This window comes from Streptomyces sp. NPDC088794 (genome assembly GCF_044750545.1).
In the GTDB taxonomy this organism is placed as follows: Bacteria; Actinomycetota; Actinomycetes; order Streptomycetales; family Streptomycetaceae; genus Streptomyces.
In genome coordinates, this window is sequence record NZ_JBIVKB010000017.1 from 1 (window position 1) to 55,448 (window position 55,448).

The 55,448-nt window shown below is 71.1% G+C and carries 52 protein-coding genes and 3 pseudogenes (1 of these 55 running past the window's edge); 29 read left to right on the forward strand and 26 right to left on the reverse strand.

The window, feature by feature from the left end:
- The coding region (locus tag ACIP6U_RS37625) for an IS110 family transposase (RefSeq protein WP_401727202.1) at positions 1-1,199 on the forward strand (1,199 nt) is incomplete at its 5' end.
- A 20-nt stretch (positions 1,200-1,219) separates the two neighbouring features.
- Positions 1,220-1,612 (forward strand): annotated as a pseudogene (locus tag ACIP6U_RS37630) (transposase); the annotation flags it as partial.
- On the opposite strand, the gene ACIP6U_RS37635 reads toward ACIP6U_RS37630, so the two are convergent.
- Entirely contained in the window at positions 1,605-2,090 is a 486-nt protein-coding gene (locus ACIP6U_RS37635) for a hypothetical protein (RefSeq protein ID WP_401727203.1), read from the reverse strand. The pseudogene ACIP6U_RS37630 and the gene ACIP6U_RS37635 overlap by 8 nt on opposite strands.
- 691 nt (positions 2,091-2,781) lie before the next feature.
- On the opposite strand from ACIP6U_RS37635, the gene ACIP6U_RS37640 reads away from it, so the two are divergent.
- Positions 2,782-3,435 (forward strand): PIN domain-containing protein, encoded by a 654-nt coding sequence (locus ACIP6U_RS37640; RefSeq protein WP_401727204.1) that lies wholly within the window; start codon positions 2,782-2,784, stop codon positions 3,433-3,435.
- 76 nt (positions 3,436-3,511) lie between these two features.
- On the opposite strand, the gene ACIP6U_RS37645 is transcribed toward ACIP6U_RS37640, so the two are convergent.
- Positions 3,512-3,934, reverse strand: coding sequence for a hypothetical protein (locus tag ACIP6U_RS37645; RefSeq protein ID WP_401727205.1), 423 nt, complete (start codon positions 3,932-3,934; stop codon positions 3,512-3,514).
- A gap of 112 nt (positions 3,935-4,046) precedes the next feature.
- On the opposite strand from ACIP6U_RS37645, the pseudogene ACIP6U_RS37650 reads away from it, so the two are divergent.
- From ACIP6U_RS37650 to ACIP6U_RS37665, 4 genes and pseudogenes are all read left to right on the forward strand, one after another.
- Positions 4,047-4,235 (forward strand): annotated as a pseudogene (locus ACIP6U_RS37650) (MBL fold metallo-hydrolase); the annotation flags it as partial.
- A gap of 373 nt (positions 4,236-4,608) precedes the next feature.
- Positions 4,609-5,493 (forward strand): ABC transporter substrate-binding protein, encoded by an 885-nt coding sequence (locus tag ACIP6U_RS37655; protein WP_401727206.1) that lies wholly within the window; start codon positions 4,609-4,611, stop codon positions 5,491-5,493.
- A complete protein-coding gene (locus ACIP6U_RS37660) occupies positions 5,490-6,407 on the forward strand; it encodes an amino acid ABC transporter permease (RefSeq protein ID WP_280877190.1) in 918 nt (305 codons plus the stop codon). The genes ACIP6U_RS37655 and ACIP6U_RS37660 overlap by 4 nt, the downstream gene beginning before the upstream one ends.
- On the forward strand, positions 6,404-7,168 hold the full coding sequence (locus ACIP6U_RS37665) for an amino acid ABC transporter ATP-binding protein (protein WP_401727207.1): 765 nt from the start codon (positions 6,404-6,406) through the stop codon (positions 7,166-7,168). The genes ACIP6U_RS37660 and ACIP6U_RS37665 overlap by 4 nt, the downstream gene beginning before the upstream one ends.
- A 52-nt stretch (positions 7,169-7,220) precedes the next feature.
- Here the strand turns inward: ACIP6U_RS37665 and aroQ are convergent, their stop codons facing one another.
- A complete protein-coding gene (aroQ, locus tag ACIP6U_RS37670; protein WP_401727208.1) occupies positions 7,221-7,694 on the reverse strand; it encodes a type II 3-dehydroquinate dehydratase in 474 nt (157 codons plus the stop codon).
- 84 nt (positions 7,695-7,778) lie between these two features.
- Here aroQ and ACIP6U_RS37675 point away from each other — a divergent pair, with 84 nt between their 5' ends.
- The gene (locus tag ACIP6U_RS37675; RefSeq protein ID WP_401727209.1) at positions 7,779-8,825 is read left to right on the forward strand and encodes a S66 peptidase family protein; all 1,047 of its coding nucleotides are present in this window, start codon (positions 7,779-7,781) and stop codon (positions 8,823-8,825) included.
- A 62-nt stretch (positions 8,826-8,887) separates the two neighbouring features.
- Positions 8,888-10,192 carry an MFS transporter gene (locus ACIP6U_RS37680; protein ID WP_401727210.1) on the forward strand — a complete coding sequence of 435 codons (1,305 nt, stop codon included), beginning with the start codon at positions 8,888-8,890 and terminating at the stop codon, positions 10,190-10,192.
- Here the strand turns inward: ACIP6U_RS37680 and ACIP6U_RS37685 are convergent.
- From ACIP6U_RS37685 to ACIP6U_RS37715, 7 genes are all read right to left on the reverse strand, one after another.
- Positions 10,182-11,282, reverse strand: a complete 1,101-nt coding sequence (locus ACIP6U_RS37685; protein ID WP_401727211.1) for a calcium:proton antiporter — start codon at positions 11,280-11,282, stop codon at positions 10,182-10,184. The two genes, ACIP6U_RS37680 and ACIP6U_RS37685, sit on opposite strands and share 11 nt — an antisense overlap.
- Before the next feature lie 81 nt (positions 11,283-11,363).
- Entirely contained in the window at positions 11,364-11,678 is a 315-nt protein-coding gene (locus tag ACIP6U_RS37690) for a hypothetical protein (RefSeq protein ID WP_401727212.1), read from the reverse strand.
- A gap of 125 nt (positions 11,679-11,803) precedes the next feature.
- Positions 11,804-12,805, reverse strand: a complete 1,002-nt coding sequence (locus ACIP6U_RS37695) for a TerC/Alx family metal homeostasis membrane protein (protein WP_401727213.1) — start codon at positions 12,803-12,805, stop codon at positions 11,804-11,806.
- A gap of 223 nt (positions 12,806-13,028) precedes the next feature.
- The gene (locus tag ACIP6U_RS37700) at positions 13,029-15,056 is read right to left on the reverse strand and encodes a TerD family protein (RefSeq protein WP_401727214.1); all 2,028 of its coding nucleotides are present in this window, start codon (positions 15,054-15,056) and stop codon (positions 13,029-13,031) included.
- A 67-nt stretch (positions 15,057-15,123) separates the two neighbouring features.
- Positions 15,124-15,702 (reverse strand): TerD family protein, encoded by a 579-nt coding sequence (locus ACIP6U_RS37705; protein WP_124004425.1) that lies wholly within the window; start codon positions 15,700-15,702, stop codon positions 15,124-15,126.
- Positions 15,703-15,851: 149 nt separating this feature from the next.
- On the reverse strand, positions 15,852-17,987 hold the full coding sequence (gene uvrB, locus ACIP6U_RS37710) for an excinuclease ABC subunit UvrB (RefSeq protein ID WP_401727215.1): 2,136 nt from the start codon (positions 17,985-17,987) through the stop codon (positions 15,852-15,854).
- 40 nt (positions 17,988-18,027) lie between these two features.
- On the reverse strand, positions 18,028-18,897 hold the full coding sequence (locus tag ACIP6U_RS37715) for an MHYT domain-containing protein (RefSeq protein WP_401727216.1): 870 nt from the start codon (positions 18,895-18,897) through the stop codon (positions 18,028-18,030).
- A gap of 279 nt (positions 18,898-19,176) precedes the next feature.
- On the opposite strand from ACIP6U_RS37715, the gene ACIP6U_RS37720 reads away from it, so the two are divergent.
- The 3 genes from ACIP6U_RS37720 to fdhA all read left to right on the forward strand — a co-directional run bounded on the left by ACIP6U_RS37720 (position 19,177) and on the right by fdhA (position 22,102).
- Positions 19,177-20,052: a glycerophosphodiester phosphodiesterase gene (locus ACIP6U_RS37720; RefSeq protein ID WP_401727217.1), complete on the forward strand. Its 876-nt coding sequence runs from the start codon at positions 19,177-19,179 to the stop codon at positions 20,050-20,052.
- Between the two features lie 81 nt (positions 20,053-20,133).
- Positions 20,134-20,688: a methylated-DNA--[protein]-cysteine S-methyltransferase gene (locus tag ACIP6U_RS37725; protein ID WP_401727218.1), complete on the forward strand. Its 555-nt coding sequence runs from the start codon at positions 20,134-20,136 to the stop codon at positions 20,686-20,688.
- Positions 20,689-20,875: 187 nt separating this feature from the next.
- A complete protein-coding gene (gene fdhA, locus ACIP6U_RS37730; protein ID WP_401727219.1) occupies positions 20,876-22,102 on the forward strand; it encodes a formaldehyde dehydrogenase, glutathione-independent in 1,227 nt (408 codons plus the stop codon).
- A gap of 93 nt (positions 22,103-22,195) precedes the next feature.
- Here the strand turns inward: fdhA and ACIP6U_RS37735 are convergent, their stop codons facing one another.
- A complete protein-coding gene (locus tag ACIP6U_RS37735; RefSeq protein ID WP_401727220.1) occupies positions 22,196-22,636 on the reverse strand; it encodes a VOC family protein in 441 nt (146 codons plus the stop codon).
- A gap of 81 nt (positions 22,637-22,717) precedes the next feature.
- Here ACIP6U_RS37735 and ACIP6U_RS37740 point away from each other — a divergent pair, with 81 nt between their 5' ends.
- Both ACIP6U_RS37740 and ACIP6U_RS37745 read left to right on the forward strand, forming a co-directional pair.
- Positions 22,718-23,644 (forward strand): pseudouridine-5'-phosphate glycosidase, encoded by a 927-nt coding sequence (locus tag ACIP6U_RS37740; RefSeq protein ID WP_401727221.1) that lies wholly within the window; start codon positions 22,718-22,720, stop codon positions 23,642-23,644.
- Positions 23,641-24,570, forward strand: coding sequence for a carbohydrate kinase family protein (locus tag ACIP6U_RS37745; RefSeq protein WP_401727222.1), 930 nt, complete (start codon positions 23,641-23,643; stop codon positions 24,568-24,570). The genes ACIP6U_RS37740 and ACIP6U_RS37745 overlap by 4 nt, the downstream gene beginning before the upstream one ends.
- A gap of 130 nt (positions 24,571-24,700) precedes the next feature.
- On the opposite strand, the gene ACIP6U_RS37750 is transcribed toward ACIP6U_RS37745, so the two are convergent.
- Positions 24,701-25,495, reverse strand: coding sequence for a methyltransferase domain-containing protein (locus tag ACIP6U_RS37750; protein WP_401727223.1), 795 nt, complete (start codon positions 25,493-25,495; stop codon positions 24,701-24,703).
- Positions 25,496-25,707: 212 nt separating this feature from the next.
- Between ACIP6U_RS37750 and ACIP6U_RS37755 the strand changes: the two genes are divergently transcribed.
- The gene (locus ACIP6U_RS37755) at positions 25,708-26,835 is read left to right on the forward strand and encodes a magnesium and cobalt transport protein CorA (RefSeq protein ID WP_401727224.1); all 1,128 of its coding nucleotides are present in this window, start codon (positions 25,708-25,710) and stop codon (positions 26,833-26,835) included.
- A 113-nt stretch (positions 26,836-26,948) separates the two neighbouring features.
- On the opposite strand, the gene ACIP6U_RS37760 is transcribed toward ACIP6U_RS37755, so the two are convergent.
- The 3 genes from ACIP6U_RS37760 to ACIP6U_RS37770 form a co-directional block, all read right to left on the reverse strand.
- Positions 26,949-27,377 carry a CBS domain-containing protein gene (locus ACIP6U_RS37760; protein WP_124004415.1) on the reverse strand — a complete coding sequence of 143 codons (429 nt, stop codon included), beginning with the start codon at positions 27,375-27,377 and terminating at the stop codon, positions 26,949-26,951.
- Positions 27,378-27,535: 158 nt separating this feature from the next.
- Entirely contained in the window at positions 27,536-27,931 is a 396-nt protein-coding gene (locus tag ACIP6U_RS37765) for a PPOX class F420-dependent oxidoreductase (protein WP_401727225.1), read from the reverse strand.
- Between the two features lie 101 nt (positions 27,932-28,032).
- Positions 28,033-28,674 (reverse strand): uridine kinase, encoded by a 642-nt coding sequence (locus ACIP6U_RS37770; protein ID WP_401727435.1) that lies wholly within the window; start codon positions 28,672-28,674, stop codon positions 28,033-28,035.
- 102 nt (positions 28,675-28,776) lie between these two features.
- On the opposite strand from ACIP6U_RS37770, the gene ACIP6U_RS37775 reads away from it, so the two are divergent.
- The 4 genes from ACIP6U_RS37775 to ACIP6U_RS37790 all read left to right on the forward strand — a co-directional run bounded on the left by ACIP6U_RS37775 (position 28,777) and on the right by ACIP6U_RS37790 (position 32,384).
- A complete protein-coding gene (locus ACIP6U_RS37775) occupies positions 28,777-29,469 on the forward strand; it encodes a DUF2293 domain-containing protein (RefSeq protein ID WP_401727226.1) in 693 nt (230 codons plus the stop codon).
- Positions 29,470-29,599: 130 nt separating this feature from the next.
- Positions 29,600-30,088: a hypothetical protein gene (locus tag ACIP6U_RS37780; RefSeq protein ID WP_401727227.1), complete on the forward strand. Its 489-nt coding sequence runs from the start codon at positions 29,600-29,602 to the stop codon at positions 30,086-30,088.
- Between the two features lie 161 nt (positions 30,089-30,249).
- Positions 30,250-30,729, forward strand: a complete 480-nt coding sequence (locus tag ACIP6U_RS37785) for a DUF1772 domain-containing protein (protein ID WP_401727228.1) — start codon at positions 30,250-30,252, stop codon at positions 30,727-30,729.
- Positions 30,730-30,896: 167 nt separating this feature from the next.
- Entirely contained in the window at positions 30,897-32,384 is a 1,488-nt protein-coding gene (locus ACIP6U_RS37790) for a glutamate synthase subunit beta (protein ID WP_401727229.1), read from the forward strand.
- A 66-nt stretch (positions 32,385-32,450) separates the two neighbouring features.
- Here the strand turns inward: ACIP6U_RS37790 and ACIP6U_RS37795 are convergent, their stop codons facing one another.
- On the reverse strand, positions 32,451-32,942 hold the full coding sequence (locus ACIP6U_RS37795) for a carboxymuconolactone decarboxylase family protein (protein ID WP_401727230.1): 492 nt from the start codon (positions 32,940-32,942) through the stop codon (positions 32,451-32,453).
- Between the two features lie 46 nt (positions 32,943-32,988).
- Here ACIP6U_RS37795 and ACIP6U_RS37800 point away from each other — a divergent pair, with 46 nt between their 5' ends.
- From ACIP6U_RS37800 to ACIP6U_RS37815, 4 genes are all read left to right on the forward strand, one after another.
- Entirely contained in the window at positions 32,989-34,464 is a 1,476-nt protein-coding gene (locus tag ACIP6U_RS37800) for a PLP-dependent aminotransferase family protein (protein ID WP_401727231.1), read from the forward strand.
- 387 nt (positions 34,465-34,851) lie between these two features.
- On the forward strand, positions 34,852-37,197 hold the full coding sequence (locus tag ACIP6U_RS37805) for a PEP/pyruvate-binding domain-containing protein (protein WP_401727232.1): 2,346 nt from the start codon (positions 34,852-34,854) through the stop codon (positions 37,195-37,197).
- Complete coding sequence (locus ACIP6U_RS37810) at positions 37,194-38,111, forward strand: hypothetical protein (protein ID WP_401727233.1); 918 nt, start codon at positions 37,194-37,196, stop codon at positions 38,109-38,111. The genes ACIP6U_RS37805 and ACIP6U_RS37810 overlap by 4 nt, the downstream gene beginning before the upstream one ends.
- A gap of 126 nt (positions 38,112-38,237) precedes the next feature.
- Entirely contained in the window at positions 38,238-38,942 is a 705-nt protein-coding gene (locus tag ACIP6U_RS37815) for a dual specificity protein phosphatase family protein (RefSeq protein WP_401727234.1), read from the forward strand.
- A 129-nt stretch (positions 38,943-39,071) separates the two neighbouring features.
- Here ACIP6U_RS37815 and ACIP6U_RS37820 read toward each other — a convergent pair whose 3' ends face one another.
- Together ACIP6U_RS37820 and ACIP6U_RS37825 are read right to left on the reverse strand one after the other, a co-directional pair.
- Positions 39,072-39,326: a DUF397 domain-containing protein gene (locus ACIP6U_RS37820; protein WP_124004405.1), complete on the reverse strand. Its 255-nt coding sequence runs from the start codon at positions 39,324-39,326 to the stop codon at positions 39,072-39,074.
- Positions 39,327-40,187 (reverse strand): helix-turn-helix transcriptional regulator, encoded by an 861-nt coding sequence (locus ACIP6U_RS37825; RefSeq protein ID WP_401727235.1) that lies wholly within the window; start codon positions 40,185-40,187, stop codon positions 39,327-39,329.
- A 227-nt stretch (positions 40,188-40,414) separates the two neighbouring features.
- Here ACIP6U_RS37825 and ACIP6U_RS37830 point away from each other — a divergent pair.
- From ACIP6U_RS37830 to ACIP6U_RS37840, 3 genes and pseudogenes are all read left to right on the forward strand, one after another.
- Positions 40,415-41,032 (forward strand): annotated as a pseudogene (locus ACIP6U_RS37830) (ATP-binding protein); the annotation flags it as partial.
- A gap of 632 nt (positions 41,033-41,664) precedes the next feature.
- Complete coding sequence (locus tag ACIP6U_RS37835; protein WP_401727236.1) at positions 41,665-42,102, forward strand: hypothetical protein; 438 nt, start codon at positions 41,665-41,667, stop codon at positions 42,100-42,102.
- A gap of 227 nt (positions 42,103-42,329) precedes the next feature.
- Positions 42,330-44,300 carry an ABC transporter ATP-binding protein gene (locus ACIP6U_RS37840; RefSeq protein WP_401727237.1) on the forward strand — a complete coding sequence of 657 codons (1,971 nt, stop codon included), beginning with the start codon at positions 42,330-42,332 and terminating at the stop codon, positions 44,298-44,300.
- Between the two features lie 2 nt (positions 44,301-44,302).
- On the opposite strand, the gene ACIP6U_RS37845 is transcribed toward ACIP6U_RS37840, so the two are convergent.
- From ACIP6U_RS37845 to ACIP6U_RS37860, 4 genes are all read right to left on the reverse strand, one after another.
- On the reverse strand, positions 44,303-44,491 hold the full coding sequence (locus tag ACIP6U_RS37845) for a hypothetical protein (RefSeq protein WP_124004402.1): 189 nt from the start codon (positions 44,489-44,491) through the stop codon (positions 44,303-44,305).
- Between the two features lie 175 nt (positions 44,492-44,666).
- Positions 44,667-45,356 carry a DUF899 domain-containing protein gene (locus ACIP6U_RS37850; protein WP_401727238.1) on the reverse strand — a complete coding sequence of 230 codons (690 nt, stop codon included), beginning with the start codon at positions 45,354-45,356 and terminating at the stop codon, positions 44,667-44,669.
- A 109-nt stretch (positions 45,357-45,465) separates the two neighbouring features.
- Positions 45,466-46,665, reverse strand: a complete 1,200-nt coding sequence (locus tag ACIP6U_RS37855) for a cytochrome P450 (protein WP_401727239.1) — start codon at positions 46,663-46,665, stop codon at positions 45,466-45,468.
- Between the two features lie 65 nt (positions 46,666-46,730).
- A complete protein-coding gene (locus ACIP6U_RS37860) occupies positions 46,731-48,083 on the reverse strand; it encodes an amidohydrolase (RefSeq protein WP_401727240.1) in 1,353 nt (450 codons plus the stop codon).
- Between the two features lie 136 nt (positions 48,084-48,219).
- Here ACIP6U_RS37860 and ACIP6U_RS37865 point away from each other — a divergent pair, with 136 nt between their 5' ends.
- Positions 48,220-49,170 (forward strand): endonuclease/exonuclease/phosphatase family protein, encoded by a 951-nt coding sequence (locus ACIP6U_RS37865; RefSeq protein ID WP_401727241.1) that lies wholly within the window; start codon positions 48,220-48,222, stop codon positions 49,168-49,170.
- Here the strand turns inward: ACIP6U_RS37865 and ACIP6U_RS37870 are convergent.
- Complete coding sequence (locus ACIP6U_RS37870; protein WP_401727242.1) at positions 49,140-49,943, reverse strand: class I SAM-dependent DNA methyltransferase; 804 nt, start codon at positions 49,941-49,943, stop codon at positions 49,140-49,142. The genes ACIP6U_RS37865 and ACIP6U_RS37870 overlap by 31 nt on opposite strands.
- 165 nt (positions 49,944-50,108) lie before the next feature.
- On the opposite strand from ACIP6U_RS37870, the gene ACIP6U_RS37875 reads away from it, so the two are divergent.
- Together ACIP6U_RS37875 and ACIP6U_RS37880 are read left to right on the forward strand one after the other, a co-directional pair.
- Entirely contained in the window at positions 50,109-51,344 is a 1,236-nt protein-coding gene (locus ACIP6U_RS37875; RefSeq protein ID WP_401727243.1) for a sensor histidine kinase, read from the forward strand.
- Entirely contained in the window at positions 51,341-52,006 is a 666-nt protein-coding gene (locus ACIP6U_RS37880) for a response regulator (protein ID WP_401727244.1), read from the forward strand. Before ACIP6U_RS37875 ends, ACIP6U_RS37880 begins: the two co-directional genes overlap by 4 nt.
- Positions 52,007-52,057: 51 nt before the next feature.
- Here the strand turns inward: ACIP6U_RS37880 and ACIP6U_RS37885 are convergent, their stop codons facing one another.
- The 3 genes from ACIP6U_RS37885 to ACIP6U_RS37895 form a co-directional block, all read right to left on the reverse strand.
- Entirely contained in the window at positions 52,058-53,917 is a 1,860-nt protein-coding gene (locus tag ACIP6U_RS37885) for an FUSC family protein (RefSeq protein ID WP_401727245.1), read from the reverse strand.
- Positions 53,918-54,403: 486 nt separating this feature from the next.
- Entirely contained in the window at positions 54,404-55,135 is a 732-nt protein-coding gene (locus tag ACIP6U_RS37890; protein ID WP_401727246.1) for a hypothetical protein, read from the reverse strand.
- Between the two features lie 48 nt (positions 55,136-55,183).
- A protein-coding gene (locus ACIP6U_RS37895; protein ID WP_401727247.1) for a nucleotidyltransferase domain-containing protein crosses the window boundary here: on the reverse strand, positions 55,184-55,448 show its 3' end. It continues 548 nt past the right edge of the window; only the last 265 of its 813 coding nucleotides appear in the window; its start codon lies off the right edge, out of view; the stop codon is at positions 55,184-55,186.

Genomic DNA, 55,448 nt, shown 5'->3' on the forward strand with positions numbered 1-55,448 from the left:
ACACAGTACAGCTACGAGTCCTACTCCAATCGTGCCGAGTGGACGGACGCATAGACGCCGACGATCCGTTCCTCACCATTAGAAACGACGTCTTACTCGCCGAGCACGGCGACACCGAGGCCGAGCCGATACCGGTGGCCATCGAGACCTCCCGCGGTCTGCTTGTTGCGAGCCTGCGGACAAGCGCACGGCAGGTCTTCGCAATCAACCCGCTCGCCGCATCCCGCTACCGCGACCGGCACGGTGTCTCCCGCAAGAAGTCTGACCCCGGCGACGCCCTCGTGCTGGCCAACATCCTGCGCACCGACATGCCTATGCACCGCCCCCTGCCGGCCGACAGCGAACTTGCTCAGGCTGTGGCCGTACTTGCCCGCGCTCAGCAGGACGCCGTCTGGAATCGCCAGCAGATCGCCAACCAGCTCCGTTCACTGCTGCGCGAGTACTACCCCGCCGCTCTCAATGCCTTTGTCACCGGTCGCAAGAGGGGCCTCGCCCACCCTGAAGCCCGCGCCGTTCTGGCCATCGCGCCCACCCCAACCATCGCTGCGAAGCTAACGAAACCCCAGATCAGGACGGCTCTAAAGCGCGGCGGCCGTCAGCGATACACCGAAGCCGAGACCAAGCGCCTCCAGGAAATCTTCCGAGCCGAATACACCCACCAACCTCCGCTAGTGGAAGAAGCCATGGGCAAGCAGATGCTCGCCCTCCTCCGCCAACTCGACGCCGCAGCCGAAGGCGCAGACGACCTCGCCGAGGCAGTGGAAGTGTCTTTTCAGCAGCACCCGGACGCCGAGATAATCACTAGCTTTCCCGGCCTCGGCGCCCTGCTCGGTGCCCGGGTGCTTGCCGAGATCGGAGACGACCGCAGTCGATTCGCAGACGCCCGAGCGCTGAAGGCATACGCCGGATCAGCCCCCATCACCCGAGCATCAGGGAAGAAACGCTACGTCGGACTCCGGTTCGTCAAGAACGACCGCCTCACCCACGCCGGCTACCTATGGGCCTTTGCCGCCATCACCGTGTCACCCGGCGCGAACACGCATTACCGGCGTCGCCGCGAGCGCGGCGACTGGCACGCAGCCGCCCAGCGCAACTTGTTCAACCGCATGCTGGGGATGCTCTATCACTGCCTGCAGCACCAGATGCCCTTCGACGAGCAACGCGCCTTCGCACCGCTCCTCCGACCCGCTGCAGCTTGACTCTTAGCGCCGTGAGATGTCTTTCGAAAGTCCTGACGTCCATGCCGGGAATCGGCGTCAGGACCGGAGCCAGGATCCTCATCGAGGTCGGCGACGGCAGCACCTTCCCCACCGCCGGCCACCTCGCCGCCTACGCCGGTCTCGCCCCGGCCACTCGCAGCTCGGGCTCCTCGATCCGCGGCGAACAACCGTCCAGGAGAGGGAACAAGCAGCTCAAACGGGCCTTCTTCCTCTCCGCGTTCGCCGCCCTGGGCGACCCGGCATCGCGGGCCTACTACGACAAGAAGATCGCCCAAGGAAAGCACCACACCCAGGCCCTGCTCTGCCTCGCCAGACGCCGGGCCGACGTCCTCTTCGCGATGCTCCGCGACGGAACCTTCTACGAACCGCAGCCGTCGGCCCCAGTCACCTGACCTGCGGGTCTGCGAGGAGAACGACCCGGCCAGCTTCGACATCGAAGCCGAGCACCGGATGGCCGTCCTCGCCTTCCGGGTCCATCAGCACCGGCTTGCCCAGCCGCCGCCCGACCTCCCGAAGGAAGCCGCAGAACACATCAAGTCGATCCTGGCCCTGCAACTCCCGCAGGTCGACGTCGAAGTCGACTTCGTCATTGGCATGGAACCGGAAGATCGCCAGCACATCGGCCGTCGGCCAGACCCGCAGCTCAGGGCACTCGGCATCCGCCGGGCGGGACAGCACGGCCTCCGCCCGAGGCACCGGAAGCGCCATGTCTCCCTCGGAGTACTGGCGCTGCCAGCCCTTCTCCGCGATCAAGTCGAGGACCGACTGCCAGTCCTCCACCGAGGCATCCGGGACACGCAGATCCGGCAGCGACCCCATCAGGTCCAGGTCGAAGAAGCACTTCACGTCATCCCACAACAGATCGGCCACGGCGCCATGCTGCCCAGGCATGCCGACCCATCGCATCCCGTTTGCCCTTGACCAAAGCCATAGGGGCCCCCGGATACTTCGAGCAGGCAGAGGAGGAACTGCTCGGCATACCGCGCGATGGTCATGCTGAGGGATAGTAGCGCCGGAGCCCAAGTTGTCGTATTTGACGTATGTTTCGGATCCTCGGTCCGCCATACCGGGGCCGCTGAACGACGTCACAGCCAAACGGGCGTGCAAGGCACGGAACGCCACGGTGCGCCCCTACTTGGTCGGTATGGCGAGCAGTATGCACCCAGCCGTTCCTCATGACGGCGCGACGACCCGTCGATCTGGCTGACGCTCCGGAAACAAGCACTTACGGCCTTGGGGATGTGGCGGCCCGTCCGGACAGGCAGGATCGGCGCATGCTGATCACTCCCCGCCCGGGCGCCCACCGCGACAACCTTCGCCAAGTTCTTGGAGGCGTCCACACATCCGCCTCCAACCTCGATGGACGAACGTACGACAACGCCTATAAGAGGCTGCTGGCCTACCTCAACTGGGCCACGGAATCGGCCCGAATGCTCCGCTCCCAAATCAGTGACCGGGACATCGACCAGATTGTGTTCACCGCCCGCTCCAGGCGCTGCTGGCGAGCTGCGGCACTCTCGCCGGGACCCACCAGGAAGGCCTTGTCAACGGCCTAGTGGGCTTGGAGGTCACCGAGCGGACCGAGGCACTTGAGCAGGTGATCGCCGCCTTCGACAAGCAGGTCCTCAACTGGTCCGGCCGGGAGTGGCTGGTGGTCGCAGACACCAGCTTCTACATCCAAAACCCCAAACCGCTCAAAGACGTTGACCTCCACGAGGTGCTCCAACTGCCGTCGGGCGAACACATCCGTCTGCTGTTCCCGATCGTCGTAGTCGACGAGCTGGACAGGATGAAGGAGACGGGCAAGCAGCGAGCCCGCTGGCGCGCACCGCATACTCTCGGCCTCCTGGATGAGGTCCTGGCCGGCTCAAGGCAGGGCATCCTGCGTCGGTCGGAACTCAACTACGAGAGCGGGCAGGCGCGTGGGGAAGTCAGCGTCGAAATCGTCCTGGACCAACCCGGGCATGTCCGGCTACCGATCGCTGACGATGAGATCGTGGATCGGGCGGTGACCTTCCAGGCCTTGGCAGGGCGACAGGTGCGCCTGCTGACGTGCGACACCAGCCAGCACACCCGCGGTTGCGCTGCCGGGTTGAAGGTGACGAAGGTGGCCACGAAGGATCCCGGTCCTGAACCGGACTGGGACGAGCAGAACAAGCCCAGCGGCAACGGAACCCGCGCGAGGCGCCGCGAACGGCGGGCTGAAGAAGATTGAGGCAGAGCGGGGGGACCGTGCCGCCATGAGAACCTCGTCCACCACGGCGGGCTGAACGGGGGTCTTCTGACGGCGGTCAGGTGAGACCGGCGGTGGCGTTGTCCTCCCAGCCGTCAACGCGCTGGAAGTACCCGTTCATGGAGCGGGAGTGCCGAGCCCATCCGCCCTGGTCGGCGATCGCTACGGCGTCCTTCCCCTTGCGGCGGCCGGTCGTGGCCAGCCCGGTGCGGAGGCTGTGGCCGGTCCAGGCGAGCGTGACCCCGGCGCGGCCGCTGATCCGCTTGATCGCCCGGGTCACGGAGTCGGGGACCATGCCGCCGGTCACGTTGCCGTGCCGGTCGACGCCGACGAACGCGGGCGCGGGCGACTCCGACCAGCGGGGCTCAGCCTCGGCGGCGAGGCGGGCCCGGTACGTCGTCCACGCCTCCACGGGCCAGAGTTTCTGCACGCCCATATCAACGAAGACCCCCGCGACCTGAAGCGCGGTGTCGACCGACATTTTGTTGAGCCTCGCGCGGGCCGGGCGCCACGGTGCGGGCGGGGGGGCAAGGTTGGCGGTCACATTTGCTGTGTTACCCGGTGACCTTTGGTGTGTTACCCGGTGATCTTTGCTGTTCCCCGGCGGCGTCGGCAACACCCGCAAGGACCCGAAGGCGTTCGCCAGCCTGATCCACGACGTCGAGACCAAGATCTTCGGCACGCTTCCCGACGAGACCTGGGTCTACCCGGGCCACGGCCACGACACGACGCTCGGCACGGAACGCCCGCATCTGCCGGAGTGGCACGCGCGCGGGTGGTGAAACGGGCGGGTGATCAACACGGGCCGGGCGCAAGGCAGATGAGCGCGCGCCCGGCGTGAACCATCACCCGCACGCCCCACCCCCGCTCCCCCAACGCGCCCCGTGTGAACGCTTCACACGCGCCGACCCCATGCGCACGCTCGCGACCCACCTCGTTGCGTAGTCAACTGGTAACAGCCCCGCACAGGATGACGGCTCCTGAGCGGTACGGGCCGCCGGTCTATCGATCCCCGCCCTCGGCCGGCGGCCCGGCGGCTGCCCAGGAACAGCGGGGTCCGGGCGTGTTCACACGACCGCAACAACTGTTCCCACTATGCGGACATTTACGGTCGTGACCTCGACAAACGGGACGTCCGGCTGTCACTCTCCCGCCATGCATCTTGCCCCTCGCGCACTGCACCGTGCCGTCGCCGCCACCACCATCGCCCTGCTCGCCACCGCCGTCGGCTGTGCGCCGCAACCGGAGGACAAGGCGAGCGACAACGCCTCGACGACGACCGGCACGACCTGCGCCAAGGGCAAGCTGGCCACCGAGACGTCCGGCAAGCTGACGATCGCCACCGACGAGCCCGCGTACGAGCCGTGGTTCAAGGACGACAAGCCCGCCAACGGCGAGGGCTTCGAGTCGGCCGTCGCGTACGCCGTGGCGAAGCAGCTCGGCTACGACAAGAGCGCCGTCGTCTGGCAGAGCGTCCCCTTCAACAAGGCGTTCGCGCCCGGCGAGAAGACCTTCGACTTCGACATCAACCAGGTGTCCATCAGCGCCGAGCGCAAGAAGGCCGTGGACTTCTCGTCCGGCTACTACGACGTGCGCCAGGCCGTCATCGCGCTCAAGGGCAGCAAGGCGGCGAAGGCGACGAGCATCGCGGACCTCAAGGGCCTCAAGCTGGGCGCCCAGGTCGGCACCACCAGCCTCGACTACATCACCGACGTGGTGAAGCCGACGCAGCAGGAGGCCGTGTACGCCAAGAACGACCAGGCCAAGTCCGCGCTGAAGAACGGCCAGGTGGACGCCATCGTCGTCGACCTGCCGACCGCCTTCTACATCACCGCGGCCGAGGTGACGAACGCCAAGATCGTCGGGCAGTTCGAGAACCAGGGCGGTACGCCGGAGCAGTTCGGGCTCGTGCTCGACAAGGGCAGCGCGCTCACCTCGTGCGTCACGGACGCCGTGGACGCCCTGCGCACGGACGGCACGCTGGCGAAGATCGAGAAGCAGTGGCTCTCCGACGCCGTCGACGCCCCGGTCCTCAAGTGACGGTCACCAAGGACGAGTCCGGCCGGGAGGGCGCGGACGGCGACGGTGACATGCCCGGCGGGGGCGACGGCTACGTCCCCTCGCAGCGGCGGATCGAGCGCGAGCGCCACAAGCGCACGCGGACCCGCCGCGCGACGGCGATCGCCGCGCTCTCGACCCTCGTCACGGGCGTCGTCCTCTACCTGGTCGTCGTCAACGCGCCCGGCTGGCCGCGTACCAAGGAGACGTTCTTCAACGGGCAGTACGCGCGCGAGGCGTTCCCCAAGGTCCTCGAAGGGCTGTGGCTCAACGTCCGTCTGCTGCTGATCTGCGGTGTGGCGGTGCTGATCCTCGGCATGCTGATCGCCATCGCGCGCACGCTGCGCGGCCCGGTGTTCTTCCCACTGCGTGTACTGGCCGCCGCGTACACCGACTTCTTCCGCGGACTCCCGCTGATCATCAACCTGATGATCGTCGTCCTGGGCGTCCCGGCGCTGCGCCTCCAGGGCGTGACCGTCGACCCGGTGTGGCTCGGCGGTACGGCGCTCACGCTGACGTACTCGGCGTACGTGGCCGAGGTGTTCCGCGCCGGCATCGAGTCCGTGCACCCCTCGCAGCGCGCGGCGGCCCGCTCGCTGGGTCTCACCAACCGGCAGGCGCTGCGCCACGTCGTGCTGCCGCAGGCCGTGCGCCGTCAGGTGCCGCCGCTGCTGAACGACCTGGTGTCACTGCAGAAGGACACCGGGCTCGTCTCGATCGGCGGCGCGATCGACGCCGTACGGGCCGCGGACATCATCGTGGGCCGCAGCCTCAACTACACGCCGTACATCGTCGCAGGCCTGGTCTTCGTGGCGCTGACCATCCCGATGACGCGCTTCACGGACTGGGTGACGGCCCGGATGGACCGTCGGCGGGCCCAGGGAGGATCGATATGAGCGACGCGACCGCGCACGCGCCCGTGCTGCGCATGGAGTCCGTGCGCAAGACCTTCGGCGGCACGGTCGTACTGCGGGACGTCGACCTGGAGGTCGCCCCGCACACGGTGACCGCACTGATCGGAGCCTCCGGTTCCGGCAAGTCGACCCTGCTGCGGTGCGCGAACCTCCTGGAGGACATCGACGACGGCGCGATCTGGCTGGACGGCGAGGAGATCACCGACCCGCGCGCCGACCAGGACGCCGTACGGCGCCGTATCGGCGTGGTCTTCCAGGCGTACAACCTCTTCCCGCACATGACGGTGCTGGAGAACATCACCCTCGCCCCGCGGCGCGTCCACGGGGTGCCGCGCGCCGAGGCCGAGGAGCGGGCCAGGGAACTGCTGGAGCGGCTCGGGCTCGGCGGCAGGGCGGGCGAGTACCCGGACCGGCTCAGCGGCGGCCAGCAGCAGCGCGTGGCGATCGTGCGGGCTCTTGCCGTACAGCCCCGGTTGCTGCTGCTCGACGAGATCACCGCCGCCCTCGACCCGGAGCTGGTCGGCGAGGTCCTCGCGGTCGTCCGCGACCTCAAGGCCGACGGCATGACCATGGTGCTGGCCACGCACGAGATGGGCTTCGCACGGGACGTCGCCGACCAGGTCTGCTTTCTGGACGGAGGGGTCGTCCTGGAGCGCGGCACCGCCGAGCAGATCTTCGGCGACCCGCAGGAGGAGCGCACCCGGCAGTTCCTGCGGCGGATCGTGGAGGCGGGTCGGCTGTAAGGGGCGCACGCCATGGGCATCGGGGCTTACACAGTCGTACGCCTCCGAGCGCTCACGCCTCCGCCCGCGCCGGTCCCGCCAGCGCCGCGACCCGCTCCACGCCGAACACGTACCCCTGCACCCCGCACCCCGCGATGACCCCGTCGGCGCGCAGCGAGACGTAGGAGTGGTGCCGGAAGGACTCGCGCTGGTGGATGTTGGAGATGTGCACCTCCAGCACGGGCAGGCCGTCGCAGGTGTTGAGCGCGTCGAGGATCGCGACTGACGTGTGCGAGTAGGCGCCGGGGTTGATCACGATGCCGCAGTGGTTCAGCCGTGCCTCGTGGATCCAGTCGACCAGCTCGCCCTCGTGGTTGGACTGCCGGAAGTCCACCGTGCCGCCGTGCGCGGCCGCCGCCTTGACGCACAGGGCTTCGACGTCGGCGAGGGTGTCGTGGCCGTAGATCTCCGGCTGGCGCTGGCCGAGGAGGTTGAGGTTGGGCCCGTTGAGGATCATGATCGGGGCGTTGGCCAGGGTGCGGGGCACGGTTCCTCCGGTCCGGTGAAGTCGGCTGCTGGGACCCGGTTTATCACGATGCGACGCGCGCGGGTCGGCCCGTACCCTCCCGGCATGACGCCGATCTCCTACCCGCCCAAGCCCTCCCCCGGCGATCGCATCGCCGTCGTCTCGCCCTCCTCGGGCCTGCCCGGGATCCTGCCGCTCCCCCACGAACTGGGCCTGGAGCGGCTGCGCGAGGAGTTCGGTCTCGAGCCGGTCGAGTATCCGACGACCCGCAAGATGGGCTCGACGCCCCGGGAGCGCGCCGACGACCTGCATGCCGCGTTCGCCGATCCGACCGTCAAGGCGGTCATGGCGTCGATCGGCGGCGACGACCAGATCACCGTGCTGCCGCTGCTGGACCGGGAGTTGATCCGGGCGAACCCGAAGCCGTTCTTCGGGTTCAGCGACAACACCAACCTGCTCGCCTTCCTGCGCGCCACCGGGATCGTCGGCTTCCACGGGGCGGCGGTGATGACCGAACTGGGCCGGCCGGGCGCCCTGCACCCGCAGACCGCCGACTCACTGCGCGCCGCCCTGTTCACCTCGGGCGCGTACGAACTGCGGCCCGCCGAGCGCTGGAACGACGTCAACCGCGACTGGGCCGACCCGGCCACCTTCGACGCGGAACCGCAGACCCGCCCCGGCACCGGCTGGACCTGGGAGAACGCCGACCGGGTGGTCGAGGGCCGCAGTTGGGGCGGCTGTCTGGAGATCGTCGGCTGGCTCCTGATGGCCGACCGCGAGATCGCGCACGACCTGAGCGAGTACGACGGTGACGTGCTGTTCCTGGAGACCTCGGAGGAACTGCCCAGCGCCGACGAGGTGTTCCGCACCCTGCGCAACATGGGCGAGCGCGGACTGCTGCAACGGTTCTCCGCGCTCCTGATGGGCCGCCCCAAGACCTGGTCCTTCGAGCACCCCAACAGCCCGGAGGAAGGCGCCCGTTACGCCGCCGGCCAGCGCGAGGCGGTCCTGCGGGCCATGCGTACGTACGCCCCCGACACCACGATCGTCCTCGACGTGGACCTCGGGCACACCGACCCCCAACTCGTCATCCCCTACGGCGGTCTTGTCCGTGTCGACGGCCCCGCCCGGCGCATCACGGTCACCTACTGACGCCCACCCCGCGCGCCCTCGCGCCCCCGTAACCCGCGATCACCGTGGGTAGTTGACGCGGCATGCACGATGTACGCACCGTAAGGGCCCCCTCCATGCTGCGGCTGGCGGCCGCCTCGCTCGCCGGGACCGCCATCGAGTTCTACGACTTCTTCGTCTACGGGACCGCCGCGGCGCTGGTCCTGGGCCCCCTGTTCTTCCCGACGTTCTCGCCGCTGGCGGGGACGCTGGCCGCCTTCGGGACGTTCGGCGTCGGCTTCGTCGCCCGGCCGCTCGGTTCGGTGCTGTTCGGGCACATCGGGGACCGGCGCGGGCGCCGGCCGGTCCTGGTCGCCTCTCTGCTGCTGACCGGCGGCGCGACGGTCGCGGTCGGCTGTGTACCGACGTACGACACGATCGGGGTGGCCGCGCCGGTGCTGCTCCTGGTGCTGCGGTTCGTGCAGGGCCTTGGGCTCGGCGGGGAGTGGGGCGGGGCCGTACTGCTGACGGCCGAGCACGCGCCGGCCGAGCGGCGGGGGCTGTGGTCGAGCTTCCCGCAGATCGGGCCCGCCCTGGGGTTCCTGCTCGCCAACGGTGTGGTGCTGGCCCTGTCGACGACGCTGTCCGACGCGCAGTTCGCGCAGTGGGGCTGGCGGGTGCCGTTCTGGGCGGCCGGGGTGCTGGCCGCGGTCGGGCTGTGGCTGCGGTCCTCGCTCGTCGAGAGCCCCGGGTTCCTGGAGATCGACGACCACGCGCGCGTGCCGCTCGTGGAGGTCGCGCGCGACCACTGGCGCCTGGTCCTGCTGACGGCCGGGGCGCTCGCCGTCGGCTACGCGATCTTCTACGCCGTCACGACCTGGTCCCTGGCGTACGGCACGGAGCGGCTCGGGGTGAGCCGTACCGTCATGCTGACCTGCATCATGGCCGCGGTGGTCGTGAAGGGCTCGCTCACCCCGGTGGCCGCGCTGCTGGGCGACCGTTACGGGCGCCGGCCGCTGTGCCTGGCCGGGTGCGCGGCGGCCGCGCTGTGGATGTTCCCGATGGTCGCGCTCCTCGCGACGGGGCAGCCGCTGCTGATGTTCGCCGGCTTCCTGGGCGCGCTGCTCGCGTTCGTGACGATGTTCGGGGTGATCGCCGCGTATCTGCCCGAGCTGTACGAGCCTCGGGTGCGCTGCACGGGAGCCGCCGTCGGCTACAACCTGGGCGGTGTGCTCGGGGGCGCGCTGACGCCGATCGCGGCGACGGCGCTGGCCGAGCAGGGCGGGCGGGTGCCGTGGGGGGTGGGCGCGTATCTGACGGGGATCGCGCTGCTGAGCCTCGGGTGCTTCGCGCTGCTGCCGGAGACGCGGCCGGTGCCGAAACTCGTGGCCGAACCGGTCATGGATTGATCGCCAGCTCCAAGTAGGCGGCGAACAGCACGAGATGGACCCCGCCCTGGAGCGGTGTGGCCCGGCCCGGCACCACCGTCAGCGAGCTCACCACCACGGTCAGGGCCAGCAGCACCATGTGCGTGGAGCCGAGGCCGAGGACGAGCGGGCCCGACAGCCAGATCGACGCCAGGGCGACGGCGGGGATGGTCAGGCCGATACTGGCCATGGCCGAGCCGAGCGCGAGGTTCAGACTGGTCTGCACCCGGTCGCGGCGGGCGGAGCGCAGCGCGGCGATGGTCTCGGGCAGCAGCACCAGCAGGGCGATGATCACGCCGACGACGGCGTGGTGCAGTCCGGCCTTCTCCACGCCCGACTCGATGGTCGGCGACACGCCCTTGGCCAGGCCGACCACCCCGATCAGAGCGAGCCCGAGCAGGCCCAGGCTGATCCGGGCGGTGCGGGCCGAGGGGGCGTCGGCGTGGTCGTCGCCGGTGATGACCTCGCCCTGGCGGGTGATGGGCAGGAAGTAGTCGCGGTGCCGGACGGTCTGGGTCGCCACGAACAGGCCGTACAGGATCAGCGAGGAGACCGCGGCGAAGGTGAGCTGTACGCCCGAGAACTCCGGTCCGGGCTTGCTGGTGGTGAAGGTCGGCAGCACCAGGCTGAGGGTGGCCAGGGTGGCGACGGTCGCGAGCGCGGCGCCGGTGCCCTCGGGGTTGAAGACCGCGAGGCCGTGGCGCAGGGAGGCGACGAGGAGACAGACCCCGACGATGCCGTTGCAGGTGATCATGACGGCCGCGAAGACCGTGTCCCGGGCCAGGGTCGAGCTCTTGCCGCCGCCGTCCGCCATCAGGGTGACGATGAGGGCGACCTCGATGATCGTGACGGCGACGGCGAGCACGAGGGAGCCGAAGGGTTCGCCGACCCGGTGGGCGACGACCTCGGCGTGGTGCACGGCGGCGAGTACGGCCCCGGCGAGGACCAGCGTCACCAGCGCGACGACCGCTCCGGGCAGGTCGCGTCCCCAGGTGAAGGCCAGCAGGACGACCGCGAGCACCGGCACGAGGACGGTCCACCGGGTGGTGAGCGACCTGAGCCGAGTGATCATGCAGCGATCGTCGCAGAGGCCTTCGGGCCCCGCACTCCGGCGGTGCGGGGCCCGAAACACCTCACCCGGACGGGGCGCGCGTCACTTGAATTCGCTCATCTCCTCGACGTCGCAGTCGATGAAGGACGGCGGCCTGGTACACAGCGCGGCCATCTGCTGCGCGAACCTGGTCGTCTCGGGGTCGTCGCTGTTGGCCATGGCTTCCTCGTAGGAGTTGAACTCGATCACCACGAGGTAGTGGCCCGGTTGGTTGCGGTCCTTGAGCACGAGACGGTGGGTGGGACCGCCGGTGCGGTCCGCGAGTCGCTGGTCGGTCTCCTCGGCCAGCGCGCGCATCTCCTCGATGCGGTCGGTCTCGAAGTCGACGATCTGCACGAACTTCGTCGGTGCGTCCACGATGCCTCCACCCGGTGGTGCGTCCCCGGGCGGGAACGCTCATCACTCAACGAAGCATCGGGAGTGCCCCTCGGCAATTCGCCGAGGGGCACTCCCGATGGTGGTTGTTCCTACGTCCGTCGTGGTCAGGTCTGGATGCGATCCTTCGGAGCGCTTTCGCTCGCCTCCTGCGCCGCCTCGGCCGCCGCCTGCTTCTTGGAGGCCATGAGGCTGGTGATCGTGGTGACGATCAGGACCCCGCAGATCACGCCGAGGGAGACCGGGATGGAGATCTCCGGGACGTGCACGCCGGACTCGTGCAGTGCGTGCAGCACCAGCTTGACGCCGATGAAGCCCAGGATGACCGACAGGCCGTAGCTGAGGTGGACCAGCTTCCTGAGCAGTCCGCCGATGAGGAAGTACAGCTGCCGCAGACCCATCAGGGCGAACGCGTTCGCCGTGAACACGATGTACGGGTCCTGGGTCAGGCCGAAGATCGCGGGGATCGAGTCGAGCGCGAACAGGACGTCCGTGGTGCCGATCGCGAGCATCACGACCAGCATCGGGGTCATGACCCGCTTGCCGTTCTCCTGGATCCACAGCTTGGTGCCGTGGTACCGGTCGGCGACACCGAAGCGGCGCTCGGCGGCCTTGAGCAGCTTGTTCTCCTCGAACTCCTCGTCCTCCTCGTCGGCCCGTGTCTCCTGGATGAGCTTCCAGGCGGTCCAGATGAGGAAGGCGCCGAAGAGGTAGAAGACCCACGCGAAGCTGGCGAGGATGGCCGCGCCGGCCGCGATGAAGATGGCCCGCAGGACCAGGGCTATGAGGACGCCGACGAGCAGCACGCGCTGCTGGTACTGCGAGGGCACCGAGAACTTCGCCATGATCAGGACGAAGACGAAGAGGTTGTCGACGCTCAGCGACTTCTCGGTGATGAAGCCGGCGAAGAACTCGCCGGAGGGCTGGCCGCCGCCGAAGACCAGCAGGCCGAGGCCGAAGAGTCCGGCGAGGGCGATCCAGACGACCGTCCAGATGCCCGCTTCCTTGATCGAGACGTCGTGCGGCTTGCGGCCGATGAAGAAGTCGATGGCGATGAGGGCGGCTAGGCCCACGATGGTCAGGACCCAAAGGGTCGGGGAAACATCCACTGCGCCTCCGGCAGTACGTAACGGCAAATGTCAGCGTCGTCGCTGCCGGAGGTCTCTTCCACCCAAGGATGGGCCGACGCCCCGGGATCTGGCCTGATCCGTATTGACGGGAACGCCGCAAGTGTCAGGGAGTACTCCCCTCCGTAGGAAGAACAGTACCCCAATCACCAAGAAAAGGTAAAGCGATTGGCAAAGAAAGGATAAGAGTGCTGGTCAGAGACCTTTACCGTCCCTTGGCCCGGGCCTCGGCGACCCGGGCCAGCACCTGCTGGAGCACCTGGCTGCCGGGCGGGACCAGCGCCGGCTCGTACGTCCAGGCGTGTCCGACCCAGGGGTCGGCGAGATGGTCGTCGGGCACGGGGGTGAGTCGCAGCAGCGAACGCCACAGCGGGTCGAGCAAAGGCCCGTACGCGGCGGCCTCCTCCCGGTCCGCGACCATCATCAGGTGGACGCCCACGGCCGGGCCCTCGTCGGCGAGGTAGCGCAGCTGGGTCACGGCCCGGTCGTCGAAGCCGTGCGGGAAGTCGTGGACGATCAGCAGCTGCTCGGCCGTGTCCAGGCCGGGCGGCAGGGCGTCGGCCATGCCACCGCGCACCGCCATCTGCACCAGGTCGACGCGCTGGGTGAGCCGGGCCAGGACGTCCGCCACGCCGGCCGCGCCCAGGGCGGGCGGGGCCGCGAGCACGCCCGACTGCACCAGCGGCGCGAACGCCTGCACGCCGGAGCCGGCCGGATCGATGACATGCACGCCGAACTCGCCCGCCGGGTAGACCGCGAGCAGCCGGGCCGCCAGCGCCACCGCCGTGTCCAGCGCGAGACGACGCAGCTCGTGGGAGTCGGCGAAGGAGTCGTCCGACAGTCCGGCCTGGCCGCTGTCGATCCACAGACCGCGCTCCAGCGGCAGCCGGACCAGCATCGGGATGCGCAGCAACTCGCTCTCGGGCAGGTGGAGATCGCCCAGGCGCAGGGCCATGGGGATCTCCATCGGCACCCGGTAGCCGTGCCACACCGGGTTGTCCCAGCGGGCGAAGGCCGGGGGCAGCGCGGGCTCCACGACATCGGCCTCGGCCGCGAGCTGGCCGAGGTCCCGGTCCAGGGAGGCCCTGGCCTGGTCCACCAGCTGCGCGTGCTTGGCGCGGGCCGCCTCGCGCGCCGCGTCGCCCTGTCCGCCGATCCGGCTGCGCGGGTCGGAGAGGGTCTGGTCGAGCTCCTTCTCCATGCGGGACTCGGCGAAGTCGACGGCGCTGCGGTACGCGGCCGTGCTGCGGGCCAGGTCCTCGAACATGCCCCAGATCTGGTTGTAGAGCCGCTCGTCCATCGACCAGCCGTTCGCGTCGCCCGCGACGGGCTGCGCGGGCTGTCCGGGCCGGGCCGGCGGTGCGGTCGGCGGAGGCGAGGGCGGGGCGCCGGTCTGCCGTCGCGGGTGGCTGTAGTCGACCGGCCCGCCGGCCGTCGGAGCGGCGGGCTGGGTGACGGTCGCGGGATCCGCGGGCGCGGGTCCCGCGGGGTACCCGGGCTGCGCACCCGAAGCCGCGTACGGCGAGGTGGCGTGCGGGGGTACGGGACCGGGGGCGCCCTGGGGCGTGGAGCCGACCTGGGGTGTGGGACCGGACTGGTCCGGGCCGGGTGCCGGGGCGGCCGTCTGGCGCGTACGGTCGCCGTCCGCCGTGCGCTGCGGGGGTGCCTGCACCGAGCGGGCCAGGCCCTGCGCCACCGCGTCGTTGATACCGCTGGCGAGCCGGTGGGCCTCGGGCAGGCCCTGGTCGGTGAGGAGTTCGGCGAGTCCGCCGGCGTACCCCTGGCCGACGGCGCGCACCTTCCAGGCGCCCTGCCGGCGGTAGAGCTCCAGGGCGACGACGGCCGACTCGGCGTCCAGACCGGTGATGGTGTAGCTGGCGACCTCGGTGCCGTCGAGGCCGGTGACGGCGATGAAGGGGGCGGCGACGGCGCCGAACCGGACCGGGCCGCCGACCCCGACGGGCAGGGCGAGCAGCACACAGACACGGTGCACCGCCTCCGGCACGGCGGCCAGGTCCACGGCGAGGCGATGCCCGGCCGCCGCCTGCTTGGAGACCTCCAGGCCCGGCAGGGTGGGTGCGCCCGGGTGGGCCACCCATTCCACGCCGTGCACCTTGCCGTTCTCGTCGCCGAGGGTGGCCGAGGCCACGATGGGCGCGCCGGCCGAGACCCGGATCTCGAGTCGGGCCTGGGAGAGCGGGTGGTTCTGCCCCCGCACCAGCTCGGCCGTCATCGCCTTCGTCCCCCTGTGTCGCTGGTGTTGTCGCTGGTGTGCGTGTGCCGCTCGGTCGCCGGCCTGCCTACAGGTGCGGCAGGATCGACGGCATCAGGTCCTGGAAGGTACGGCCGTTGGCCGGGGTGCCGATGGCCGTCAGCGTCCAGCCTGGGCCGGAACGGTGCACCTTCGCCATGATCTGGGCCGTGTACTGGCCGCCGCCGGCCAGCGTGTAGCGGGCCAGCTCCTGGCCGTTGGTCTCGTCGACCAGGCGGCAGAACGCGTTCTGCACCTCCTGGAAGGTCTGGCCCGTGAAGGAGTTCACGGTGAAGACGATCTGGTCGATGTGGACCGGGACGCGCGAGAGATCGACGAGGATCGCCTCGTCGTCGCCGCCCTGGCCGACCCCGCCGACCAGGTTGTCGCCGGTGTGACGCACCGAGCCGTCGTCGCTCACCAGATGCCGGAAGAAGACGACGTCGACGGGCTGCTTGTCCGCGAACAGCACGGCGGAGGCGTCGAGGTCGATCTCCCGGGTGCGGGAGCCGAACAGGCCGCGCCGGGGAGCCGCCTGCCAGCCGAGACCCATGCGGACCGCGGTCAGGCTGCCGCCGTCGTTCTTCTGCAGACTGATGGCCTGACCCTTGGTCATGTTGACGGTCACGTGCCGATTCCCCTCTCGAACTGTCCCCTGTTGCCGCGGAGTCCGCGGTTGTCAGAACCCTACGCACGGCCACTGACAGTGCCGTACCCCGGTCCGCACTTTGTGTCGGTCTTGCAACACAGCGCGTTCGCATCCGGGATACGGCGTGGTCAGGCGAGGCCCGCCTCCCGCATCTGCCGGAGTTCCTTCTTCATCTCGGACACCTCGTCGCGCAGCCGTGCCGCGATCTCGAACTGGAGGTCCGCGGCGGCGGCGCGCATCCGTGCCGTCATCTCCTCGATCTGGTCGGCGAGTTCGGCCGCGGGGCGGTCGGTGGGAACCGTCTCCTTGCCCTTGCCCTTGGCTGCCTTTCCGCCGGCCGCCTTGCCGCCGAGGGAGGGCACGGGTGCCTTGGCGCCCTTGCCGTCCTTCCCCTTGCGGTAGCCCGAGCCGAGCAGCTGCTCCGTGTCGACGTCCTCGCGGGCGATCTGCGCCACGATGTCGTTGATCTTCTTGCGCAGCGGCTGGGGGTCCAGGCCCCGCTCCTCGTTGTACGCGACCTGCTTCTCCCGGCGGCGGTTGGTCTCCTCGATGGCCTTCTCCATCGCCGGGGTGATCTTGTCGGCGTACATGTGGACCTCGCCCGACACGTTGCGTGCCGCGCGGCCGATGGTCTGGATCAGGGAGGTGCCGGAGCGCAGGAAGCCCTCCTTGTCCGCGTCGAGGATCGCCACCAGGGACACCTCGGGCAGGTCGAGACCCTCACGCAGGAGGTTGATGCCGACCAGCACGTCGAACTCGCCGGAGCGCAGCTCGCGCAGCAGCTCCACGCGGCGCAGGGTGTCGACGTCGCTGTGCAGGTAGCGGACCTGGATGCCGAGCTCCAGGAAGTAGTCCGTGAGGTCCTCGGCCATCTTCTTGGTGAGGGTGGTGACCAGGACGCGCTCGTCCTTCTCGACGCGCCCCCGGATCTCGTGCACCAGGTCGTCGATCTGGCCCTCGGTGGGCTTGACGACGACCTGGGGGTCGATGAGGCCGGTGGGGCGGATGATCTGCTCGACGACGCCGTCCGCGCGCGAGAGCTCGTACTTGCCCGGGGTCGCGGACAGGTAGACCGTCTGCCCGATGCGCTTCTGGAACTCCTCCCACTTCAGTGGGCGGTTGTCCAGGGCGGAGGGCAGGCGGAAGCCGTGGTCGACGAGGGTGCGCTTGCGGGAGGCGTCGCCCTCGTACATCGCGCCGATCTGCGGGACGGTGTTGTGGGACTCGTCGATGACGAGCAGGAAGTCGTCCGGGAAGTAGTCGATCAGGGTGTTCGGCGGGGAGCCGGGCTCGCGGCCGTCGAAGTGCATCGAGTAGTTCTCGACGCCGGAGCAGGAGCCGATCTGGCGGAGCATCTCCAGGTCGTACGTCGTGCGCATGCGCAGGCGCTGGGCCTCCAGGAGCTTGCCCTGCTTCTCCAGCTCGGCCAGCCGCTCGCCGAGCTCCTTCTCGATGTCGTTGGCGGCCCGCTCCAGGCGCTCGGGTCCGGCGATGTAGTGGGAGGCCGGGAAGATGTAGAGGTGCTCGTCATCGCTGATGATCTCGCCGGTGAGCGGGTGGAGCGTGGACAGGGCCTCGATCTCGTCGCCGAACATCTCGATGCGGACGGCCAGTTCCTCGTAGACCGGGAAGATCTCGATGGTGTCGCCGCGGACGCGGAAGGTGCCCCGGGTGAAGGCCAGGTCGTTGCGCGTGTACTGGATGTCCACGAAGCGGCGCAGCAGCTGGTCGCGGTCGATCTCGTCGCCGACCTTGAGGGGGACCATGCGGTCCACGTACTCCTGCGGAGTACCGAGGCCGTAGATGCAGGAGACCGAGGCGACCACGACGACGTCGCGGCGGGTGAGCAGCGAGTTGGTTGCGGAGTGGCGCAGGCGCTCGACCTCCTCGTTGATCGAGGAGTCCTTCTCGATGTAGGTGTCCGACTGGGGGACGTAGGCCTCGGGCTGGTAGTAGTCGTAGTACGAGACGAAGTACTCGACCGCGTTGTTCGGCAGCAGCTCGCGGAACTCGTTGGCCAGCTGGGCGGCCAGGGTCTTGTTCGGCGCCATGACGAGGGTGGGGCGCTGGAGCTGCTCGATCATCCACGCGGTGGTGGCGGACTTGCCGGTGCCGGTCGCGCCGAGCAGGACGACGTCCCGCTCGCCGGCCTCGACGCGCTTGGCCAGCTCGGCGATGGCCGCCGGCTGGTCACCGCTGGGCTGGTAGGAGCTGACGACCTCGAAGGGCGCCACCGTGCGTTCGATGTGGGAAACGGGCCGCATGACACCAACCGTACGACCCGCCACTGACAACGCGGTCGGATCAGCGGTTCTGCGGGGTGCGTGAGCCGCGTTCGCTCGTGTGGCGGCGGACCCGCGGCGACGAGTGGTGGCCCGGGTGGTGGATGTCGGGGTGGGGGTGGGCCGGGACGCCCGGCTTGTGTTCGACGGGGGTCCAGGCGGGTTTCGCGACCATCAGCGGGTCGAAGAGCACGACCACGCCGGCGAGCAGCAGGAAGGCCAGCGGACCGACCAGCATGAGCGCGAGCAGGCCCGTGGTCGAGTCGCCGGTGGTGGGGTCGCTCGTGGTGTGCAGGTGGACGCTGAGGGCGGCCATGCCCAGGTAGTGCATGCCGGTGACGGCGAGCCCCATGACGAGACTGGCGCCCACGCTCCACAGGATGCCCTTGACCTGTCCGGCCGCCCAGAGCGCGGCGGTGGCGGCGGCCATCGCGACGACGACGGAGGCGGCGACGGTGAGGGTGTTGTACTGGAGGGTTCCGTCCAGGTGCATACCGGCCATGCCCAGGTAGTGCATGGAGGCGATGCCCAGACCGGTGATGGTGCCTCCGGTGAACAGGGCCGCTCCGGACGCGCCCTTGTAGCCGACTATGAAGATCCCGACGCCCACCATGACGACGGCGACGGCGAGGCTGGCGAACGTCATCGGCTTGTCGTAGTGGATCGGCGCCTGTTCGACCGTGAAGCCCATCATGGCGACGAAGTGCATGGTCCATATGCCGGAGCCGATGGCCGCCGAGCCGAGGGCGAGCCAGCCGGGGCGCCAGGAACCCGGGACGATCATGGATCTGGTGGTGCAGCGAAGGCCCAGAGCCCCGCCCAGGCAGGCCATGAGATAGGCCACCAGCGGTGTGACGAGTCCGTACCTGAATCCGTCGACCGTGCCTTGCATGCGCGGCTGTCCTTCCCGCCCTCTTGTGTCGCTGAATCCCCGAAATGCGCCCCCTCCCAGGACCGCCCGAGCGGCCAGGGTTGACGCAGAGAGTATGACCCCCACCGGAATGGTCGAACGACTTTCGGGCAAAGAAACACGTCGTTGCCCCAGTTGTGCGGCCCTGGTGAGCGGGCTTGGACAACTCCATTCAATGTGTGGTCATTGTGCACCGCGCCGATCATCACCCTCTGCTGTCACAGTTGATCTGTCCGTGATCTCTCGACGCGAGGAGTACGCATGTACGCGCGCGTGGTCGCCGCCCTCACCGCCGCGTTCCTGGGGGCCGCGACCCTGCTGCTGCCCACCTCCGACGCCCGTGCGGGCGCCGTGCGCGAGCCGCCCTCCGTCGTCGCCCACCGAGGTGCCTCCGCCCTCGCTCCGGAGAACACCCTGGCCGCCGTCGACGCGGCGGCCGGGCTGGGCGTCGACTGGGTCGAGAACGACGTCCAACGCACGAAGGACGGCGAGCTCGTCGTGATCCACGACGACAGCCTGCGGCGCACGACCGACGTGGAGGAGGTCTTCCCCGGCCGCGCTCCGTGGAAGGTGAAGGACTTCACCGCGGCGGAGATCGTCCGCCTGGACGCGGGGAGCTGGTTCGCCCCCCGTTTCGCAGGGGTGCGCGTGCCCACCCTGGAGCAGTACATGCGCCGGGTGGAGGACAAGGACCGGAATCTGCTCCTGGAGATCAAGAATCCGGAGCTGTACCCGGGGATCGAGCAGCAGACCCTGAAACTGCTCGGGAACGAGGGCTGGCTGGATCAGCCGCATCTGGCGGGCCGGCTGATCGTGCAGAGCTTCGGCGCGGACAGCATCCGGACCGTCCACGACCTCGCGCCCGGCGTCAGAACGGCCTTCCTCGGGACGCCGCCGGTGGCGGACCTCCCCGGGTACGCGGCCTTCACCGACGGGATCAACCCCTCGTACGCCTCGATCTCGGCCGATTACGTCTCCGCCGCCCACGCCTTCACCGGGCCGCACGGCAGACCGCTCGCGGTCTTCGCCTGGACCGTCGACGACGCGGCGACCGCCCTGAGAGTGACCCACTACGGCGTCGACGGCGTCATCAGCAACAAGCCCGACGTGGTCCAGGAGGCACTGCGCGAGCGGTGAATCCGGCCCGCACCGGGGAGCCGGCGCCGGCCGGGCGTCCGCTGCCGGGGCGTTGTCAGTGACGGGTCGTACGGTGGGCGCATGGACAGCCATGGGCAGTACGAGCAGCGGGTCGTGTGGGCGGTGGTCGGCAGCGGGATCGGTCCGCTGCTGCTGGCCGCGACCCGGGAGGGCCTGGTCAACGTGGTCTTCCACGCCACGGACGCGGTGCGGGACCAGGCGCTCGGCCGACTCGCGTCACGGCTCGGCAGCGAGCCCGTCGAGGACCCCGGATCACCGCTGCTGGCCGAGGCGATAGCGCAGTTCGAGGCGTACTTCGCGGGCGAGCGGCAGGACTTCGAGCTGCCGCTGGACTGGTCGCTGATCTCCGGCTTCAACCGCCAGGTGCTGCGCGAGCTGGCGTCCGGCGTCAAGTACGGACACGTCGTCGGCTACGGGGACCTGGCCCGGCGGGTGGGGCAGCCGGGCGCGGCCCAGGCGGTGGGGACGGCGATGGGCTCCAACCCGCTGCCGATCGTCGTGGCCTGCCACCGGGTGGTGGAGAGCGACGGCGGCATCGGGGGTTTCGGGGGCGGCCTGGAGACCAAGCGCCAACTGCTCGCGCTGGAGGGCGTCCTGCCCCAGCCGCTGTTCTGAGAGCGGTGCTCCGAGATCGGTGCTCCGAGATCTCTCCTCTGGGATCTCCGCTCTCGAAGCGCTGTTTCGAGACGACGGCGAGACGGGCCCCGCGAAGGGTGGCCGGAAGCCGGGGGCGGTAGCAGACTCCGCCGTGCGTACAGCCACAGGCATCCGCAAATCGGAGCCGAAGGGACGGCGATCACGCATGAGCGGAAACAGGGCAGTCGCATATCTCAAGCCGGGCGCGGTGGAAGTCAGGACCATCGACTACCCGACGCTTGAACTCCAGGACGGGCCCGGGGTCGCACCCGACAACGTCGGCCGCAAGTGCCGGCACGGTGTGATCCTCAAGGTGCTCGCCAGCAACATCTGTGGAAGCGACCAGCACATGGTGCGCGGGCGGACGACCGCGCCCGAAGGGCTGGTCCTCGGACACGAGATCACCGGAGAGGTCGTCGAACGAGGTCCGGACGTCGAGTTCATCGACGTCGGCGACATCGTCTCCGTACCGTTCAACATCGCCTGCGGCCGCTGCCGCAACTGCAAGGAGGGCAAGACCGGCATCTGCCTGAACGTCAACCCGGCCCGCCCCGGGGCGGCTTACGGGTACGTGGACATGGGCGGCTGGGTCGGTGGCCAGGCCGAGTACGCCATGATCCCGTACGCGGACTTCAACCTGTTGAGGTTCCCGGACCGGGACGAGGCGCGCGAGAAGCTGCTCGACCTCACCATGCTGTCGGACATCTTCCCGACCGGCTTCCACGGTGTGGTGTCCTCGGGCGCCGGCGTGGGCTCGACGGTGTACGTCGCCGGGGCCGGGCCGGTGGGTCTGGCTGCGGCCGCGTCGGCGCAGTTGCTGGGCGCCGCCGTCGTCATCGTGGGCGACCTCAACGCCGAACGCCTCGCCCAGGCGCGGAGTTTCGGCTGTGAGACCGTCGATGTCGCGCAGGGCTCCATCGAGGAGCAGATCGCGCAGATCCTCGGGGAGCCCGAGGTGGACGCCGCGGTCGACGCGGTCGGCTTCGAGGCCCGGGCCCACGGTCCGGACGCCCCGGAGGCGCCGGCGACGGTGCTGAACTCGCTGATGGGCATCACGCGCGCGGGCGGTGCGCTGGGCATCCCCGGGCTCTACGTCACCGACGACCCCGGCGGGGTCGACGAGGACGCCAAGTCCGGGACATTGAAGGTGCGGCTCGGCCTCGGCTGGGCCAAGAGCCACCAGTTCACCACCGGTCAGTGCCCGGTGATGAAGTACCACCGGGGTCTGATGCAGGCGATCCGGCACGGGCGCGTGCACATCGCCAAGGCGGTCAACGCGACCGTGGTCGGCCTGGACGACGCGCCGCGCGGCTACGCCGAGTTCGACCAGGGCGCCAGCCGCAAGTACGTGCTCGATCCGCACGGGGCGCTGAGGGGCGTACGGCCCGTCTGAGTCCGTGAACCCGTGCGTCCGTGAACACTGAGGGTGCCCATGCGCCACGCGCGCGTGGGCACCCTTTTCAGCGCCGCAGCCTGAGGCTGTCGTTCATGGCCGCCGCTGGTCGTAGTGCCGGGCTTCGAAGACGTTCCCGTCCGGGTCGCGGAAATAGAAGCTGCGGGTGGCGTTCCCGCGGGCGCCGAAGGAGTCGTAGGAGATCTTCGAGACGGGGACGGCGCGTTCCTCCAGGCGGCTGCGGAGGGTGTCGAAGTGCTCGGCGGGCAGGGCCAGGCAGACGTGGTTCACGGGGTGGCCCGAGCTGTCGGTGGCGCCGGGGAGCATCTTCATGCGTTCCGCCATGGAGTGGGGCATGAGGTCGATGATGGTCTCGTCGTTGAGCCGTACGGAGGGGAACGGGATGCTGCCCTCGGTGAACTCGGTCAGCCGCACGGGGTGCAGGCCGACCGCCTTGTCGTAGAAGTCGGCCGAGGCGACCGGGTCGGTCACCCACAGGACCACGTGGTCGAGACGTGTCGTGTTGTCCGTCATGCCCCTCAGGCTGGTGTCGTCCCCCACAGGCCGCAAGTGTTTGACCGGCTCCGTCGCCTGCCAGAGATGAGGGAAGAACCGATGACAGGAGTGAGGCGCGTGGTGCTGGTGGTGTCCGAAGAAGTGCGGGAGGCGATCGACGCGCGTCGACCCGTGGTGGCCCTGGAGTCCACGATCATCGCGCACGGGCTGCCGCGCCCGCGCAATCTGCAGGTGGCGCTGGAACTGGAGGACGTCGTACGGCGGGAGGGTGCCGTTCCCGCGACGATCGCGGTGCTCGACGGACAGCCCCGGGTCGGGCTCGACAAGGAGCAGTTGGAGCGGGTCGCCAACGAGGACGGGATCCGCAAGCTGGGCCATCGGGACCTGCCGCTCGCGGTGGCTTCCGGGGCGAGCGGCGCGACCACCGTGTCGGCGACGGCGCTGCTGGCGTCCCTCGCGGGCGTGCGGGTGTTCGCGACGGGCGGTCTCGGCGGTGTGCACCGGGAGTGGACGGTGACGCAGGACGAGTCGGCCGACCTGGGGCTGCTGGCGCGGACGCGGATCACGGTGGTGTGCGCCGGTGTGAAGTCGATCCTGGACGTGCCCGCGACCCTGCAACGGCTGGAGACGCTGGGCGTCGCGGTGGCCGGGTACGGCACGGACCGCTTCCCCGGCTTCTACCTGTCGGACTCGGGGCATCCCGTGGAGTGGACGCTGGACAGCCCCGAGCAGGTCGCGGCGGTCATGCGGGCGCAGGACGCGCTCGACGGGCCCGAGTCGGCGCTGATCGTCGCCAACCCCGTGCCCGAGGAGGAGCAGCTCGATCCCGAACTGCACGCGCGTGTGCTCGCCGACGCGCTGCACGCGTGCGAGGCGGAGGGCATCACCGGCCAGGCCGTCACACCGTTCCTGCTCGGCTACCTGGTCGAGCACACGGACGGGGCCTCGCTGACCGCGAACCTGGCGGCGGTGCGCGGCAACGTGCGGTTGGCGGCGCGGATCGCGGCGGCCCGGGCCGCGGCGTGACCACGGCACCCGGCGGGGCGCTGCTGGTGGTCGGGGACGTCGTCACCGACGTCGTCGCCCGGCATCGGGGACCGCTCTCCGCGGGGACGGACACGGCTGCCGCGATCCGGACGGTGGCGGGCGGCGCGGGCGCCAACGTGGCCTGCTGGGCGGCGCATTGGGGCTGCCCCGAGGTGCGGCTGCTCGGGCGGGTGGGCACGGACGCGGCGTCCTGGCACGAGCGGGAACTGACCGCGTGCGGGGTACGACCCCTCCTCGTCGTCGACGAGGAGGCGCCCACCGGGACGGTGATCTGCCTGGTCGACACGGGTGCCTCGGCCGAGCGGACGTTCCTCACCGACAGCGGCGCCGCCCTGCGCTTCGATCCCGGCGACTGGTCGGACGCGCTCCTCGACGGCGTGGCCCGACTGCACCTGTCGGGCTACCTGTTGTTCTCCGAACCGAGCCGCGCCCTGGTCGCGACGGCCCTGGAGTCGGCACGCGCGCGTGGTGTGCCGGTGAGCCTGGATCCCGCATCGGCGGGTTTCCTCGTGGAACTGGGCGTCGACCGTTTCCTCGAACTCGTCGCCGGGGTGGACGTCCTGCTGCCCAGCCGGGACGAGGCCTGCCTGCTCACGGGGTTGCCCGACCCGGCCGACGCGGCGGCGAAACTGAGCCGGTACGCCCCGCTGGTGATCGCCAAGCAGGGCGCGGAGGGCGCGTTGGTCGCCCGCTCCGGAGCGGTGCGCGCCCAGGTCCCCGCGACGCCGGCCACACCCCGGGACACCACAGGGGCGGGAGACGCCTTCACCGGCGCGTTCCTCGCCACGCTGCTCACGGGTGCCGAACCCGAGGACGCGGCGCGCGAGGGGTGCCGGGCGGGGGCGCTGGCGGTCGAGCGCGTGGGCGGGCGACCGCCGGGGCGGGGTGAGGGCGGGCGGGAGTAAAGGGGGCGGGGCGAGAGCCGGAGGAGCTGAGGCCGTGAGGGCGAGGGCGGCGGAGCCAGGCGGCGAGGGCGGCGGAGCCAGCCATGAGAGTGCGGGCGGGCCCCCTGACCGCCCAACTCCCCTTCTCTTCCTATGCCTTGCGCCCCCACGCCGAGATCATCGGTGCCGTCGCCAGGTCCATGTCGCCGGCCGCGACATTGGCGAGGTGGCGGTCGATGTCCTCGTCGGTGGCGATGCCGGCGGTGACGAGTTGCTCGCGGATCTGGCGGACCGTCGCGGATTCCAGTGCCGTACAGGCCGGTGAGGTGAGCGGGAAGTAGGCGTCGGCCTCGACGCGGCGCAGTCCGGCCTCGCGGAGCAGCCGCGGGAGTGTGCGGCCGTAGGAGAGGTCGGCGCCCCGCTCGGCGAGGAGTTCGCGGAAGCCCTGCCGCAGCCGGTTGGCGAGCTGTTCCTCGGGACCGTGCTCGTCGGGGCTGGTCAGGGGCTGGAGGGCGGGGTCGGCGTCCTCGATCAGGAGGTGTCCGCCGGGGCGCAGGGCCTTGATCATCGAGTGCAACGCCCGTTCCCGGTCCGGCACATGGACCAGGACGAGCCGGGCGTGCACCAGGTCGAAGCCCTCCCCCGGCGGTTCCTCGGCGCCGACGTCATGGACGCGGACCGCCACCGGCGGACGGGCGGCCGGGGTCAGCCGGGAGGTGTCGATGTCGGTCGCGACGACCTTGCCGGTGGGGCCGACCTTCTTCGCCAGCCAGGACACCACGGAGGTGCCGCCGGCACCGACCTCCCAGCAGCGCCAGCCGGGTCCGATGCCGAACCGCTCGAGGTGGCGGAAGGTCGTGGGGTCGAAGAGGGCGGCGAAGGCGTCGAAGCGCTCCTGGGCCTCGGACTGCCGGTTGGTGAGGAGATACCCCTCGGTTCGCGTCATGCCGCGATCATCCCAGTTGCCCGGCTCGCCGGAAGCGGACGACGCGTGCAAACCCTTCGTCCACAGGCGGGAACAAAGCGGAACATTCTGTTCCCACAGGCTTACCCGTCGCTCACGCCGACCTGGCAAACTGGCCGACCGAGGCGAAGGAACACGGCGCGGGCCGTTGTTCCGTGCGTCAGTTCCGGGGAGATCCACGCAAGGAGATCCAAATGTCCATGGCAGGGAATCTGCGGAAGGTCACGAGCCTCGGCAGGGTCGGCGGCCTCCGCAAGGTGGCACGGCTGGCCAGGCGGCGCCCCCGCGTCGACCTGAGCCACCATGCCCGGTCTCCGCTGGGCTCCTCCGTGGTGAACTGCGTGACCTACCGGGACGGCGAGCGGGTGCCCGGCGGCAGCGATCTGGTCGACACCGTGCAGCAGGTGCGCAAGCACCGCGACGGATTCGTGTGGCTCGGGCTGCACGAGCCGACGGACCGGGAGTTCGCCGGTATCGCCGAGCTCTTCGACCTGCACCCGCTGGCCGTCGAGGACGCGGTCGAGGCCCATCAGCGCCCGAAGCTGGAGCGCTACGGCGAGACGCTGTTCGCGGTGTTCAAGACGGTCTGCTACGTCGAGCACGAGAAGCTGACGGCGACGAGCGAGGTGGTGGACACCGGCGAGATCATGGTCTTCGTCGGCGAGGACTTCGTGATCACCGTGCGGCACGGCCGGCACGGCTCGCTCGGCCCGCTGCGCGAGGAGCTGGAGTCCAGCCCGCAGCAGCTCGCCAAGGGCCCGGCCGCGGTGCTGCACGCGATCGCGGACCACGTGGTCGACGACTATCTGAGCGTCACGGACTCGGTCCAGGCGGACATCGACCAGGTCGAGACGGACGTGTTCGCGGAGAACGGCGCGCGGGCCGACCCCGGGCGGATCTACCAGATGAAGCGCGAACTGCTGGAGCTGAAGCGGGCGGTGGTGCCGCTCGCCCGTCCGATCGAGGATCTCGCCACCCGGCCGATCCGGGTGGTCGACCCGGAGATACAGGCCTACTTCAGGGACGTCTTCGACCACCTCATGCGGGCGAAGGAGCAGATCGCCTCCTTCGACGAACTGCTCAACTCGATCCTCCAGGCCCACCTCGCGCAGGTCACGGTCGCGCAGAACGAGGACATGCGCAAGATCACCGCCTGGGCCGCGGTGATCGCGGTCCCGACGATGGTCTGCGGGGTGTACGGCATGAACTTCGACCACATGCCGGAGCTGCACTGGAGGTTCGGATACCCGCTGGTCATAGGCGTGATATCCGTGTCGTGCCTGGTGCTGTACCGCGGCTTCCGGCGCAACGGCTGGCTCTGAGGCACGCGGTCACCGCGGGGGCAGCGGGGACGGACAGCGAGGGACAGCGGGGACGGTAGACGGAGAGGGTCGGCGGGCACCGTCAGCGGTACCCGCCGGCGGCCACGGTCCGGTCAGCGGGGGCCAGTCCTGGCGTAGACGCTCTCCGCCCAGGAGGCGATCTGCTCCTCCGTCAGATGCTGGGCGAGGTCGGCCTCGCTGATCATGCCGACCAGACGCTTGTTCTCGATGACGGGGAGCCGGCGGATCTGGTGGCTCTGCATCTCCTCGAGCACGTCGCCCACGTCGGCGCCCGAGTCGATCCAGCGAGGGGTGCCCTGGGCCATCTCGCCGGCGGTGATCTTGGCCGGGTCGTGGCCCATGGCCACACAGCCGACGACGATGTCCCGGTCGGTGAGGATGCCGCAGAGCCGTTCGTTCGCGTCGCTGATGGGCAGGGCTCCGACGTTCAGCTCACGCATCAGCTGGGCCGCGCGGTCCAGCGTCTCGTGGGCGGGGATCCACTGGGCGCCCCGGTGCATGATGTCTCCGGCGGTGGTCATGGAGTACCTCCTGATGCCGGGCGGCCGGCGCGGCGCGGGGAGCACCGCTGGTCCCGGCGCCCTACATTCTCGCCGCGCGACGGGACGGACGCACCCGGAACCGGGCGGTAACGGCGGGGCCGAACCGGGCGAGCGCGCGGTCGGGCGCACGGTGGCGCTCAGACCGAGAAGCCCACGATCTTCCGCGGGACGATGCGGATGATCACGCGCACCTCGTCGTCCTTCTCGCCGGGCGGGTCGATGCCGAGGTACTTGTGCGAGAGCTCGTAGGGGAGGCGCTTGTCCGGGTCCGGGAGGATCTCGGCGGTGCCGCGGATCTCGACCGAGGTGTAGGGGTCGGCGAGGTCGAAGACCGAGAGGCTGACACGGGGGTCGCGGCGGAGGTTGCGCACCTTCTGACGCCCGTCGGTGGAGGAGAAGAGGACGGTGTCACCCTCGCGCTTGATCCAGACCACGGAGTTCTGCGGGGCGCCGTCGGGGCCGAGGGTGGCGACACCGGCGAAGTTCTTGCCGTCGAGGAGGGCGCGGACCGGTTCGCTGAAGGAGATCGTCATGACGCCAAGGTAATTACATGCACGTGCATTGAAAAGCGATGGGAGCGATTAGCCAGCCCGATCCTCCGCTCAAAAACTCAACAATTCGCCGACTCACCGACTCACCCACTCCATGCCGGATGGCGTGGGTCGTCGGCGCGGACCAGGACGTCGGCGGTGGTGGCGGGGTCGGTCTCGTCGGTGTAGCGGTCGTAGGCGGGGAGGGTCCAGTGGTCGGCTTCGGGGGTGCGGCGGCGCAGGGCGCCGGGGGTGAGGAGGACGTGGACGGTCAGGTCGAAGGGGAACCAGTGGCGCAGCAGGAGGGGGCCGTGGAGCAACAGGAAGCCTCCGGGCGGGAGTTGGACGTGGGGGCTGCGGGTGGCGCGGTCGGTGACCGGGTCCCAGAGGTCGGGCAGGACGCGTCCGTCACCGCCGGGTTCGAGGGGGCCGAAGACCTCGCGCCACAGGGCGCCGGTGTCGAACCAGCCGTCGTAGTAGGCGTCCACGTCGTGACGGCCGTACTCCAGGCGCAGCGAGGCCGGGCGCAGGAAGCCCTCCGTGCCGACGGTCAGCGAGGGGCGGCCGTGGATGCGCAGCGCCTGTCCCACGCGTGCGGCGAGTTCTCCCGGCCGGGCCGCCGGGGCGCCGTCGAAGGCGATACGCGGCCAGGGGCTGCCGTCGGCCGGCTTCAGATCGAGCAGGCGCTCGGCGAGGAGGTCGCCGAGCCGGTCCCAGGTGATCGCTTCGAGTCGCACACGGCCCATGATGCGCCAGTCGCCGGGTGCGGTGCGGCGGCCCACGGCCGGAGCGAGCGGCACGGGCCCGCGGGGCGGGGTCACGGACCGGTCCGGGGGAATGACATACGTATGGCGCGTCTCGCAACTCCCCCGCACCGCACCGGACTTCTCGTCATCCAGCCGCTCAGGAGACGGCACTGCGCGGAGTGTCAGGCGGGACCGTTGGCGCTGCTGATGCTGGAAGAGGGGACGCCGAGGTGTCTGGACTGTGCCGACCTCGGGCATCTGGTGTTCCTGCCGCGCGGCGACACCGCGCTGACGCGCCGGTCGCGGGAGGAGAGCGGGCTTTCGGCGGTCGTGGTGCGGTTCAACCGGCGCAGGAGCCGGTACGAACGGCAGGGCGTCCTGGTCGAGGAGGCGGGGCTCGCCCGGGCCGAGGAACGGTGCCTGGCAGACGCGGAGGCAAGACGGCGGCGCCGGACACGGGACGCGCGACGGCGGTCGGCCGAGGACGAACGGTTCGCGGAGGCGTTCGCGGCGGAGATACGGCGACTGTTTCCCGAGTGCCCGGCGGAGCGGGCGCGGGAGATCGCCGGCCACGCGTCGGCACGGGGCAGCGGGCGCGTGGGCCGGAGCGCGGCGGGGCGGGCACTGTCCGAGGGGGCGGTGATGTCGGCGGTCGTGGCGTCCGTACGACACGTGGACACGCCGTACGACCAGTTGCTGATGAGCGGAGTGCCACGACACGAGGCGCGCCGGCGGATCGGGGCGGCGGTGGACGGGGTGCTGCGGGGATGGCGGGCGGAGGAGGCGGTCGGCTGACGATGCCGACGTGCCTCCGGGCGGGGCGGGCCGCGAACCAGCGAGGGAGGTAGGAGAGGGGTGTTCCCCTGTCTCTTTGAGCAAGGAAAACAGGGCTGCGTCGGCTTGGTGAGGTGGGCAGGATGGCGGAGTGGGTGATCTGCTGTGGGACGACGTCAAAACCTTCTTCGACCCTGATCTGATGGGGTCGCTACCGGACGTGCTTGTTCCCGAGACCTCGGTGGAGGACTGGCAGGCGGTCCTCGACCTGGCCGGTACGAGTGACTGGACGTGTCACTACTCCGAAGGCGAGACAGAACTCCGTGTGCCCCGGGCGGAGGTGGCGCTGTCCCGCCCCGCCGACGCCGAGCCACCGGTACTGCGGGTCTGGCCGACCGCCGATGTGTTGGCGGTCTTCCACTTCTACTCGATGGAGGAGATCGACTTCGATGTTGATCTGCGGGAACTTCAGGGCCAGGAGCGACTCGACGTGTTCTGCGGCTTCCTCACCTTGATCGGGCGACGGCTGGGCAAGCCGGTGGTGATGTATGGCGAGGGCGGCGCTCCCAGCCATCCGGTACTCGGATTCGATGTCGAGAGTGACCAGGTGGTTCTGTTGGCGAAACCGCAGGTCGGCTGAGCGCGGACAGACTGGGCCACAGCCAGGTCATGCCGGGTGGACGCTCGCTTATGTTCGCGAGGTCTTCGGGCATGGTCGATGGGGAGGTGCGGGGCTTCACTTGTAGGGGTGGTGGGAGGTGCCGGGCGGGGGCTCGGCCGATACGGGGAGTTGATGTTCGGATGATCGATGGACCGTACTTCGTGCTGGTGGTGCTGGGGGTGCTCGGGACCGGGCTGGTCGCCGGGGTCTTCTGTGGCTTCTCCACGTTTGTGATGAGGGCACTGGCCGCGTTGCCGAAGGCGCAGGGCGTGGCCGCGATGAACTCGATCAACGTGTGCGCGGTGCAGCCGCCGTTCATGCTCGTGTTCCTCGGGTCGGCGATGCTGTGCGCGGTGATCGCGGTGGTGACGTTCGTGCTGTGGCCGGACGAGGGGACGGTGGAGCTGCTGGTCGGCAGCGCGCTGTATCTGTTCGGCACGTTCGGGGTGACCATGGTGGCGAACGTGCCCCGCAACGACGCCCTGCTCAAGCTGGAGCCGGGCACCCCGGAGGCGGCGGCGTACTGGCCGACGTACGTGCGCGAGTGGACGATGTGGAACACCGTGCGCACGATCGCCTCGTCCGGCGCGGCGGTGGCGTATGTGCTGGCGCTCACCTGAGGGGGCGCTGAGAGCTTTTGGGCGGGGGCCTGGGAGAAGGCTGTGCGGAGGGGGCGGAAAGCGCGGTCCGTCCACTCTGCGCAGGTGGCCGATGGGCCGTATCGTGGCCGAAAGAGTGCCGCCCGATGACGCACGGCCTGTCGCATGCGGACGCAAGGAAGACGGCCATGGCCGATCCCAAGGGATTCATGACCACGCCTCGCAGAGACTGGCCCCGGCGGCCGGTCGAGGAGCGGGTCCGGGACTGGGACGAGGTGTACGTCCCGGGGGCGCTGCTGCCCATCATCGACAAGCAGGCCGACCGCTGCATGGACTGCGGCATCCCGTTCTGCCACGACGCCTGTCCGCTCGGCAATCTGATCCCCGAGTGGAACGACCTGGTGAGCCGGGACGACTGGCGGGCGGCGGCGGACCGGCTGCACGCGACGAACAACTTCCCCGAGTTCACCGGGCGGTTGTGCCCGGCGCCGTGCGAGGCGGGGTGCGTGCTCGCCATCAACCAGCCCGCGGTCACCATCAAGAACGTCGAGGTCGCCATCGCCGACCAGGCCTGGGAGCTGGGCCTCACGCCGCCCCGGCCGCCGGACCGGCTGTCCGGGCGGACGGTCGCGGTGATCGGGTCGGGGCCGACCGGTCTGGCCGCGGCGCAGCAGTTGACCCGGGCGGGGCACACGGTCGCCGTGTACGAGAAGGACGACCGGCTCGGCGGGCTGATGCGGTACGGCATCCCGGAGTTCAAGATGGAGAAGCGGCATCTGGAGCGGCGGATCGAGCAGATGCGGGCCGAGGGGACGAAGTTCCGTACGTCGACGGCGGTCGGGCGGGATGTGGGGGCGGCGGAGCTGCGGGCGCGGTACGACGCCGTGGTGATCGCGACGGGGGCGACCGCGTGGCGGGAACTGCCGGTGCCGGGGCGGGAGTTGGCCGGGATCCAGCAGGCGATGGAGTATCTGCCGCTGGCCAACCGGGTGTGTCAGGGGGACTTGGCCGAGTCCCCGATGTCGGCCGCCGGGAAGCACGTCGTCATCGTCGGGGGCGGTGACACGGGGGCCGACTGTCTGGGCACCGCGGTGCGTGAAGGGGCCGCGTCCGTCAGCCAGTTGGACATCTACGCCCAGCCGGACGCCGAGCGCGACGAGGACGCCGAGCCCTGGCCGACGTACCCGAGGATCTACCGGCTGTCGGCCGCGCACGAGGAGGCCGGGGATCTGGGGACGGCGCCGGCGGCGGACGCGGACGCGCGGCTGTTCGCGGCGTCCACGCTCCGCTTCACCGGCGACGGGAGCGGGCATGTGCGGTCGCTGCACCTCGTCGAGGTCGACGCGGAGCGGCGGCCGGTGGCGGACAGCGGGCGGACCCTGCCCGCCGACCTCGTGCTGCTCGCGCTCGGTTTCTCCGGGCCCGACCGGGCGGACGGGCTCGTCGACCAGTTGGGGCTTGCGATGGATCCGCGCGGGACGATCACGCGGGACGCCGGTTTCGCCACGAACGTCCCCGGGGTGTTCGCCGCCGGGGACGCGGCGCGCGGGCAGTCGCTGATCGTGTGGGCGATCGCGGAGGGGCGGGCGGTGGCGGCGGCCGTCGACCGCCATCTGACGGGCAGTTCGCGGCTGCCGGCGCCGATCGGGCCGTACGACCGGCCGATGACGGTGTGAGGCGGAGCCTGAACCTCCCGCCGGGCCGCAGCCTCACACCGAGCCTCGCCCTCACACGCCAGACCCTCAGCGGCGCGTGTCCGTGCCCGCCACCTTCGCTGTCGACAGCGCCACCCGGTTCCACGTGTTGATCGTGAGGATCAGGGAGAGCACGTGGGCCAGTTCCTGCTCGTCGAAGTGGGCGGCGGCCTGGGCGTAGACGTCGTCCGGGACGCCGGCGTCGGCCACGAGGGTCACCGCCTCCGTGAGGGCGAGGGCGGCCTGCTCGCGCTCGGTGAAGAAGTGCCGGGCCTCGCGCCAGACGGCGACCATGTGCAGCCGGTCCTCGCTCTCGCCGGCCTTGCGGGCGTCGTTGGTGTGCATGTGGAGGCAGTACGCGCAGTGGTTGAGGTGCGAGGCGCGGATCTGGATGAGCTCGACCAAGGCCGGGTCGAGGCCCTCGCGGGCGGCGGCGTCGAAGCCGACGAGGGCGCGGAAGACCTTCGGGGCCGACTTCGCGAGGTCGATGCGAGGTGCGGTGTCGGTGACCTGGGCGTTCGTGTTCGTGTTCGTCGTCATGTGACAAATCTACGAGCCGTAAAGACCCCCTGTAGGGTGCATTTCCATGGCGAGATCGTGGGTCAATTCCGCGGAGCGGATCGGGGCAGATCTGCATCTGGAGCTGTCCGGAAGCGGCGGTCGACGGGCCGCCCTCATCGACGCCCTGCGCGCGGCCGTGCGCGACGGTCGGCTCGCCCCCGGCACCCGGCTGCCGCCGTACCGCTCGCTCGCGGCGGATCTCGGGGTCGCCCGCAACACGGTGGCGGACGCGTACGCGGAGCTCGTGGCGGAGGGGTGGCTGACCGCGCGCCAGGGCTCGGGCACGCGGGTCGCCGAGCGGGCCCGGCCGTTGCGGAGCGAACAGCGGGCGCGGCCCCCGCGACACGCCGGGAACGGCCCCGTCACGGCACCTCCACGCGCGCGTGCGCCCCGGCACGACCTGCGGCAGGGCACGCCCGACGCGTCGGCGTTCCCGCGCGCGGCCTGGCTCGCGTCGTACCGGCGGGCGGTCCAGCAGGCGCCGAACGAGGTGTTCGGGCCCGGTGATCCGGCCGGGCGGATCGAACTGCGGGAGGCGCTCACGGAGTACCTGGCACGCGTGCGTGGCGTGCGGACCGCACCCGACCGGATCGTGATCTGTTCCGGCTTCGCGCACGGGCTGCGGTTGCTGTTCGGCCAGGGTGGCGGTGGGGTGCTGCGCGGGCCGCTGGCCGTGGAGGCGTACGGGCTCGGCTTCCACCGGGCGCTGCTCGGGGCGGCGGGGGTGCGGACCGTACCGCTGCCGATCGATGAACACGGCGCGTGTGTCGAGGGGTTGGGGCGGGAGCGGGCGGTGCTGCTGACGCCCGCGCACCAGTTCCCGACCGGCGGTCCGCTGCACGCGGAGCGGCGGGCCGCGGTGATCGACTGGGCACGCGCGCGTGGTGGGGTGGTTCTGGAGGACGACTACGACGGGGAGTTCCGCTACGACCGCAAGCCCGTCGGGGCGCTCCAGGGGCTCGACCCGGAGCGGGTGATCCTGCTCGGCTCGGTCAGCAAGAGCCTGTCGCCGGCGCTGCGTCTGGGGTGGATGGTGCTGCCGGAGCGGTACGTCGACAGCGTCCTCGCGGCCAAGGGCGAGCGCGAGGCGTGGGCGAGCGTCCTCGACCAGCTGAGCCTGGCCGACTTCGTGTCGTCGGGGTCGTACGACCGTCATGTGCGGCGGATGCGGCAGCGGTACCGGAGCCGACGCGACCGCCTCGTCGCGGCGCTCGCCGCGCACGCCCCGCACATCGAGGTCACCGGGGTCGCGGCGGGCCTGCACGCGGTGCTGCGCCTGCCTCCCGGCACGGAACGCTCCGCCCTCAAGGCCGCCGCCTGGCAGGGCGTAGCCCTGGACGGCCTCGCCGGCTTCCGTCACCCGGAGACGGACATGCCGGCCCGGGACGGCCTGGTCGTGGGGTACGCGACACCGTCGGAGCACGCGTACGGGGCGGCGTTGGAGGCGCTGTGCGGGGTGCTGCCGCCGGGGGAGGCGACGGAGGCCCCGACCGGCGGCTGAACCGAAGCGAACCGACGGCCCGCCGTCGGCGCGTTGCCGGCGCCTCCACCTGGCGGGACGAGGTGCCCCCGGATATTCCCGTACGGCCGGATGAGAAGCCGTACGCCTGCCGCTCGCACCTCCGGAGGAGACCGCGTGTACTACCTGCGGACGAGCCGCCCGGCCCCGCTCTCCTCCCGGGTCACGAAATCCGTCGTCGGGCGGCCGGAAGGTGGCCTGCGGGCGACTGGAATCGCAACGGCGGTGGGACCATCGGCGTAGGAGGCGAGTTGTCGTCGGGCCCGGAACGGTCCGGCCGTCGGCCCGCCCCCATCCTTCGTTCCGTCGTCAGGCGCAGGGCCACCCCCGCGCGTCCCCCCTGTTGGCGGTCGGTCCTGGAGGGTGTTGATGACGACGCTCGACGAACGTCATGGCGAGGGCGCGCGCGACGGGGACGGACCCCGGGGCGAGGTGGCCCTGGAGCGGGTCGAGGCGCGTGCGGCGGAGGGGGCGTTCCGCCCGGCCGCCGTCCCGCTCGATCACCCCGCCGCCGCCTTGCCCCGACTCGCCGGTTCCAAGGCGGCGAACCTCGCGCGTGCGGCGCGGGCCGGACTGCCCGTGCTCCCCGGGTTCGTGATCCCCGAGGGCGCGGACGGCGACACGGTCGCCCTGCGTCGGGCCTGGCAGGACATCTCCGACTCCGGTGCGCTGCCTCTGGTCGTACGGTCCTCGTCGCCGCAGGAGGACACCCAGGAGTCGTCCCTGGCGGGCCAGTTCGACTCCGTGCTCGACGTACGCGACTGGCCCGGTTTCCGTACGGCCGTGCGGACCGTGCTCGATTCGGCGCATCGGCCCGACGGGTCCACAGCGCCCATGGCGGTGCTCGTGCAGCCGATGCTGGCGGCTCGCGTGGGCGGGGTGATGTTCGGCGCCGATCCCGTGGAGGGACGCGCCGACCGGATGCTGGTGAGTGCGGTGCGCGGCGGGCCGGACACCCTGGTCAGTGGTGAACAGGCGGGAACCAACTACTGGTTGAGCAGGCGAGGGCGGCTGCTGCGTACCGAGCCGCCGACCGCCGACGCGCTGCTCACGCCCGCCGAGCTACGGCGGTTGGCGCGGCTCGCCCGCCGCGCCCGGCAGGTCTTCGGGGGGCCGCAGGACATCGAGTTCGGGTTCGCCGGGGACGGGAGCGAGGGCGGGGACGGGCGCAGGAGCAGGGGCGCGGACGGCGAACGGGCCGACCGGCTGTGGCTGTTCCAGAGCCGGCCCATCACCGCGATGGCGGTACGGCCGCCGCGTGGCGCCCGGTTGCTCGGACCAGGGCCCGTGGCGGAGACGCTGCCGGAGCAACTCCAGCCGTTGGAGCAGGACTTGTGGGTCACGCCCATGACCCGTGGACTGACCGCCGCGCTCGACATCACGGGCAGCGCGTCGCGCCGGCTGCTGCGGACGGTGCCGGTGGTCACCACCGTCGGCGGGTGGGCCGCGGCCGACCTGCGTCTGCTCGGGGCGACCGCGCCCAGGCACCGGTGGCTCGCGCTGCTCAACCCCGCGCCGGGAGCGCGGCGGCTCGGCGCGGCCTGGCGGGTGGGCCGCCTCACGGCCGCGCTCCCCGGTCTCGCCGCGGACCTCGTCGCCGACGTCGACCGCCACCTCGCCCAGATCCCGGCGCCCACCGGACTCCCCGCCCCCGACCTGGCCGCCGAACTCCGCTGGACCCGCGCGGTACTGGTCTCCCTGCACGCCCAGGAGGCCCTCGCCGGCGCCCTCCTGCACGACCACGAATCACCGACGACCCGTACCGCGGCGGGCGCCGCGCTGGCCGCCCTCGCGGAGACCCGCGCCAGAGGCATCCCGGACGATCAGGCGCCCACGGCGTCCCCGACGATCCTCGCCCTCACCGCGCCGACCCTCCGGGGACGCGGGCGCCTGCCTCAGGGGGATGCCTCGAACACCGGCGCCCGCCTCGACCCGCGTCCGGGCCAGGAGCCGCCGGCGGCCACGCCGACCCCGTCGGCCTCGCTGCCCACGCCCTCTCTCGCCCCCGTCCCCGACCCCGCTCCCGTCCCTGACCCCGCTCCCGTCACCCTCTCCCCTGTCTCCCCCCTCTCCCCCACGCCCTCCCTCCCGCCCCGCGAAGCCCTCCGCCTCCGCGTCCGGTGGGTTCAGGAGTTGCAGGTACGGCTGGTCCGGGAGGTCGCCCGGCGGTCGGGGCTGGCCCCGCAGCGCGTAGGGCTGTTGCGCTGGCCGGAACTGGTCGCCGTGCTCGACGGCGACCCGCTGCCCGGCGATCTCCACGCGCGCGTGCCGCAGGCCGAGTCGCCGCCGTTGCCGGATGCCTTCCGGCTGGCGGAGGGGGCGGTGGTCGCCGAGCGCACAGCCGGCGACGGCGACGGCAGGGGCGTGTCCGGCGGGCGGGTCGTCGGGACGGTCTGGGACGGGACCGGACCGCGCCCGCCGGACGCCGTGCTCGTCGTACGCACCCTCGACCCCGCCCTGGCCCCGCTGCTGCCGCGACTCGCCGGTCTGGTCGCGCAGACCGGCAGCCCGCTCTCCCATCTCGCGGTACTGGCACGGGAGTTCAGGCTGCCCGCCGTCGTGGGCGCGGCCGACGCGGTACGGCGCTTCCCGCCGGGGTCGCGGATCTCCGTGGACGGCACCACCGGTGACGTACGGACCGGGGACGGACGGACCGAGGACGGACGGACCGAGGACGTGCGGACCGAGGACGTGCGGACGGGAGACGGACGATGAGACGGATCGCGTACCTCTTCGGGAGCCTCGCCGCCGCCGGGGCCGGGACCTATCTCGTCGTGTACCTGTACCGCTGGCAGTGGCAGCGGGCCATCCTGTGCGGGATTCTCTTGCTGGTCGTCGAGGTGATGCTGCTCGGCATCGTGCTGCTGGGGCGGTTGGCCCGGATCGAGGAGCGGGTCAAGGAAAGCGCCGAGCGGCAAAGGGAGTTGACGAACCGTCAAGAAGACGTGCTGGTACGGCTGCGGCAGGGGCCCGTCGAGCGGGAGAGCGCCCGGTTCCGCTGGCTGGAGGACACCGCCGACCGGACGTACGTCTTCGTGCCCGTCCTCATGGTCACCGGCGTGCTCCTGTCCGGGCTCGCCTGGGTGGTGCAGCGGATCGCGTCCGCGACCGGTCGTCCGGCGGAACGGCGGCTCGCGGGCCGGCTCACCGTCCTGACCGCACCGGATCCCGCCACGGCGGGCGAGCTGGAGGACCGGCCCGCGCTGGGCGGCCGGCGCTCCAAGGGCTACACCGCGCGCGTGGCCGCCGTCGCCGTGGTCGGGGCGGCCCTGCTCGCCGGGCTCGTCGTCGGGCTCGCCGACCTCACCCAGACCCGGGAGCAGCACGAGAACGACAACGAGGCGACCTCCGTACTGCTCCAGGTCGACATGCGCGGCAGCGGCATGACGGCGGAACGCCGGACGCTCGCCGCGCAGCAGGTGTGGGAGCGCTGCCGGGACGCCACGTCCGTGCCGCTGAACCACGCGACCCTGGGCGACCTGGGGGACGGCGTGTACGCCGGGGTGGTGCGGCCCGCGCTCACCGAGCACGACCGGATGCGGCTGCGCGGCTGCCTGGAGGACACGAGCCTCGACCGCGCCCACCTCACGGTGGTCGGCATCGGAGACGCGGACGCGGACGACGACTGAGTCGCCCCACCTCCCTCACCTCCCTCGCCCCACCCCGCACACCCGTACGTACACGGACAACTCACCCATCACCCACTCGGGTTACCATGCCAAAGCGCCCCCGTCCCCTAGCCCCCCGGGTCGCCCATGGCTGTCACCCTCGCTCCCCCATCCCGACCCGCCCTGCCCCGGGCCCGTCTGCCGCGTCGCGCGCTGCGGATCCTGCTCGCGGTGGTGCTCGGTTACGTCGTCCTGTGGGCGGCCGGTGCGCTCGGCGTGCTGGCGCTGTCGTACTGGGTGCGGTCGGAGACTCCGCCGCCGCCCGGGACCCGTACCGTGCAGGGCATCCACCACTTCCAACCCGTGGACACCGAGGGGAAGTTGTGGCGGGGCGCGGCGCCGTCGCCCGCCGGGTACCGGGAGCTCGCGGGGACGGGATTCACCACGGTCGTCGATCTGCGCGCCGAGGACCTGAGCGCGGCCCAGCTCGCCGAACCGGGCAAGGCCGGGCTGGATGTCGTACGACTGCCGGTTCGCGACGGTCAGACGCCGAGGCCCGAGCAGGTGCGGCGGTTGCTGGACGTGGTCGCGCAGGCGCCCGGGCGGGTGTTCGTGCACTGCGGTGCGGGGGTCGGCCGTACGGGGACGATGGCGGCCGCCTATCTCGTACGGACCGGGGAGCGGTCGCCCGAGGAGGCGGTCCGGCGCAATCTCGCGGTCGGACCGCCGTCGATCGAGCAGATCTACTACGCGCTCAGCCTAGGGACGGGCCGGCTGGAACAACCGCCGTTCCCGGTGGTCGCCGTCAGCCGGCTGGTGGACGCGCCACGACGGATGCTGTCGTGGTTCTGACTCCATAACATGATGCAGCGATTAGTGATCAACTCAGTGTCGAACCAAGGGACTTACGGTACCTGCGGGGGGTTGGTGGGGGGTTGTCGGTGGGACAGCGGCGAAAATCAATGAGCCGGGAAACCGGTCTCAGGACAGCAGGAAGTCCGCCTCACCCGCCTTGGCGCCCTCGATGAAGGCGGTCATCTCGTCGGTGGTGTAGATCAGCGCCGGTCCGTCCGGGTCGGTGGACTGGCGGACGGCGATCCGGCCGTCGGCGAGCTTCATCGCCTCCAGGCAGTTGCCGCCGTTCCCGCCGCTCCACGGCTTGTGCCAGCCCTCGCTTCCCAGCTCCCGCGCGGGCATGCCGTTGTAGACCTGCTTGCGCGGCTTGATGCGATCCATTCACAGCTCCTTGCGGAGATCCCGGAGGATCTCCTTCGTGCGATGTGCCGTAGCGGCCTGCGCCGCCATGCGGTCCATGACCTCGAGATGGGTCGCCACCTCTGCGCGCGCGTCCAGGTAGACGGCGCCGGTCAGGTACTCGCTGTAGACCATGTCCGGCAGTTCTGACATGGCAAATCGGAACAGCACGAAGGGCCCGAACGTGCCGGGGTGCGGCCCGTTGGAGAAGGGCGCGACCTGCAGCGTCACATTGGGCAGCTTCGTGGCGTCGAGCAGCTTGTCGATCTGTGCACGCATCACCTCCGGGCCGCCGACGTGGCGGCGCAGCGCGGTCTCGTCGAAGACGGCCCAGAATCGGGGCGCGTCGGGACGGGTGAGCAGATCCTGGCGTTGTATGCGCAGGGCGACGTGGCGCTCTATGTCCTCGGGCTGGGTCTGGCCTATGGCGCCCGACGTGAGCACTCCGCGTGCGTAGTCCTCGGTCTGGAGGAGTCCGGGCAGGAAGTGCGGGTCGTAGGAGCGGATCAGGCCGGCCGCGCCCTCCAGGCTGACGTACATCGAGAACCAGCCCGGCATGATGTCGTGGAACCGCTGCCACCAGCCGGGCTTGTTGGCCTCCTCGGCCAGCAGGACGAAGGTCTGGGCCTCCTCGTCGGAGACGCCGTAGGACTTCAGGAGCAGCTGGAGGTACGGGATCTTGAGCGAGACCTCGGCCATCTCCATGCGGCGGACGGTGGCGGGGGCGACGCGCAGGACGCGGGCGGCCTCCTCGCGCTTGAGTCCGGCACGTTCCCGCAGGTCCAGCAGGCGGCGACCGAGGACGACCTGGCCGACCGTCGGCGCGGACCGCGGTTCGCTCACGGCTCCACCTCCACTGAGTCCCTTGATCGGCCGGGCGCGGACGGGTCCGGCCGACGCCAGAAGCATGCTGACAGCCCTGCGGCGCCATTCGAAGACCTATTCGAAGATCTGTACGGATATGTACGGATCTCCGGTGATCCCAACTGGCGCCGCTCAACGTGCTGTTGAGCAGTGTGCCACGACCGTCCACACCGTCACACCGCACTCTGCATTTTTCAGAGTGACACTTGCCAAGTGTTCACGGCGGGGCGATAGTGGCAAGCGTGATTCCGTCCGCGCCCTTAGGAACAGACGCCGCCGCAGGCCCCCTCGGCCTCGGTGCCGCCGCGGGAGCAGCGCCCCACGGGGCCGCCGCTGCCGAGCGCCGGTTCCGTTTCGAGCTGGCCGCCCATCCGGGTTCCCCCGCACAGGCGAGACGCCTGGCCAGGGCCCGGTTGACCGGCTGGTCGGTGTGCGAGGACATCTGCGACACGGCGGTCCTGGTGATCTCCGAACTGGTCACCAACGCCATCGTGCACACCGCGAGCAGCCTCATAGTCTGCGAGCTGCACGACGGTGCCGACCTGGTGCGCATAGCCGTGCGTGACGAGGGCTGCGCGCCGGGTGAGCCACACCCGTCTCCGGTCCGGCCCGAGGAGGAGCACGGGAGGGGATTGCTTCTCATAGACGGCCTCTGTCACGCCTGGGGCGCCCAGGAACACGGCCCCGGCCTGCTGGTCTGGGCCGAGCTCCCCCGCAAGGCCGACTCCCCCCGCCACGACTGCGGCCCCTGCAACGACCTCGGCTGGGGCGCCCGCCCCAAGCCCGGTCCCGCGGACGGTCCGGACGAGGAGGGCGAGCCGGAAGGCCACCACATGCTGCCGCTCGGCGGAACGGGGGGCTCGGCGGACGTCCGGGCCCCGTCCCCCGACGAGCGGGCCGACGGACCGGGGGGCGTGGGGGCCCTTCGACCCGACGGCGAGCGCGCCGGTGAGCCCGGGAGCGGCACCGACACCCCGCGGACACAGCTCCATGAGCACGGTCGGGAGGCGGGATCCAGGGGGGTCCCGCCACTCGGCGGAGAGGCTCGCCAGTCGTGGGGCATGGGGACCCCACGACCCGGAGGTCAGGCTCCGGAGTCGTGGGGTGCGGGAACTCCTCGGCCCGGGGGCCAGTCTCCGGAATCGTGGGGCGTGGGAACTCCTCGGCCCGGAGGTCAGGCTCCGGAGTCATGGAGTGTGGGAACTCCTCGGCCCGGGGGTCAGGCTCCGGAGTCGTGGAGTGTGGGAACTCCTCGGCCCGGGGGTCAGACCTCGGAACCGTGGGATGTGGGAACTCCGCGGCCCGGAGGTCAGGCTCCGGAGTCGTGGGGTGTGGGGGCTCCTCGGGTCGGCGGTCCGACTCAGGGAACCTGGGGCGTGGGGGCCCCGCGGGTCGGAGGGACGAGTGACGTGGGGGTTCCTCCGACCGACGGTTCCGGCCGGGATCGAGGGCGGCAGTGAGCGGGACACCCGGCGGCGGCCGGGTACTGAGCCTGGACACGCTGGTCCGTGTCCAGCGGGGGCTGAGCGTGCCGGCCGGATCGCGGCGACTGCCGCTGCCCGTCGGCATGACGGCTCCCCTCGGCTGCGACGCGGTGGCGGCGCCGGCCGAGTTCGGTCCGCTGGTGCTGCCACGACTGCCACGAGTGGGGTGCGTCTACGCCGACGAGGCGCACTGGTGGTGGCTCGTGCCGTCCGACTCCGATTACGCCCTGGAGTGGCCGGCGCCCGCGCAATACACCGCCGGGGCGGTAGTTCCGGACGCCCCGGCGGTCCCCGGCCTGATCCACAAGCCGGACGGCACGCTCCCGTACACCCCGCCGATCCCCCTGTACCTGGCCCTGTGCCGGGTCACGGGGACCACGCCGACCTGGTCACGGCCGGTCAGCGCCTGACGTACCGCTGAGGAGGCCGGGCGGGTGGCACAGGGGGCCGCTCCGCCGGAAGGTCTCGCCGGTGGTTCCTTCGGCTTCGCTCGGGGAAGCCGAAGGAACCCCGTGCACCTCGCAGGGCGTACGCCCGCGCGCCGGTCCCCTCTTGTCCCGCGCCCTCCCCTGCCCCTCTCGCTCCCGCGATAGTTGCCCTTCATCGGCGGGGCTCGGCGGATCGGGGGAACAGGGCGTTGGCCAAGAAGCAGGACAAGGGTGATCCCGAGGTCTCCGAGTCGGAGCGGCTGCTCTTCGGCGGACCGCTGCGGTACGACATGGGCTGGAACCAGTACCGCGAGGCGTTCCTGGAGCTGAACTTCCGGGCGATGGTGACGCGGCTGCCGGCCCTGATGGGGTCGAGCTTCCGGCTGGCCTGGCAGGCCGACCGGCGTGCCGCCCGGGTCGTGATGGGCGCGGAGGTGAGCCGGGGCGCGGCCCAGGCGGTGGGCCTGCTCGCCGTCAACAGCGTGCTGGGGCGGCTCATCGCCGGCGGCCCGATCGCCGACCGGCTGCGCGACGCGGCCCCCGCGCTGATCGCGATGGCCGCCGTCACCCTCGTCGGCGCTCTGCTGCGGGCCGCGTCGACCTACGCCACCGGGCGCCTGGAGCCCAAGGTGGAGCGGGTGGCCACCGAGCTGTATCTGGAGCGCGCGGCGGCCGTGGAGCTGGCCGCGATCGAGGACCACGCCTTCCACAAGCTGCTGGACACCGCCCAGTACGGCGCCGGCTCGGCCCGCCGGATGATCTCGTACGCCACCCGGGTCGTGAACGCGGGCATCTCGCTCATCGCGGCAGCCAGCGTCCTGACCGTGCTGCACCCCGCCCTGCTCCCGCTGCTCGCGACGATGACCCTGCCGAGCGCGTGGAGCGCGCTGACGAATGCCCGACGGCGCTACGAGTCCTTCCACACCTGGGTCCAGCACGCCCGCGCAGGACATCTGATCAGCGGGTTGCTCACCGAACCGGAGGCCGCGCCCGAGATCCGCGTGCACGGCGTCGGCCCCTTCCTGCTGCGCCACTTCCGCGCCATGTCGGAGACGGCCGAGGCCGAACAGGCGCGACTGGCCCGGCTCGCCGCCCGCACCGGGCTGATCGCCGCGGTCTGGACGGGCCTGGCGACCGTGGCGACGTACACGACACTCGGCGGGCTGCTGCTGTCCGGGACGATGGCGCTGTCGGTGGCGGGTACGGCGGTGATCGCGATCCGGACCGGTTCGTCGAGCCTGGACAGTCTCGTCCTGGAGGTCAACGCGCTCCACGAGGAAGCCCTGTTCGTCGGCGATCTCCAGAAGCTGTACGTCGAGGCCGCCGAACGGGCGATCCCGATCGGCGGCGATCCGCTGCCCGAGGACCCGGCGGAGATCCGCTTCGAGAACGTCACCTTCAACTACCCGGGCGAGTCCACCCGCCCCGCCCTCGACGACGTCACCCTCACCCTGCCGCTGGGCCGGATCGTCGCGCTGGTCGGCGAGAACGGCTCCGGCAAGACCACCCTGGTCAAACTGCTCGCGGGCCTGTACACCCCGGACCGGGGCCGGATCCTGTGGGACGGCGTGGACGCGGCGACCGCGGACCGGCACGCGCTCGCCGACCGGGTCGCGATGCTGGCCCAGGACTTCAAGCGCTGGCCGTTCACGGCCCGCGTCAACGTCGCCATCGGCCGCTCCGCCGCGCCCCTCACCGAGGAGCACCTGGCCACCTCGCTCAGCGAGGCGGGCGCCGAGGACGTGGTCGCGGACCTGCCGCGCGGCCTGGACACCCTGCTGGCCCGCAACTTCAGCGGCGGCCACGAGCTGTCCGGCGGCCAGTGGCAGCGGCTCGGCATCGCGCGGGCGGCCTACCGGCGCGGCCGCATCCTGATCGTGGACGAACCGACGGCGGCCCTGGACGCACGGGCCGAGCTGGAGGTCTTCGAGAAGATCCGCGCCCTCGCCTCGACCGGCCAGACCGTCGTCCTGATCACCCACCGGCTGGCATCCGTGCGCCACGCGGACCTGGTGCACGTCCTGGACCAGGGCCGGCTAGCGGAGTCCGGCACTCCCGAGGAGTTACTGGCGGGCGGTGGCATCTACGCCGAGCTGTACCGGCTCCAGGCGGAGCAGTTCACCGCGCCCGTCCCTGTCCAGTCTGTTCAGTCCGTCTCGTCCGTCCGGAAAGGAGGCTGATGTCAGGCCAGCGCGTCCACGGCGCTCTCGCCGCCGCGCACGACCACCAGGAACGTGTCCGTCGCGAGGTCCATCACGACCTCCGCCTGCAGCCCTTCCATGCGTCGCGCCTGCGCGAACTCCTCGGCCGGCCACGAACCCCGCGGCCCGCCCGCGGGAAAGCGCTCGAGCACTGTGCGCCCGTTCACCATCCTGCACCTCCAGAAACGTCGTCTTGCGGGAGTTCCTGTAGGAGTTAACGCCGAACCAGGGGTGAACGCCTCGCCAAGTTGCGGTTCTGAGACGTAGTCGACACACGGGCACTGCGGAGTGTGAGGGTCCCGTCACGAACCGATCATCAATCGATCATCGGCCATACGGAATGTGTCAGTCCTCGTACTCGTCGTGAAACCGGACGCGTTCACTGCCGGCCGGCGCCCCGAGCGCCGAGGCCCGCCCCGCGGGCAGCTCCCACTCCTCCTGCCGGCCCAGCGCGGTCAGGTCCAGGAAGCTCGTGGTCGAGCCGAGGCCGTCGAGTCCGCGCGCGTACGTCGAGTACGTGTGGAAGACGCGCCCCCCGTCCCGCAGGAAGCAGCTGATCCCGGGCCGGTCGACGAGTTCCCCGTTCTCCTCCAGGGTCGCCTCGAAGTCGTGGTTGAAGTCGCCACCGCACGCCGAGTACCAGGGCAGCGCCCACCCCATCCGCGCCTTGAACGGCAGGATTTTCGTGTACGGCGCCCGGGAGACCGCCGCGAACATCGTGCCCCGCGCCTTCAGATGCGCCAAGTGCCCGACCTGGTCGAGGAACCCCGAGCAGCTGCGGCAGCCGGCGTCCCACTCGGGCGCGAACATGAAGTGGTATACGACGAGTTGGGACCGCCCCTCGAACAGATCGGCCAGCGCGGCCTTCCCGTCGCCGCCCTCGAAGACGTACTCCTTGTCGATCTCGACCATCGGCAGCCCGCGCCGCTCGGCGTTCAGCGCGTCCCGCGCGCGGGTGGCCGCCTTCTCCTTGACCAGCAGTTCCTCGCGCGCCGCGCGCCACTGTTCACGCGAGACGATCTCGGGAAGCGACATGGCCCCTCCAGTTGCAACGGTCCGTTCCGCAGAGGTGACCGAGGGGAGGGACGGAACTCATCGGTGCGGCAGAAGTTTTTCTCGCCAGGTCTCGCCAGGTCTCGCCGGGTCAGGAAAGCCCCGGGGATCCGGGAGTTCGGGAGTACGTCACCGGCAGCGCCGTGAGCCCGCGGGCGCGCAGCGAGCGGCGCCAGGTCGGTTGCCCTTCCGCGAGGGCGAGTTCGGGGAAGCGTTCCAGGAGGGCGGCCAGGGCGATCTCGGTCTCGGCGCGGGCCAGGGGCGCGCCCAGGCAGTAGTGGATGCCGTGGCCGAGGGCGAGATGGCCGGAGGCGTCACGGCCGAGGTCGAGGCGGTCGGGGTCGGGGAAGCGGTCGGGATCGCGGTCGGCGGCGGCCAGGGAGACCCAGACGGTCTCGCCGGCCGGGATGGTGACGTCCCCGATGGTCACGTCCTCGACCGGGAAGCGCCGGATGCCGAACAGGGCGGGACCCTCGTAGCGGGCGAACTCCTCGACCGCGCCCGGCAGCAGGGCCGGGTCCTTGCGCAACTCGGCGAGCTGGTCGGGGTGTTGGAGCAGCGCGAGCACCGCGTTGCCGATGAGCTGCACGGTGTTCTCGTACCCGGCGAAGAGGATGAGGAAGGCGAGGGACATCAGCTCGTCCTCGCTGAGCCGGTCGCCCTCCTCGCGCACCGCGATCAGGTCGGAGAGCAGGTCGTCGGCGGGCTCGCATCGCTTGTCCGCCAGGAGTTGGGTCAGATAGCCGAGCAGGGCAACCACCGCCTGCTTGGCAGCCTCGGGCCGGGCCGGGTCCGGGGCGATCAGGGCGTCGGTCCAGACGCGGAAGTCGAGGCGGTGGGTGTCCGGAACGCCGAGCAGGTCGCAGATGACGGTGATGGGCAGCGGCGCGCAGTAGGCGGCGACCAGGTCGGCGGTGCCGTGCGTCCCGAGCGCGTCGAGGAGGCGGTCGGCGGTCTGCCTGATGGGTGTGCGCAGTTGCTCGATCCGGCGGGGCGTGAAGGCCCGGCTGACCAGCCGGCGGACCCGGGTGTGGTCGGGCGGGTCCATGTTCAGCAGGTTGGCGTCGAGCGCGGGCGGCAGCGACAGTCCCTTGTAAGTGCCCGCCGTGGCATGCCTCTTGTCCAGCGAGAGGCGCGGATCGGCCAGCGCCGTCCGCACGTCCTCGTACCGTGTGACCAGCCAGGCGGGCGTGCCGTCCGGACCGGCGATGCGGTGCACGGGCGAGGTGTCGCGCAGCAGCCGGTACGCGTCGTGGGGCTGGTCGAGAAGGCCTTCGGCGAGGTCGTCCATGGGGCCAGCCTATGCGGACCGCACGGGCACCCCGGCGACCGGATCGGGAACGCCTCAGTGCCGCCTCAGGTGTCGTAGTCCTGGATGCGCCGGCCGTGTCCGCGGTCCAGCAGGGCGGGCAGTCGCTCCCCCAACTCCCGTACCACCGACGGGACATCGAGGGTGAGGAGCTGCCGGTCGCGCATCAGGATCCGGCCGTCGACGATCGTGGTGCGGACGTCGGAGGAGCGGGCGCTGTGCACGAGGGTGGCGGCGAGGTCGTGGACGGGCTGGGTGTGCGGTCCGGTGAGGTCGACGAGGACGAGATCGGCGCGGCGGCCCGGGGCGAGGGTGCCGAGGGTGTCGCCGAGGCCGACCGCGCGGGCGCTCTGGAGCGTCGCGTGGTGCAGGGCCTGACGGGCGGTCAGCCAGCGGGGGTCGCCGGTGGTGGACTTCTGGATGAGGGCGGTCAGGGCCATCGACTCCCATACGTCCAGGGAGTTGTTGGAGGCGGCGCCGTCCGTGGCGAGTCCGACGGGGATGCCGAGGTCGTGCAGGGCGCGGACCGGAGTGGTCGTGGGCCAGCCGAACTTGAGGTAGCCGCGGGGCGCGGTCGCCACCGCCGTACGACCGCCCGCTGCTGCCAGTACCGGCAGGTCGCGGTCGAGGATGCCGGTGCCGTGGGCGATGAGGACGTCCACGTCGAGGATGCCCGTGCGGGCCAGGACCTCGATGGGCGTGACGCCGTGGCGGGCGAGGCTCGCCTCGGTCTGGTCGCGGTTCTCGGCGGCGTGGAGGTGGACGGGCAGGCCGTGCGCGCGGGCGAGTTCGGCGGTTGCGGCGAGGTCGGCGTCGTCGACGGTGTAGGGGGCGTGCGGGGCGAGGGCGGTGGTGATGCGGCCGTCGGCGCCGCCCCGGTGTCGTAGCGCGAACTCCAGTGATTTCTCCCGGCCTTGAGGACCCTGGGAGGAGAAGTACGCCTCCCCCAGGTGCGCCCGCAGCCCGCACTCCTCGACCACGGCGGCCACCGCGTCCATGGCGAAGTAGTGGTCCGCGAAGCAGGTCACGCCGGCCCGGATCATCTCGGCACAGGCGAGCCGCGCCCCCAACTCGACATCTTTCTCAGTCAGGTTGGACTCGATCGGCCAGACGACGTCGTTGAACCACTCCTCGGTCGGCAGGTCCTCCGCGACCCCGCGCAGCGCGACCATCGGCGCGTGGGTGTGGCAGTTGATCAGCCCGGGCATGGCCACCTGCCCCCGGGCGTCGACGCGCTCGACGGCCGGCGCCCCCTCGACCGCGGCGGCGGTGGTGACGGACTCGACGAGTCCGTCCCGTACGACGAGGGCCGCGTCCTCCTCGAACCCGATCCGTTCTTGATCGTCGTGCGTGAGGACGGTGCATCCGGTGATGATGAGATCAGCGGGAGACTCGGTCATCCCGCCAACGTACGACGAGGTCGTCGGCGCGTGTGAGCCGAACCGCGCATCCCGTCACGGCCCTGTCCAGGATTCCCCCGGGCGGGGACCCTGGCCTCACCACAGCCCGCCCGACGGCTCCGGAAAGAGGCCCGGCATGCTTCTCGGCACCTGGAACCTGGAGAACCTCTACCGCCCCGGCGGCCCCTCGGGACCCAAGGACAAGGCCGCCTACGACACGAAGCTCGCCGCCCTCGCCGCCGTGCTCACCGCCCTGGACCCGGGGCTGCTCGGCGTGCAGGAGGTCGGCGATCCCGAGGCCCTGGAGGACCTGACCGGCCTGCTGGGCGGCACCTGGCACACCGCGCTCTCGGAGCATCCGGACGGGCGCGGCATCCGGGTCGGCTTCCTCAGCCGCACCCCGCTGGAGGAGCTCGCCGACACGAACGTCTTCCCGGCGAAACTGCGTCCCGTGCAGGAGGACGACTCCGGCGCGCAGGTCGGGGCGGCCGGCCGGGGCTTCCTCGCGGTGGAGACGGTCACCGAGGCCGGCCCGCTGCGGGTGGCCGTCGCCCACCTCAAGTCGAAGCTGCTGTCCTACCCGGGCAACCGTTTCTTCCCCCACGACGAGGGCGAACGCGCCCGCTACGGCGCCTACGCCCTCTACCGCCGCGCCGCCGAGGCCACCACCCTGCGCGCCCTCGCCGACACACTCCTGTCCGGCGACGGCCGCGAGCGGGACGTCGCGGTACTGGGCGACCTGAACGACGAGGTGCAGGCGGCGACCACCCAGATCCTGCTCGGCCCGCCCGGCTCGGAGATCGGCACGGCGGGCTACGACCGCCCGGACCAGGGCGACGCGCTCCGCCTGTGGGACGTGGCCCCGCTGATCCCCGCCGACCAGCGCTACTCCCGCATCAACTCCGGTCGCCGCGAACTGATCGACCACATCCTGGTCAGCCACCGCCTGGTCCACCGGGTGACGGCGGCGGGTACGGGCGTGCCGGGCGAGGGCACGCTGCGGCTGCCGTCGGTGGGGCCGGATCCGGCGGAGCGGCGGGGCGCGCCGGGGTCGGATCACGCGCCGGTGTGGATGCGGGTGGGCTGACTCGGTACGGTGACGCGGATCTTCGACTGACCGTGCGGGAGTTCCTCCCAGTCCGTCATGAAGCGTGCGGTCAGGCCGTGTCGGGCCGCGAGGGCGAGGAGCGTCTCGGTGCGGTAGTAGAAGTCCTCCCGCAGCACCTGGTGTTCCTCCCCCTCCGTACGGTCGAAGGTGAAGTCGAACCAGCCCCCCGGCGCCAACACCCGCCCCACGTTGGCGAGGCACTCCTCGATGACGGGCAGCGGGGAGTGCGAGAAGACGCTGTGCGCGTGGACGACGTCGAAGTGGGCGTCGGGCAGGAAGCCCAGGGTGAGGTCGTGGACGGGCGTCAGGGTGGGGAGCCGCTGCTGGAGACCCATCTCCACGACCGTGTCCTGCGCGGCGACGAGGATGTCCGGCGAGATGTCGATGCCGTAGTAGTGGCCGGCTTCCAGGTGCCGGATGAAGCGCCAGCCGCCGCGCAGGTTGCCGCAGCCGATCTCCAGCATTCGGTGTTCGGGGCGCAGACCGTGGCCGACGAGGTAGTCGAACTGCATCGCGCCGAGCGCCAGCCAGCGTTCGCGGTTGCGGCTGCCGACCGCGTTGTCGGGGTCGGCACGGGTGTCGGAGCGCATCACCGCGCGGTAGTAGGAGACGTGGTCGGGGTGGCGGTGGCCGAGCCACACGTCCCGGGCGGCGCGGGCCAGATGGCGGGGCACCCGGTCGGGGTGGCGCAGGGCGTAGGCGATGCGGTGGCCGAGGGCGGCGCGGTTGGCGGTGAGGTTCTTGGCGGCCATGGGGCGGGTGCCTTTCGAGGTGGCGGTGCGTGCTGTTGCCAGCCTCGGGGCGTGGACGGGACGCGTGGTTCGACCGACAGGCGCTGGTCCGAGGCCGCTTCGGACGAAGGGGATGTCAGCCGATCGGTTGATGCGCCGCCACGCTTCGGGCGTTAGACACGGACCATGGAACACACCGATCCGGACGAGCGCTGGCTGGTCGCGACCGTGCACGCGGCGTTCGTCCTGCTGCTCGGCTCCTCGTTCGTCCGCTTCCTGATGCGCGACGGAGGCGGAGCGCACACCGGTTGGGTCGTGGCCCTCTTCGCCGCCTTCTTCCTCCTCTATGTCCTCGGTCGCGTCCTGACCCCCGCGCCCCGCCCCGGTGCGGCACCGACCGCGCGTCATCTGGTCTGGCTGGGCACGGTGTCAGCGGTGTGGGCCGTCCTCGTGGTCGTGGCGCCGAGCGCCACATGGTGCGCGATGCCGTTGCTGTTCGTCGGGGTGCACACGCTGCCGCCACGGATCGCGGTGCCGCTGGCCGCCGTGCTCACCGCGTTGGTCGTCGCCTCCGAGATCCGTGTCGCGCACGGCACGCTCAACCCGAACATGGTCGTGGCCCCGCCGGCCGTCGCCGCGGTCGCCACCGCCGTACTGGTCCATCTGCAACGGCAGTCGGTACGCCAACGAGTCCTGATCGACGACCTGGTCCGCGCCCGCCGCGACCTCGCCGCCACCGAGCGGCGGGCCGGCGTACTGGCCGAACGGCAGCGGCTGTCCACCGAGATCCACGACACGCTCGCCCAGGGCCTGTCCAGCCAGCGGATGTTGCTCCAGGCCGCCGAGCGGGTGTGGGAGTCGGACCCGGAGGCGGCCCGCGCGCATCTCGGCAAGGCGGCCGGCATCACCTCGCGGGGCCTCACCGAAGTCCGCCGCCTCGTCCACGACTTGGCGCCGGCCGACCTCGCCGAGCACTCCCTGCCCGGGGCGCTGGCCGCGCTGGCGGAACGGGAGAGCGGGCCGGGCCTGACGGTGGAGTTCAAGGAGTTCCGGGAGTTCCGGCTGGACGGCACCCCTGGCCCCCTCCCGGAACGGTCCGAGGCGGCTCTGCTCCGCATCGCCCAGGGCGCGTTGGCCAACGTCCGCGAGCACGCGGCGGCGACCCGGGCCGCGCTGACCCTGACGTGGCTGGACGACCAGGTCTCCCTGGACGTCGCCGACAACGGCCGGGGCTTCGACCCGACCGCCGTGCCACCGACCGGCGTGTCCGACCGGGCGCGCGGCCACGGCCTGCCGGCGATGCGGATCCGGGCACGGCAGTCGGGCGGAACGCTGACCGTGGAGTCGACGCCGGGCGAGGGCACGGTCGTCTCGGCGGCGATCCCCGTGTCCTCCAACATCCTTGAGGAGCAGGTCTCTTGAGCACCACGGGTGAGGCCGGGACCGGTCCGACGAGCACGCCTCCCGTGCGCCTCCTCCTGTGCGACGACCACGCGGTCGTACGGGCCGGACTGCGCGCCCTGCTGTCCAGTGCCGAGGGCATCGAGGTGATCGGCGAGGCGGGCAGCGGGGAGGAGGCGCTGGCGCTGACCGCGCGGCTGCGCCCGGACGTGGTGCTGATGGACCTGCAACTGGGCGAGGGCATGGACGGCGTGACGGCGACGAGAGAGCTGACGTCGGCCGAACCGGCCCCGCGCGTACTGGTGTTGACGATGTTCGACACGGACGCGGACATCACCCGGGCCATCGAGGCGGGCGCCACGGGATATCTGCTGAAGGCGGAGCGCCCGGAGGAACTCTTCGCGGCGATCCACAGCGCCGCGTCAGGCCGTACGGCCCTGTCCGCGCCGGTCGCCGACCGCCTCCTGGCCCGCATGCGCAGCCCGCGCCCCACCCTCTCCGAACGCGAGCACGACATCCTCGGCCAGCTCGCCCGCGGCCTAGGCAACCGCGAGATCGCCCGGGCGCTGTTCATCAGCGAGGCCACGGTGAAGACCCATCTCGGTCGGATCTACGGCAAGTTGGGAGTGGAGACGCGGGCGGGCGCGGTGGCGGTGGCGAAGGAGCGGCGGTTGTTGTGGTGACGGGAGTGGGGCGGGGATGAAGGCCGGCGACCGGGACACCACGTCACGGAATCACCCGGCGAGGGGCAACGCGGGCGGCCGTAGCCCCCGTAGCCCCGTCCGTTCCTGCTCCCGCTCCAACTCGTCGAGGAGTTCGGCGAGTTGCTCGCTGTGCCGGGCCGACAGGTGGCCGGAATCGTCGAGGTGGACGGCGCAGGCGGTCGTGGTGTCCACGAGCCGTTCGAGGGTGGCGACGACCTGGTCGGCGCCGGCCGAGTGCCGGGCGAGGGAGGGCAGTTCGGCGGCGGAGAGGGCGATGGCGGTGCGGGCCTCGGCGAGGGCGCGGTAGGCCTCGCGGCGCAGGGTCCAGCGGGCGGCACGGTCGTCGCTGCCGCTCAGTACGTGGTCGAGGTAGGCGTGCGCGGCGCTACCGGCCCGGGTGAGCCGGGCCCGTACCGTCCCGCCCCGCTGCCCCGGCATCGGCAGATGTCCGACGACGAGCACGATGGCGCAGGCCAGCAGCGTCTCGCCGATCCGTCCCGCGGAGGCCTGCGGTTCGCCGCCGACCATCACCAGGGCGAGCACGAGGACGGTGACGACGGCGGTCTGGGCGGCGAAGTGGCGGGTGGCGACGGGGATGAGGGCACCGCTGACGGCGACCAGCGCGATGAGCCCCTCGGGCCGGGGCAGCACAAGAGCGAACCCGGCGAACAGGAGGGCGCCCAGGACGGTCCCGGCCGCCCGGCACAACACCCGGGAGACGAGCGGCCCGAGGTCAGGCTTGACGAGGAAGACGGCGGTGGCGGGCAGCCAGTACCAGTGCTCGTGCTGCCCGTACCAGCGGGCGTGGTGCAGGGCCTGCGCGGCGGCGACGGCGGCTCCGAAGCAGAGGGCGACCCGCAGCCCATACTCCCGCCCGCCGGCCCCGAAAGCGACCTTGAACAGCCCCCTGACGGACCGCCGCCGGGTGTGCAGGTCGGTCCCCTTCCCCCGGTCGAAGGCCTCGGCGGCGTGCAACAGCGCGTCGTCCAGGGCCCGTAGCGCGGGCGCGGAGCGGTGCGGCGCGGGCAACGGCCCGGTGTGGGTGCTTTCCCGTACGGCGGTGGCGAGCCGGCGCGGTCCTTCGGAGGCCCGTCCGGCCACGGCCTCCCCGCCCCAGGCGAGGGCGGTCGCCGCCTCGGCCAACGGGAGCGCGGCCGCGTACTGCGCGTGCAGCCGCCGCTCGGACGAGGAACTGGCGTACCGCCGGAGCCGGGGCCCGGCGAGGGCGTCCTGCGCGTGATCGAGGGCGGCGGTCAGCGCCGCCCTTCGGGCGATGGCCTCGTCGGTGCCGACGGCGTCGAGGAGTTCGGCGACGGCGTCGTACACGGCGGCGACGGCGGCGCGTTCACCGTCGAAGCGGAAGTCGTCGGCGATGGCGCCGGGGGTCGGCAGCACCAGCCGCAACGCCACCAGCCAGCCGGCACCGGCGAGGAACGCGAGGGCACGCTGCCAGCCTTCTTCTGGCAGGGGCATACCGGCACCGATCGCGGAGGCGACGAGCAACTGCGTACCGGCACCGGAGGCGACGGGCCCAACTGCGCTGATCGCACCGGCTATCAGACCGATCCCGGTGAACAGAAGGGTGAGCACCACGGCACCCACATGCTCCCCCGCGTACGTCCCCACCAGCATCCCGCCGGCTCCCGCGAGCGCCGGCACCCCGATCCGGCGCACGGACGCCCGCCGGCTGCCCGGCCGGTCGTTGATCCCGGCGAGCATGGCGGCGATGGCGGCGACGACACCGAGGGAGGTGCGGTCGAGGAGAACGGCGGCGAGGAGGAGAGGGCCCGCGGACAACGCCCCGCGGGTGACGGCACTCCAGGGGACGGGGCCGCGTTGGGTGCGCAGGGCGTGGGCGAGCCATGGGGGGACGGGCGCGGTGCGGGACACGTTCCTCACCGTAGGACGCGTGAGGGGAGAGAACGGGACGTCGGCATTTCAGGAATGTGACGATCGACGGGAGGGCGAGTTCTTTATGTACGAAACCCTGAAGCACCTCACCGCGGCTCGCGGCAAAAGAAGGTGGACCCGGGGGCGTAGCCTGCCCCCGGGCCCTGTGAGGCCGCCCACATTCACACGCCGGTCCGCTTTGGGGTCCAGGTCAGTCATCATGTCGTCGCGTCCTGCCTTTGGACCACCGCACATCGAGCTGCGCGGACTGGACTTGAACCAGTATTTCGACGACGTGGGGGCCTGGGCCCGATGGATCCGGCGATGGACGGCGAATACTGAGTCTGGAGCGATAGTCTGAGATTGATTCATCACGACAAGCTTCAGCATCAGCTTTGCGCTCTTCGCGCACCCCGGTCACAAGGACCGGGGAGTCTCATATTTCAAAGGCAAGTATCAAAGGCCTGAATGATACTGGCCCACTGGCTACTGGAAGAGAAATCCGAACACGGCGTCCCCGACCCGCTGATCGACGACCTCGACCCCGTTCGCCTCCTCCCGCGCGAACTTCACCGCCTGCTGCAACTTCTCGACCCGGTCGAGGAGTTCGTTGACGCGGCGGGCGGGCAGCGCACCGGAGAACTTCACGGTCGTCCAGTACCCGACGGGTATGTCCTCGTAGTAGACCTCGACCTGCGCGGGATGCTTCTCGGTGGCCTCGGCCTTCACGTGGTTGCGAGGCACCTTCTTGGTCCGCAGAGTCCGTACGGCTTCCGTCTTCCACGCGTCGGTGGACGGGTCCTGCACCCAGAACTCGGAGGCGTCGAGAACGGGCAACCTCCGCACAAAGGCGTTGAGTTCGGCGAGCTGCTTCTCCAGAAAGAGCAGATACGACACCGGCACACCGGCGACGACCACCCGCCCGTCCACCGTCACATCCGCCCGCGCCTCGCAGTTTGCCCAGTCCTTGGTGGCGGTCACGTCGAACAGTCGCGTAAGCGTCGCCGCGGTCTCCCGCAACACCCCTTCGGCCTGCACCTGGACCCGGGTCGACTCGGGCGGCAACTGCTCGCCCTCCTCGTCCTTCGGCTGATAGGTCCGCGAGATACCGGCCAGAAGCGCGGGCTTCTGCAGCCCGTGCTGAGCGGCCGTGAGGTCCTGGTGGGCCTTGGATTTGATGCCCTTCTCCACTGCGATGATCTGATTGAGTTTCGCCACGAGAATGAAGCTAGCAGCGGCAACTCCCGTAATGCGAAAGGTTTTCCGTCAGTCGCCGAATGCATCGGCGACGGCCCGGAAGAGCGCCTCGGCATTGTCGACCGCCCGGGCCAACACCTCCGGCTCCGGTTCCGCTCCCCATCCACCGAGCACCCCGTCGATACCCCGCAGCCCGGCCCGTTCCAACAACCGCTTCTCGTTCGTCACCCACTCCCCCCGCGCGGCCAACACGCCGTGCCCGGTCTGAACAGCAGCCGTGGCAACGGCCCCCGCAACCTCGGTGAGCCGACCGTGCGGGACGTGATTGGCCTTC

Excerpts from the sequence above, each read along its gene's own strand:
- ACIP6U_RS37675 (WP_401727209.1), top strand. The coding sequence starts at position 7,779 with ATGACGCCGATCTCCTACCCGCCCAAGCCCTCCCCCGGCGATCGCATC.
- ACIP6U_RS37820 (WP_124004405.1), bottom strand. The coding sequence starts at position 39,326 with ATGGATCGCATCAAGCCGCGCAAGCAGGTCTACAACGGCATGCCCGCG.
- ACIP6U_RS37855 (WP_401727239.1), bottom strand. The coding sequence starts at position 46,665 with ATGGACGACCTCGCCGAAGGCCTTCTCGACCAGCCCCACGACGCGTAC.
- ACIP6U_RS37655 (WP_401727206.1), top strand. The coding sequence starts at position 4,609 with ATGCATCTTGCCCCTCGCGCACTGCACCGTGCCGTCGCCGCCACCACC.
- ACIP6U_RS37795 (WP_401727230.1), bottom strand. The coding sequence starts at position 32,942 with ATGACGACGAACACGAACACGAACGCCCAGGTCACCGACACCGCACCT.
- ACIP6U_RS37665 (WP_401727207.1), top strand. The coding sequence starts at position 6,404 with ATGAGCGACGCGACCGCGCACGCGCCCGTGCTGCGCATGGAGTCCGTG.
- ACIP6U_RS37850 (WP_401727238.1), bottom strand. The coding sequence starts at position 45,356 with ATGTCGCTTCCCGAGATCGTCTCGCGTGAACAGTGGCGCGCGGCGCGC.
- ACIP6U_RS37720 (WP_401727217.1), top strand. The coding sequence starts at position 19,177 with ATGTACGCGCGCGTGGTCGCCGCCCTCACCGCCGCGTTCCTGGGGGCC.
- ACIP6U_RS37875 (WP_401727243.1), top strand. The coding sequence starts at position 50,109 with ATGGAACACACCGATCCGGACGAGCGCTGGCTGGTCGCGACCGTGCAC.
- ACIP6U_RS37685 (WP_401727211.1), bottom strand. The coding sequence starts at position 11,282 with ATGATCACTCGGCTCAGGTCGCTCACCACCCGGTGGACCGTCCTCGTG.
- ACIP6U_RS37815 (WP_401727234.1), top strand. The coding sequence starts at position 38,238 with ATGGCTGTCACCCTCGCTCCCCCATCCCGACCCGCCCTGCCCCGGGCC.
- ACIP6U_RS37845 (WP_124004402.1), bottom strand. The coding sequence starts at position 44,491 with ATGGTGAACGGGCGCACAGTGCTCGAGCGCTTTCCCGCGGGCGGGCCG.
- uvrB (WP_401727215.1), bottom strand. The coding sequence starts at position 17,987 with ATGCGGCCCGTTTCCCACATCGAACGCACGGTGGCGCCCTTCGAGGTC.
- ACIP6U_RS37740 (WP_401727221.1), top strand. The coding sequence starts at position 22,718 with ATGACAGGAGTGAGGCGCGTGGTGCTGGTGGTGTCCGAAGAAGTGCGG.
- ACIP6U_RS37715 (WP_401727216.1), bottom strand. The coding sequence starts at position 18,897 with ATGCAAGGCACGGTCGACGGATTCAGGTACGGACTCGTCACACCGCTG.
- ACIP6U_RS37645 (WP_401727205.1), bottom strand. The coding sequence starts at position 3,934 with ATGTCGGTCGACACCGCGCTTCAGGTCGCGGGGGTCTTCGTTGATATG.
- ACIP6U_RS37785 (WP_401727228.1), top strand. The coding sequence starts at position 30,250 with ATGATCGATGGACCGTACTTCGTGCTGGTGGTGCTGGGGGTGCTCGGG.
- ACIP6U_RS37800 (WP_401727231.1), top strand. The coding sequence starts at position 32,989 with ATGGCGAGATCGTGGGTCAATTCCGCGGAGCGGATCGGGGCAGATCTG.
- ACIP6U_RS37865 (WP_401727241.1), top strand. The coding sequence starts at position 48,220 with ATGCTTCTCGGCACCTGGAACCTGGAGAACCTCTACCGCCCCGGCGGC.
- ACIP6U_RS37790 (WP_401727229.1), top strand. The coding sequence starts at position 30,897 with ATGGCCGATCCCAAGGGATTCATGACCACGCCTCGCAGAGACTGGCCC.
- ACIP6U_RS37735 (WP_401727220.1), bottom strand. The coding sequence starts at position 22,636 with ATGACGGACAACACGACACGTCTCGACCACGTGGTCCTGTGGGTGACC.
- fdhA (WP_401727219.1), top strand. The coding sequence starts at position 20,876 with ATGAGCGGAAACAGGGCAGTCGCATATCTCAAGCCGGGCGCGGTGGAA.
- ACIP6U_RS37860 (WP_401727240.1), bottom strand. The coding sequence starts at position 48,083 with ATGACCGAGTCTCCCGCTGATCTCATCATCACCGGATGCACCGTCCTC.
- ACIP6U_RS37680 (WP_401727210.1), top strand. The coding sequence starts at position 8,888 with ATGCACGATGTACGCACCGTAAGGGCCCCCTCCATGCTGCGGCTGGCG.
- ACIP6U_RS37870 (WP_401727242.1), bottom strand. The coding sequence starts at position 49,943 with ATGGCCGCCAAGAACCTCACCGCCAACCGCGCCGCCCTCGGCCACCGC.
- ACIP6U_RS37775 (WP_401727226.1), top strand. The coding sequence starts at position 28,777 with ATGGCGCGTCTCGCAACTCCCCCGCACCGCACCGGACTTCTCGTCATC.
- ACIP6U_RS37770 (WP_401727435.1), bottom strand. The coding sequence starts at position 28,674 with ATGGGCCGTGTGCGACTCGAAGCGATCACCTGGGACCGGCTCGGCGAC.
- ACIP6U_RS37810 (WP_401727233.1), top strand. The coding sequence starts at position 37,194 with ATGAGACGGATCGCGTACCTCTTCGGGAGCCTCGCCGCCGCCGGGGCC.
- ACIP6U_RS37765 (WP_401727225.1), bottom strand. The coding sequence starts at position 27,931 with ATGACGATCTCCTTCAGCGAACCGGTCCGCGCCCTCCTCGACGGCAAG.
- ACIP6U_RS37750 (WP_401727223.1), bottom strand. The coding sequence starts at position 25,495 with ATGACGCGAACCGAGGGGTATCTCCTCACCAACCGGCAGTCCGAGGCC.
- ACIP6U_RS37755 (WP_401727224.1), top strand. The coding sequence starts at position 25,708 with ATGTCCATGGCAGGGAATCTGCGGAAGGTCACGAGCCTCGGCAGGGTC.
- ACIP6U_RS37805 (WP_401727232.1), top strand. The coding sequence starts at position 34,852 with ATGACGACGCTCGACGAACGTCATGGCGAGGGCGCGCGCGACGGGGAC.
- ACIP6U_RS37700 (WP_401727214.1), bottom strand. The coding sequence starts at position 15,056 with ATGACGGCCGAGCTGGTGCGGGGGCAGAACCACCCGCTCTCCCAGGCC.
- ACIP6U_RS37760 (WP_124004415.1), bottom strand. The coding sequence starts at position 27,377 with ATGACCACCGCCGGAGACATCATGCACCGGGGCGCCCAGTGGATCCCC.
- ACIP6U_RS37725 (WP_401727218.1), top strand. The coding sequence starts at position 20,134 with ATGGACAGCCATGGGCAGTACGAGCAGCGGGTCGTGTGGGCGGTGGTC.